Annotated in this window: 55 protein-coding genes and 2 pseudogenes (1 of these 57 running past the window's edge); 20 read left to right on the top strand and 37 right to left on the bottom strand. The window is 25.0% G+C overall.

Translation table 11 applies throughout. The annotated features are described in order from the left end of the window. Positions 1 to 629 carry the final stretch of a hypothetical protein gene (locus HPY57_13530; protein NPV12801.1) on the top strand. The gene continues 1,099 nt to the left of window position 1, outside the view, so only the last 629 of its 1,728 coding nucleotides appear in the window; its start codon lies off the left edge, out of view; it ends in the stop codon at positions 627 to 629. 126 nt (positions 630 to 755) lie between these two features. Continuing rightward, on the top strand, positions 756 to 2,735 hold the full coding sequence (locus HPY57_13525) for a hypothetical protein (protein ID NPV12800.1): 1,980 nt from the start codon (positions 756 to 758) through the stop codon (positions 2,733 to 2,735). Between the two features lie 185 nt (positions 2,736 to 2,920). Here the strand turns inward: HPY57_13525 and HPY57_13520 are convergent, their stop codons facing one another. The 19 genes and pseudogenes from HPY57_13520 to HPY57_13430 form a co-directional block, all read right to left on the bottom strand. Then, complete coding sequence (locus HPY57_13520) at positions 2,921 to 3,145, bottom strand: hypothetical protein (GenBank protein ID NPV12799.1); 225 nt, start codon at positions 3,143 to 3,145, stop codon at positions 2,921 to 2,923. A gap of 20 nt (positions 3,146 to 3,165) precedes the next feature. After that, positions 3,166 to 4,617 (bottom strand): hypothetical protein, encoded by a 1,452-nt coding sequence (locus HPY57_13515; protein NPV12798.1) that lies wholly within the window; start codon positions 4,615 to 4,617, stop codon positions 3,166 to 3,168. A gap of 62 nt (positions 4,618 to 4,679) precedes the next feature. After that, positions 4,680 to 5,000, bottom strand: a complete 321-nt coding sequence (locus HPY57_13510) for a hypothetical protein (GenBank protein NPV12797.1) — start codon at positions 4,998 to 5,000, stop codon at positions 4,680 to 4,682. Between the two features lie 681 nt (positions 5,001 to 5,681). Next, positions 5,682 to 5,921, bottom strand: a pseudogene (locus tag HPY57_13505) (HNH endonuclease). A gap of 170 nt (positions 5,922 to 6,091) precedes the next feature. Next, positions 6,092 to 6,250 carry a hypothetical protein gene (locus tag HPY57_13500; GenBank protein ID NPV12796.1) on the bottom strand — a complete coding sequence of 53 codons (159 nt, stop codon included), beginning with the start codon at positions 6,248 to 6,250 and terminating at the stop codon, positions 6,092 to 6,094. 317 nt (positions 6,251 to 6,567) lie between these two features. Continuing rightward, a complete protein-coding gene (locus tag HPY57_13495) occupies positions 6,568 to 7,365 on the bottom strand; it encodes a hypothetical protein (protein ID NPV12795.1) in 798 nt (265 codons plus the stop codon). Positions 7,366 to 7,408: 43 nt separating this feature from the next. Beyond that, positions 7,409 to 8,197: a hypothetical protein gene (locus HPY57_13490; GenBank protein ID NPV12794.1), complete on the bottom strand. Its 789-nt coding sequence runs from the start codon at positions 8,195 to 8,197 to the stop codon at positions 7,409 to 7,411. A 50-nt stretch (positions 8,198 to 8,247) separates the two neighbouring features. Beyond that, the gene (locus HPY57_13485) at positions 8,248 to 8,793 is read right to left on the bottom strand and encodes a hypothetical protein (GenBank protein ID NPV12793.1); all 546 of its coding nucleotides are present in this window, start codon (positions 8,791 to 8,793) and stop codon (positions 8,248 to 8,250) included. 302 nt (positions 8,794 to 9,095) lie between these two features. Further along, a complete protein-coding gene (locus tag HPY57_13480; GenBank protein NPV12792.1) occupies positions 9,096 to 9,626 on the bottom strand; it encodes a hypothetical protein in 531 nt (176 codons plus the stop codon). A gap of 304 nt (positions 9,627 to 9,930) precedes the next feature. Next, a pseudogene (locus tag HPY57_13475) lies at positions 9,931 to 10,343 on the bottom strand (dUTPase). Next, complete coding sequence (locus HPY57_13470) at positions 10,306 to 10,467, bottom strand: hypothetical protein (GenBank protein NPV12791.1); 162 nt, start codon at positions 10,465 to 10,467, stop codon at positions 10,306 to 10,308. Before HPY57_13470 ends, HPY57_13475 begins: the two are co-directional and overlap by 38 nt. Before the next feature lie 37 nt (positions 10,468 to 10,504). Continuing rightward, complete coding sequence (locus HPY57_13465; protein NPV12790.1) at positions 10,505 to 10,651, bottom strand: hypothetical protein; 147 nt, start codon at positions 10,649 to 10,651, stop codon at positions 10,505 to 10,507. A 10-nt stretch (positions 10,652 to 10,661) separates the two neighbouring features. Next, positions 10,662 to 10,823 (bottom strand): hypothetical protein, encoded by a 162-nt coding sequence (locus HPY57_13460; GenBank protein NPV12789.1) that lies wholly within the window; start codon positions 10,821 to 10,823, stop codon positions 10,662 to 10,664. A 113-nt stretch (positions 10,824 to 10,936) separates the two neighbouring features. After that, positions 10,937 to 12,034, bottom strand: a complete 1,098-nt coding sequence (locus HPY57_13455) for a hypothetical protein (protein NPV12788.1) — start codon at positions 12,032 to 12,034, stop codon at positions 10,937 to 10,939. Between the two features lie 82 nt (positions 12,035 to 12,116). Next, complete coding sequence (locus HPY57_13450) at positions 12,117 to 12,956, bottom strand: hypothetical protein (protein NPV12787.1); 840 nt, start codon at positions 12,954 to 12,956, stop codon at positions 12,117 to 12,119. Between the two features lie 82 nt (positions 12,957 to 13,038). Beyond that, on the bottom strand, positions 13,039 to 13,464 hold the full coding sequence (locus HPY57_13445; GenBank protein NPV12786.1) for a hypothetical protein: 426 nt from the start codon (positions 13,462 to 13,464) through the stop codon (positions 13,039 to 13,041). A gap of 61 nt (positions 13,465 to 13,525) precedes the next feature. Then, complete coding sequence (locus HPY57_13440) at positions 13,526 to 13,969, bottom strand: hypothetical protein (GenBank protein ID NPV12785.1); 444 nt, start codon at positions 13,967 to 13,969, stop codon at positions 13,526 to 13,528. A 74-nt stretch (positions 13,970 to 14,043) separates the two neighbouring features. Further along, entirely contained in the window at positions 14,044 to 17,427 is a 3,384-nt protein-coding gene (locus HPY57_13435) for a hypothetical protein (GenBank protein NPV12784.1), read from the bottom strand. Beyond that, complete coding sequence (locus HPY57_13430) at positions 17,427 to 17,855, bottom strand: hypothetical protein (GenBank protein ID NPV12783.1); 429 nt, start codon at positions 17,853 to 17,855, stop codon at positions 17,427 to 17,429. Before HPY57_13430 ends, HPY57_13435 begins: the two co-directional genes overlap by 1 nt. Before the next feature lie 172 nt (positions 17,856 to 18,027). Here HPY57_13430 and HPY57_13425 point away from each other — a divergent pair, with 172 nt between their 5' ends. Beyond that, entirely contained in the window at positions 18,028 to 18,339 is a 312-nt protein-coding gene (locus tag HPY57_13425) for a hypothetical protein (GenBank protein ID NPV12782.1), read from the top strand. A 91-nt stretch (positions 18,340 to 18,430) separates the two neighbouring features. Then, positions 18,431 to 18,739, top strand: coding sequence for a hypothetical protein (locus HPY57_13420; protein NPV12781.1), 309 nt, complete (start codon positions 18,431 to 18,433; stop codon positions 18,737 to 18,739). Between the two features lie 77 nt (positions 18,740 to 18,816). Here the strand turns inward: HPY57_13420 and HPY57_13415 are convergent, their stop codons facing one another. From HPY57_13415 to HPY57_13405, 3 genes are read right to left on the bottom strand one after another with little or no spacing between them, the layout of a single operon-like run. After that, on the bottom strand, positions 18,817 to 19,245 hold the full coding sequence (locus tag HPY57_13415; protein ID NPV12780.1) for a hypothetical protein: 429 nt from the start codon (positions 19,243 to 19,245) through the stop codon (positions 18,817 to 18,819). Between the two features lie 10 nt (positions 19,246 to 19,255). Next, a complete protein-coding gene (locus HPY57_13410; protein ID NPV12779.1) occupies positions 19,256 to 21,802 on the bottom strand; it encodes a hypothetical protein in 2,547 nt (848 codons plus the stop codon). A gap of 11 nt (positions 21,803 to 21,813) precedes the next feature. Further along, positions 21,814 to 22,194 (bottom strand): hypothetical protein, encoded by a 381-nt coding sequence (locus HPY57_13405; protein NPV12778.1) that lies wholly within the window; start codon positions 22,192 to 22,194, stop codon positions 21,814 to 21,816. Positions 22,195 to 22,318: 124 nt separating this feature from the next. Here HPY57_13405 and HPY57_13400 point away from each other — a divergent pair, with 124 nt between their 5' ends. Continuing rightward, positions 22,319 to 23,080 carry a hypothetical protein gene (locus HPY57_13400; GenBank protein NPV12777.1) on the top strand — a complete coding sequence of 254 codons (762 nt, stop codon included), beginning with the start codon at positions 22,319 to 22,321 and terminating at the stop codon, positions 23,078 to 23,080. A 35-nt stretch (positions 23,081 to 23,115) separates the two neighbouring features. Here HPY57_13400 and HPY57_13395 read toward each other — a convergent pair whose 3' ends face one another. The 5 genes from HPY57_13395 to HPY57_13375 all read right to left on the bottom strand — a co-directional run bounded on the left by HPY57_13395 (position 23,116) and on the right by HPY57_13375 (position 28,556). Then, positions 23,116 to 25,563, bottom strand: coding sequence for a hypothetical protein (locus HPY57_13395; protein NPV12776.1), 2,448 nt, complete (start codon positions 25,561 to 25,563; stop codon positions 23,116 to 23,118). Between the two features lie 73 nt (positions 25,564 to 25,636). Then, positions 25,637 to 26,389 (bottom strand): deoxyribose-phosphate aldolase, encoded by a 753-nt coding sequence (gene deoC, locus HPY57_13390; protein ID NPV12775.1) that lies wholly within the window; start codon positions 26,387 to 26,389, stop codon positions 25,637 to 25,639. 464 nt (positions 26,390 to 26,853) lie between these two features. Beyond that, positions 26,854 to 27,156 carry a hypothetical protein gene (locus HPY57_13385; GenBank protein ID NPV12774.1) on the bottom strand — a complete coding sequence of 101 codons (303 nt, stop codon included), beginning with the start codon at positions 27,154 to 27,156 and terminating at the stop codon, positions 26,854 to 26,856. Positions 27,157 to 27,262: 106 nt separating this feature from the next. Then, positions 27,263 to 28,096 (bottom strand): hypothetical protein, encoded by an 834-nt coding sequence (locus HPY57_13380; protein NPV12773.1) that lies wholly within the window; start codon positions 28,094 to 28,096, stop codon positions 27,263 to 27,265. Further along, positions 28,089 to 28,556 (bottom strand): hypothetical protein, encoded by a 468-nt coding sequence (locus HPY57_13375; protein NPV12772.1) that lies wholly within the window; start codon positions 28,554 to 28,556, stop codon positions 28,089 to 28,091. Before HPY57_13375 ends, HPY57_13380 begins: the two co-directional genes overlap by 8 nt. Positions 28,557 to 29,081: 525 nt before the next feature. Here HPY57_13375 and HPY57_13370 point away from each other — a divergent pair. From HPY57_13370 to HPY57_13355, 4 genes are read left to right on the top strand one after another with little or no spacing between them, the layout of a single operon-like run. Continuing rightward, the gene (locus HPY57_13370; protein ID NPV12771.1) at positions 29,082 to 33,455 is read left to right on the top strand and encodes a hypothetical protein; all 4,374 of its coding nucleotides are present in this window, start codon (positions 29,082 to 29,084) and stop codon (positions 33,453 to 33,455) included. A gap of 16 nt (positions 33,456 to 33,471) precedes the next feature. Next, complete coding sequence (locus tag HPY57_13365; GenBank protein NPV12770.1) at positions 33,472 to 33,747, top strand: hypothetical protein; 276 nt, start codon at positions 33,472 to 33,474, stop codon at positions 33,745 to 33,747. Further along, positions 33,744 to 34,184, top strand: a complete 441-nt coding sequence (locus HPY57_13360; GenBank protein ID NPV12769.1) for an NUDIX domain-containing protein — start codon at positions 33,744 to 33,746, stop codon at positions 34,182 to 34,184. Before HPY57_13365 ends, HPY57_13360 begins: the two co-directional genes overlap by 4 nt. Further along, positions 34,181 to 34,924, top strand: a complete 744-nt coding sequence (locus HPY57_13355; protein NPV12768.1) for a hypothetical protein — start codon at positions 34,181 to 34,183, stop codon at positions 34,922 to 34,924. The genes HPY57_13360 and HPY57_13355 overlap by 4 nt, the downstream gene beginning before the upstream one ends. A 619-nt stretch (positions 34,925 to 35,543) precedes the next feature. On the opposite strand, the gene HPY57_13350 is transcribed toward HPY57_13355, so the two are convergent. The 3 genes from HPY57_13350 to HPY57_13340 all read right to left on the bottom strand — a co-directional run bounded on the left by HPY57_13350 (position 35,544) and on the right by HPY57_13340 (position 36,977). Further along, complete coding sequence (locus HPY57_13350) at positions 35,544 to 35,879, bottom strand: hypothetical protein (GenBank protein NPV12767.1); 336 nt, start codon at positions 35,877 to 35,879, stop codon at positions 35,544 to 35,546. Continuing rightward, entirely contained in the window at positions 35,861 to 36,373 is a 513-nt protein-coding gene (locus HPY57_13345; GenBank protein NPV12766.1) for a hypothetical protein, read from the bottom strand. The genes HPY57_13350 and HPY57_13345 overlap by 19 nt, the downstream gene beginning before the upstream one ends. 466 nt (positions 36,374 to 36,839) lie before the next feature. Beyond that, on the bottom strand, positions 36,840 to 36,977 hold the full coding sequence (locus HPY57_13340; GenBank protein NPV12765.1) for a hypothetical protein: 138 nt from the start codon (positions 36,975 to 36,977) through the stop codon (positions 36,840 to 36,842). Positions 36,978 to 37,234: 257 nt separating this feature from the next. Between HPY57_13340 and HPY57_13335 the strand changes: the two genes are divergently transcribed. The 5 genes from HPY57_13335 (at position 37,235) to HPY57_13315 (ending at position 46,447) form a co-directional block, all read left to right on the top strand. Continuing rightward, on the top strand, positions 37,235 to 42,790 hold the full coding sequence (locus tag HPY57_13335) for a DUF1566 domain-containing protein (protein ID NPV12764.1): 5,556 nt from the start codon (positions 37,235 to 37,237) through the stop codon (positions 42,788 to 42,790). Continuing rightward, positions 42,791 to 45,322, top strand: coding sequence for a hypothetical protein (locus tag HPY57_13330; GenBank protein NPV12763.1), 2,532 nt, complete (start codon positions 42,791 to 42,793; stop codon positions 45,320 to 45,322). A gap of 138 nt (positions 45,323 to 45,460) precedes the next feature. After that, positions 45,461 to 45,673 (top strand): hypothetical protein, encoded by a 213-nt coding sequence (locus HPY57_13325; GenBank protein NPV12762.1) that lies wholly within the window; start codon positions 45,461 to 45,463, stop codon positions 45,671 to 45,673. A gap of 2 nt (positions 45,674 to 45,675) precedes the next feature. Beyond that, a complete protein-coding gene (locus HPY57_13320) occupies positions 45,676 to 46,026 on the top strand; it encodes a hypothetical protein (GenBank protein NPV12761.1) in 351 nt (116 codons plus the stop codon). Next, positions 46,004 to 46,447, top strand: coding sequence for a hypothetical protein (locus HPY57_13315; protein NPV12760.1), 444 nt, complete (start codon positions 46,004 to 46,006; stop codon positions 46,445 to 46,447). Before HPY57_13320 ends, HPY57_13315 begins: the two co-directional genes overlap by 23 nt. A 169-nt stretch (positions 46,448 to 46,616) precedes the next feature. Here HPY57_13315 and HPY57_13310 read toward each other — a convergent pair whose 3' ends face one another. From HPY57_13310 to HPY57_13280, 7 genes are all read right to left on the bottom strand, one after another. Continuing rightward, positions 46,617 to 47,690, bottom strand: coding sequence for a DUF1566 domain-containing protein (locus HPY57_13310; protein NPV12759.1), 1,074 nt, complete (start codon positions 47,688 to 47,690; stop codon positions 46,617 to 46,619). Between the two features lie 82 nt (positions 47,691 to 47,772). Then, positions 47,773 to 48,021 carry a hypothetical protein gene (locus HPY57_13305; protein NPV12758.1) on the bottom strand — a complete coding sequence of 83 codons (249 nt, stop codon included), beginning with the start codon at positions 48,019 to 48,021 and terminating at the stop codon, positions 47,773 to 47,775. A gap of 3 nt (positions 48,022 to 48,024) precedes the next feature. Further along, complete coding sequence (locus tag HPY57_13300) at positions 48,025 to 48,495, bottom strand: T9SS type A sorting domain-containing protein (protein ID NPV12757.1); 471 nt, start codon at positions 48,493 to 48,495, stop codon at positions 48,025 to 48,027. Between the two features lie 121 nt (positions 48,496 to 48,616). Next, the gene (locus HPY57_13295) at positions 48,617 to 48,859 is read right to left on the bottom strand and encodes a hypothetical protein (protein ID NPV12756.1); all 243 of its coding nucleotides are present in this window, start codon (positions 48,857 to 48,859) and stop codon (positions 48,617 to 48,619) included. Positions 48,860 to 49,576: 717 nt separating this feature from the next. Continuing rightward, complete coding sequence (locus HPY57_13290; GenBank protein NPV12755.1) at positions 49,577 to 50,452, bottom strand: hypothetical protein; 876 nt, start codon at positions 50,450 to 50,452, stop codon at positions 49,577 to 49,579. Beyond that, positions 50,452 to 52,104: a hypothetical protein gene (locus HPY57_13285; protein ID NPV12754.1), complete on the bottom strand. Its 1,653-nt coding sequence runs from the start codon at positions 52,102 to 52,104 to the stop codon at positions 50,452 to 50,454. The genes HPY57_13290 and HPY57_13285 overlap by 1 nt, the downstream gene beginning before the upstream one ends. A 3-nt stretch (positions 52,105 to 52,107) precedes the next feature. Continuing rightward, positions 52,108 to 53,010 (bottom strand): hypothetical protein, encoded by a 903-nt coding sequence (locus tag HPY57_13280; protein ID NPV12753.1) that lies wholly within the window; start codon positions 53,008 to 53,010, stop codon positions 52,108 to 52,110. Between the two features lie 392 nt (positions 53,011 to 53,402). On the opposite strand from HPY57_13280, the gene HPY57_13275 reads away from it, so the two are divergent. The 6 genes from HPY57_13275 to HPY57_13250 all read left to right on the top strand — a co-directional run. Continuing rightward, complete coding sequence (locus tag HPY57_13275; GenBank protein NPV12752.1) at positions 53,403 to 54,383, top strand: hypothetical protein; 981 nt, start codon at positions 53,403 to 53,405, stop codon at positions 54,381 to 54,383. 9 nt (positions 54,384 to 54,392) lie between these two features. Continuing rightward, positions 54,393 to 54,710 (top strand): hypothetical protein, encoded by a 318-nt coding sequence (locus tag HPY57_13270; GenBank protein NPV12751.1) that lies wholly within the window; start codon positions 54,393 to 54,395, stop codon positions 54,708 to 54,710. Positions 54,711 to 55,085: 375 nt separating this feature from the next. Beyond that, complete coding sequence (locus tag HPY57_13265; GenBank protein ID NPV12750.1) at positions 55,086 to 55,658, top strand: thymidine kinase; 573 nt, start codon at positions 55,086 to 55,088, stop codon at positions 55,656 to 55,658. 121 nt (positions 55,659 to 55,779) lie between these two features. Continuing rightward, positions 55,780 to 56,997, top strand: a complete 1,218-nt coding sequence (locus HPY57_13260; protein ID NPV12749.1) for an AAA family ATPase — start codon at positions 55,780 to 55,782, stop codon at positions 56,995 to 56,997. Positions 56,998 to 57,088: 91 nt separating this feature from the next. Next, complete coding sequence (locus HPY57_13255; protein NPV12748.1) at positions 57,089 to 57,520, top strand: methyltransferase domain-containing protein; 432 nt, start codon at positions 57,089 to 57,091, stop codon at positions 57,518 to 57,520. Further along, positions 57,517 to 57,671 (top strand): hypothetical protein (locus HPY57_13250; GenBank protein NPV12747.1); only part of this gene is annotated, 155 nt, incomplete at its 3' end. The genes HPY57_13255 and HPY57_13250, both read left to right, overlap by 4 nt.

Genomic DNA, 57,671 nt, shown 5'->3' with positions numbered 1-57,671 from the left:
CTCAAACAATTTCTAAACAAATTGTTGATAAGATTAGAACTCTTGCAGGCGAAAACAGAGCATCTCACACAACTCCAAAAGACGCTTCAGGTAATTCTAAATTCGACTTTAACGTTGATGATTACACAGCAGTTGCTGGTCCTGCACCTGGTGGTGAAACTTACCACTCAATCCAAAGAAAACTTGTTGCTAAAATCAACAACGCTTCTAACTTTATTGCTACTGACGGTAGAGTAGGTCCTGCTCAATATCTTATCACAAACGGTAACTTAGCTTCCGTATTACAAGATGTTGCTGGATACACAATCGCTCCAACTAACGTTGGTAAATTGAATACAAATGGTCAGTTGTACCCAATGGGTAACATTGGTAACATCACAATCTATGTAGATCCTTACATGAGATGGGATGATAACAGAATCTTCTTAGGAAGAAAGAATTCAGTTGATCAACCAGGTCTTGTATTCATTCCTTACTTAATGGCACAATCAATTTCATTGATTTCCGAAGCAACTTGGGCACCAAGAATGCTTATCAGAAGCCGTTACGCTATCACAGACATTGGTTTCTTCCCTTGGAAACAATTTATGGAAATCCGTGTTACAGACAACAATGGTGTTCTTATCTAATAGACACTTTAATAAAAATAAAAAAAGAGAACTTCGGTTCTCTTTTTTTTTTTATTTAATAAGGTTATGTTTTGAGCTTTTGACTTTTTATTTTTTATATATAAAGGAAATGTATTGAGATATTAAATGATTTTAACTAAAAAACTAACAATAAAAACAACCAATAAAAACATAACACATTACAAAAATTTAGGTTATGAAATAAAATCTGGTGATATTATAGAAATTATACCTGATGAATTACCTTTTAGTAGTAAAACTATAATTGAAGTTTCTTGTGATATTTGTAATAAAACTCAAAAAATTTCCATTTTTTCTTACAGAAGGAATATTAATAATTATGGTTATTATACTTGTAAAAAATGTTCCGATAACAAGAAAAAAGAAACTTGTATTAAGAAATATGGTGTTGATTCATATACAAAAACGGACGAATATATTTTAAAAACTAAAGAAACAAAAAATAAAAGATATGGTAATGAAAATTTTGTAAATATAGAAAAGCAAAAGGAAACCAATAATAAAAAATATGGTAAAGATTATTATATTCAAACTGATGAATTTAAAAATAAAACATTAGAAACAATGAACAATAAATTTGGAGTTGATTATGCTTTACAATCTGATATAATTTTATCAAAATTAAAAATGACAAATAATAAAAAATATGGTTGTGATTTTGTATTACAATCTGATGAAATAAAAAATAAAATAAAAAACACCAAAAAAGAAAAATATGGTTATGAAAATTATAACAATAGGTTAAAATTTAAAAATACTTGTGTAGAAAGATTTGGTGTAGAAAATCCAATGAAAAATGAAATTATTAAACAAAAATTAATGAATATAATATATGAAAAATATGGTGTTTATTATCCTATGCAATTAGAAGAATTTTATTTAAAGATGATAAAAAATGGTTATAAAATAGAAAAATACGAAAATTCAGATTTATATTATCAAGGAACATATGAAAAAGATTTTTTAGATAAATATTATTCAATAATAAGTATAAAAAGAGGTCCTACAATTAAATATGAGTATAATGGTATAGAACATTATTATTATTCTGATTTTTATTATGAAAAATTAAATTTAATTATAGAAATAAAATCTAAAAAGTGGTATGAAGAACATTTAGAAAAAAACATCATTAAAGAAAAAGCTTGTAGAGAACAAGGGTATAATTATATATTTATTATAGATAAAAATTATACAGTCTTTGATCAATTGATTAAACATGAAATTTATAATAAGAATCATTGTTGGCAATATGATTTAAGATTAAATACCTTAAATGATGATATCGAATATTTGAAAACAAAAAACATAGATATTAATGATATAAATATTAATGATTTTGAATTAAAATATGTTGATAATAATGATAAAGTGACATTAAAAGAAATAACAAAATTTATTAAAAAATATGAATGGTTAGGTAAAATGCCAAATAGACCAACTCATAGATTTATTGCAACATATAAAGGAATAATAGGTGGTGTTATAATTATGTCTATACCTAATTCTTTTTCAAAGTTTTTAGGTGACGATACAAAGGATATAGAAAAATTGATAAGTAGAGGTGCTTGCGCATCTTGGACACCAAAAAATTTAGCATCTAAATTGTTAATGTGGTCAATAAGATGGATGGTTAAAAATACAAATTTCAGGATATTTGAAGCATATTCTGATACAGAAGCAAAAGAAATTGGTACTATTTATCAAGCATGTAATTTTTATTATTTGGGTCAAAAATTTGGTAGTGATAAATTGTATTTTAATTTAAATAATCCAGATATAGGTTGGGTTAATAATAGAAATTATACAAAAATCAAGTATATGCAAAAAATAGCAAAACTAAATAACATAGAATGGAAGGAGAATTGGGGTAAAAAATATAAAATTTTATGGGAGAACATGCCACAAGAGGTATCAACTTTTTTAAAAGAATATTCAAAAAGAGAATTAAATAATTGTCTAGTAAGGAAAACATCAAAAAAACATAAATATGTTTATATATTGGGTAAAAATAAAACAGAAACTAAAAAATTAAGAAAATTATTTTTAGAAAAGAATAAAATATACGATTATATCAAGAGATAAATTTATGAAATTTAATAAAATATAGACAAAAGAGAAAAATACGAAGTTGTATTCACAACAAAAACAAATTATGAAAATTACATTAAAAAATTTAATGAAATAATTGAATTAAGGAAACTAAATTAATGAATTAAATAAAGAAATATTTTATTATAAATAAAAAAAAGAACCAATTGGTTCTTTTTTTATAAAGTTAAATCTGTAATATCAAATTCTTTGTTAATATTACCACATTTCTTACAAGCAAACATAGGCATTGGTATTAACGTATCCTTTGAACTTCCTGTAATAAGTTTTGATATTTTTCTTAATTTAATAACTTCTTCAAATGTATCATGACCACAAGATTCACACTTGATTTCAGTTGCATTCTTCATCATTTCCATTGAAACTCTATGAGGTTGTTGCATATATTTATTATTATTTTTTTTTACATTAGACTATCTTCTAATTCTTTTAATTCTCTTTTCAATTCATCTAATTCATGTGCTTTTTGAATCATCATATTTTTATATTTTTTTCTATCAGCATAAATTTCACCCATAACTTGTGTTACTACTCCAATTTCATTCTTAAATACAGCACCATTTTTTGTAATAATGTCAGTTGGATCTAATTCTATTTGTTGACCGTTAAATAAAGCATAATTTTCATTTATTTTCTGACCCTTATATGAGTCCGCAGATATATTAAATTGTCGCATTGTTGTTGGATATAGTGAAGCAAAGTCAAAACAAGCAGTCCAAGTTGCCATACCTCTGATTGGCTCTTTTACCCAACCACCAATTACAGCAGAACCACCTACACTTTCTTCATTCTTAACCAAAACTATATTCTTTTGTTCTCTTAATTTCTTTCTCAAAATACCTTCAGTGATAGAAAGAGTTGATAATGCTTTTGTTACAGTTGTTCTACTTAATGTTGCAATACCATAAAGAATATCAGCAAGTTTTGATTTTTCGTGTATTAATTGAACAAGAATTGAGTCAACTGCATTATAATACACGAACTTTTTGAAATCTTGTTCATATAATATTTTAAGGTTACCTTCATAATTAACTTTCTTTACTTTAAGAACTTTGTCTGAAACAAAATCCAATCCTAATGATTCTTTTACTTTAATAGATGTGTCCCACTTAGAAAATATTTCCATATAGTCAATAATAATTCTATGTGCTGGCAATTCACAGTAGTTTTTTGGATCATTTTGATTTTCTTCATAAAGAAGACCAGTATATGAAGACATTGATGGATCAATACCTAATTTTCTTGCTCTATTTACTAAAAATACCCAGTCATAGTGTTTGAAATTCCAACCTGTCATAACAGGCATCTTAGGTACAAATACTTTAAAGAAATTTAACAATAATTCATATTCATTTTTATACTGAACATATTTAAACTCCCATTCTCTATCAAAAATACGTCCGTATTCATTATTAATATCGTTTTGGATTGATTTTTGATCTTTTTGTGATAATGGGTCTATTCCAATGACAAGTGCTTTATTTTTGCAAATAATTGAAATTGAAAGAATTTTACTTTCAGCCAAATGAGGTTGAGGTTTCTTATCAAGAATTTCATTTTCAATATCTATAAAGTATATATTTGGTTCGTGATAATCAAATAACATACTTTGTTCTTCTTCTGGTAATGTGTCAAGAAAATCATATATGGAATATTTATTAGGATGTTTTGTGTAAATTTCTTTTACTGGACGTCCATCCCAAGTAACATATTTTCCAGACCTATCGGGATCATCTTGTGATGTAGGTATAAATTTTGTTGGAGTCCAAGGATAATATTTAAGTTTTATTTGACCAGATTTATCAATGTATGAACATATTAAATTATGATTCTTATATTCAAAGTCTACAAGCATTTATATTTTGATTGTTTTTTTTTTTTGGAAATTTTTCCATATATTATATATGAATATAAGGTTTAAGTTTGTAATATTCTTTCTAATTTTTTATCTCTCAAATATCTTTTAGTTGGTCTGAAAAATCCTGGATGCATTTCCAAACAACAAGTATCTATTGGATCATATACATTTAAAGTATAATGCGATCTTTTTTTATATTCTATTATTATAAATTTATGACTTCTATTAATATCAATATTATTTAAGTTTGGATTTTCCCATAATTCTACTTCCATGCCAATTGGATAATATTTGCGTAATATTTTAATTTGCCAATTTAAATCACTGATGTTCCAGTTGATATTATTCATTGTTATATAATTCCAAGATTCTTTTTGCATCAGACTTTAATCAATTAATATGGAGAAATTTAAATATATCATTAAAGAAGTTATAGAAGATATAAATGGTAACAGACTTTATAATGAGGCTCAAAGAACAGAATAGAAAGAACTTTTAAATAACAATTTTCTGATACCATTTTAAAATCTTTTATAATTATTTGCAACTTAAATAAGTTTATTATTTTCCCTATTTTTTATTTCTATGTTTGCAATATCATAATAATATATTTTATTTCCTATATTGTCTAATTTTTCGGTTTCTCTTATTCCATCAAAAGAATATTTTATAATATGTCTATACCAATTTATTTTTCTTTCATCTGTTGTTGATCCAATTGATAATTTTACATTATTTAAATTATTCCTTTTTTAAATTACACTTGTACAACCATTGGATGTTGGAGAAGGTTCTGTCGTATCTTTACTACATGATGTAAGACTAATTGCAAATGCTGCAATTAAGATAAAAATGATTTTTTTCATATAATTTATTTATTTTTTCACACAATGCAAATAACAACGACCATTAGAATTAGTTGTCTTATTTTTACATCTGGTTCCTTTTTTTGTTGTTCCAGTACATTGTCTTAATGTGGAAGAACTACTATTAGTTTTAGTTGAACTGCCATCACAACAATTAGTACCTACTTTCCTATTATGTATTTTACAATAGCAACTGTTTGATTTACTTCTATTACACTTTTGACAAAGTAACTGAATATTTGAAGCATCGTTACTATCACCACAAGAATATGGTGTAATATGATCATATTCCAAACTTTCAGAACTACCACAACATTGGCAAACAATATCTCTTGCATAAACGATTTTTTTTGTCGATTCAGAAATAGTCCTATTCTGAGAATAACTATAAAAATTAAATAGAAGTAACGATAAGATTAAATATAAATATTTCATAGATTTTTTAAAATATATAATAATTTATATAAAAAGTTTTCTATAATTTCCCCAAAACGAAATAAAATATAATTTTACTTGCTAGTCCTTCTTTTGGTTCGGCAACAATGATGTTTTTATTCTTTGTTAAGAATTCTGAAAACTCGAAAAGGAAGAATTTTTCATCACCACTAATAAGATTCTTTGTTGTATGTACCAGAAGGTTTTTCTGGTGATGAGTCTGTCATGCAGATAAACTCTGCAGCCATTTGTATTTGTGTTTTTAAACTTGGTATGTTACTTAATTTTGAAAATGTTGTATAGGCTCCAAGTTTTCTCATACCCATCAACAATTCTTTACCTGCGCCTTGTGAGATAATATAACCATCATCATATAAGTCAGGATTACCTCTTAGTTGTTTATAGAAAACGCCTATTAAAGTTTTATTTTGAATTGCTGCAAGAAAGTGATATTTATTTGATTTGTTTGCGAAATTACATTTACCAGGATCTTCTTTAACTAATTCTACAATTTTACATATATCGTTGCCGTAACCATCTTTAAAATCTACTACTTTATAAACATTATAAACATTAATAAAATCATAATAAGATAGTTCAACTTATCTTTATTTCATTATCTTCATTATTCTCTTTTATGAAATTATTATAATTCTTCATTGATATAAATTTTAATAGCTTTATTTATTGATGAATATTGAAAATTTTCAAATTTATATTTGATTTTTTGATATAATTTTTTTCTTATTCTTGTTTTATTTGCAAAAAATCCATCAAAATATTGTGGTTTATTATCTATCATAATGTATTTAATTGATTTAGATTTATCAATACGTAATGTTTTTTCTTTTATTGGGTAATTAATCTTTAAATAATTTAGTATAATTGATATTTCATCTATTTTTGGTATCCATTCTTTATTCTCATTAACAAATTGATCGAATTTATATATTCTACTTTCATTTATTATTGAATAACTTTCATTTTTCTTAGGTTTTAAATATTTTACTGGTTTAAATAGTTCTTTGTCAGGATAATCTAATTTCTGTACTTTATCCTTATCTCTTTTACTCCACGATGGAGCAAAACTAAACATTTGGTCAAAATCTTCATAAGTATCAAGTTCTTTATGAACTTCTTGATCTAATGGGTTTTGTGTCCAATAATGATTTGCATATTTTTGGTCTGTTAAATCACCAATACATTCTCCAAAATTACCTTGACCAAACCTTGTTATATAATTCCAATCTGGGTTTTTACCAGAATATTGTATTTTGTTTGACATATCATATGCAACATCATCGGTTATATCAGTATCATTTTTAGTATCATAATGATTCTCATAGTCCTTGGTTGTTTTTTCACCGATGTCTCCAACTTCTTGATTCATCATATTTTGAATCATTAATAACTGATATAATGATTGTTTCCTAATAAGACCCATAGAATTACTATTTTTTAATGTACTTCATTAATTTTTTAACTAATTATTTCTTACTTTTTGGTCCTTCAAAATCAGACTGTAACATTTGTGAAAATGTTTTAACACTTGTATTTTTATTTGTTATCTTATTATCACTGGTTTTATCACCTTTACCATCAACTGTTTTATCAGGTGTATTTTCACTTTTACTTATTTTTCCACCTTTTGGTTCTTGTGACAAATCTTCTAATTTATCAATTTTATTATCTTTATAAATTTTTGAATTTTGTTTGGAATCTTTTGTTTCTGAACCTTTTCCATCAATTTTTGGTGCAATAGTATCACTCTTTGTTTTGATTGAAGTACTATCAAAATCATCTGCTAAGTCAGATAATTTTTTAATTTTGACTTCCTTATTATTCTTATCTGAAATTTTTTGGTCTTTTACATCTGTTCCTTTACCATCAAGTTTTGTAGAGTATCCACCACCTTCTTTTGGAGCACCGCCAAGTGATTTGTTATTAGGTCCTTGTATAGAAATATCAACTTTTTTATTAGTTTCTTTTTCTGGTTTATAACCTTTTAATGCTTCTTTCATTGTTATTTTTACCAATCCATATGGTTCAACGATAGAATCAACAATAACATCATTGCCTTCAATTCTATTGATATAACCTTTCACTTTACCTGTATCAATAAAATTTCCAACCAAACCTACCACCATTTCTTTTTTAGCGTTGTATTCTGGTTCGGAAAACCAATTTTTAATAGTTTTCATATTTCTATTAATTTCTACTGGTGTGTCATTTGGACCATTTTCGAACATTTTGTCAAAACTTAAAATATTTTTCATATTATTTGTATTTATTTTTTAATATTTTGGAAATAATCCAAATAAGTTATTTATTTTGTTTTTAAATTATTTAATTTAACTAAATTTACTAAATTGTTTTCCAATTTTTCTAATCTATCTATGATTTCATTAAATATAATATCATGATTTTTTAATACAATTTGAATATCATTTAGAGTTTCTCTAAAGTATTCATGTTCCTTATTATTTTTTACTAATTTTGATGCAATTTTTTGAAAATTTTTACTTAAATCTTGTAGAACATCTTCATTATACTCATTTACCGATTTTTCAAAATTTTCACACATTTTTATAAATTCGTCTTTTTCATTAAATTTTTCAAAATTCATAATTAACATCTCATTTTTCATTTTTACCTTTGTTGGTGCATCTGGTATGTCAATCTTAATCATTTGATCAATGGTAGCAATTTTTCTCTTACCACTTTTATCAGCATCAATAGGATCGTGAATCCATAAAACTTTTGCACAATCTTTTTCTGAATCACTTCTTCTATCTGTGACACCACCTTGTTTTTTTATTTCATCATTTATCCTCTTTAATTGATTTAAAGTGGAATTTCTTAACATTGGCATATTTTTAATTTATTTTTATGGGTTATCTTAGGTTTATTATAACCTTCAACACCAACAGCTTTTAATCGTGAATCTTTTTCTTTTGATTCAACTATAAAGTTCTCAAATGATTTAATATATTTCATGATAGGATATACCATTTTTGAATATATATTAATTATATAAAATGAAAAAAAAAACACTTTACACAGTGTCTTTACCTAATAATTTTTTAACTTTTTTCTGTTATCTGTAATCCAACCAATCCACGTTTCTATGTGCTTTCTAAAATAGTGTGTTGCAACGAAGAATGAAAACAAACATCATTGTAAATCTTCTTCATTTTCTCCTGATATTCCACTTTCTGAATCATTACCTAATATTCGTTTGAGTTTTTCGTTTCGTTGTTTCCTTAATTTTTCTTCTGGACTTTCATATATAAAATCCATATAAAATAACATACCAATTGGTGCTGATAATGGTTGCACAGAAACTAAACCAGGGTTATGACAATCTTTCTTTTCAACTATTATATCTTCATATTCTTCTTTTGATACAACATCTTGAAATTCACTATCACTTAAAATTCTTTTAAGTTTCAGAATTCTTTTTCTTCGCTGTATTCTTTCATCAGATTCATAATCAAATCCCAAAGCAATGGTTCCGGCTGCGATTCTTTTAGCAATAGGTAATAATGATGGAAATGAATTTGTTGTTCCTGTATCTTGAAATATTTGAGCTTGATGCATTTCAGCATATTCTGATAGCCATTCCTTTTTATCTTCATCAACATTAAGTTTGTCCAATATCACACTCCACTTGTCTTGAACCTTTTTCTTTTGATTCTCGTCCATAAATTCGTTCTAATTTTTTGTTTCGCAAGTCCCTCTTCTCTTTTTGCAAACTCTAACAACTCTTTCTTCTTCTGATTCTAAAGAAGAAGTACCAGATCAAGCAAATGTATATGATGTTACACCCATTTGTGTAGGTTGATAAAATGGTTGATAGTAACTAATACCACTTACTATAAAATTACTCATTTTTAAAAATTCTTTTTATTTTCTTTTCACGAAGTTTACGTTTCTTTTCACGTTTTTTTTTCTAAGTTTTTCCTCAGGTGATTCGTAATCATCTGCATATGTAAATCCTGTCACCATTTTATTTATCGGTTGAGCCTATACCACCAGTTCTTTTTTGAGTTTCTGAAACATTGTCGGCTACTAAATAATTTTTGAAATACCTTGAGCAATTCTTTCACCAACCATAATAGATTGTGCTTCATCACTTTCATTTCTCAAACAAATGCCAATATTACCATCATTGTCAGGATTGTTATGATAATCAGAATCGATTATACCAGTACCATTTGCTAACACTAAACCTTTCTTAATACCAATAGAACTTCTAACATATATTTCAAGAACTTCATCTTTCATCATATATGCTTTAACATCTGTCCAAAAAATATGTTTATTTCCTGGTAATATAACTGTTTCTTCTTTTGAATAGAAATCATAACCAGCAGATAATTGACTACCTCTTGTCGGTAGTATCGTTTCTACATTTTGTATTTTTTTTTTTGTGTTTTTCTTCTACTTCTTCAAAACCACGAGTCTTTACAGGTGGTGGAAAATTAAGTATTTCTTGTGTTATTTCTTCTCTTTCTTTTTCTGTTCTAATGTGTTTTTCTTCCATGTATAATTATTTTATTTTTCTGGCAATCCGTTAATTGCTAATTGTAAGTTAACCTGAATGTTAAATCTTTCTCTATTGATGTTACATAACCTTGAACTATATCAAGGTATGGTAACTTTTTTATCTCAAATGGTATTTTCTCTGGATCTATTAAAAACTTTCTTTCAATTTCTTTGTATCGCATAAAATTTTGATTAAGAATGTCTAACACCATAAATTAATTTTACTTCACTTTCATCTACACCAAGTTGTTCAGCGATAAATTTTGATTTTTCTGATAATAACTTCATATCTAATTCGCCAAAATCGCCTTCACATGGGTCATAATTTTCTCCTTCTACATAAAGAGATGCCATCTTTTTTAATGCTTTCGTCTGAAGGTACACCAAGTATAATAAAACTACTTGAACTTTAATTACTTACAAAACCTTGTCTAATTTTCATAAAAAACATTTTCTTTTTTATATTATTAATCATCTGAATTGTTTAATAATCTTTCTAATTTTGATTCTCTTAATACATAATTGTAATCTTTTATAGGTATAAATCTTCTTGGTATTATTTCACAAAAATAATAACCTGGTTTAATTTTCTGTATGGCACAATTGGTGCTCTCAAATTCTTTAACTTTAACTATACAACAAGGAAGTAAATTTTTATATTTTTCAGCTATTATTACAATATTACCTTGCTTCATTTCTTCAATTATCATTTCCATATCTTCGTAGTGTATAAGATTAAATGTTTTAAAAATATCAAGAGCTAAATCTTTTATATTTGTTGGTAACCTATCAAATTCAATTTCCTCAACACCTTTATTAAATAAATCTGGTTGAGGTATTATCTTGTATTTTATAAAATCTATCATTTGATTTGGATAAGACTTAAATAATTGAAATATTTCTTCTTTATCATTAACAATATAATGTTCATTATTTATTGCAATTTTCATTTTTTGAAATTTATCTAGGTGATTCCAAATCTTTTCATAATGTAATGGATTTGTGACTTTTCTTTCACAATATTCATCTAATAAAGAAAATGTTTCAATTTCATCTTCTATTTTAAAATCTTTAATTTTTAATTCCTCTATATATGGCTCAGGATCAAAGATAATATTATGTCTTACTATCTCCCTTTTCATACTATATGTCAATTTATCCCAAAAACTTTGATATTTAAAATCTTTTTTACTACATACTCTTAATTTTTGTAATTCAGAAAGTCTATCAAAAAATTCTTCTACATCAAAATCATCTCTTTCTAATAATATATTTAATTCATCATCGTTTGGTTGTGGTGTATATTTTCGCCAATCAAAATTATTAACATATTGTATTACACTATATTTTTCAACTGTTGTTAATTTAGACCATAATTCTTCATATTTTATATTAAAACTTTGAAGAAGGTATAATTTTTGTTCGGAATCTAATCTATCCCAGACTTTTACATAATCAAAATATGGATTTTTTAATATTTTATCTTGAATATATTCTGGTAGGTCAAAGAAATCTTCTATATCAGAAATATATGTATCATATTCATTTTTAAATTTATCAATCATTATTAGTTATTACTTTTTATGAAAAAAAAACCTCTTAACTTTAGGTGAGGTAAGAGGTTTATTCAGATATGAAAAAGAAAAATTATTCTTGTTCAGGTACAAATCCTTTTACGGGTTGTTCTGGCTCCATAGCGCCAGTCCAGATTCTAAAATCTGTATTCAATCTTTCTTTCAATACATTGTAAGCATTATATAATTTATTTATATCAGCAATTTTTTGTAAAACTGTTGCAAATGTGTAAAATTCTTTATCAAGACCTTTTACTGTATGTTTGCTTAGGAAATGATACAACATAACAACATTCTTAATGTCTATTGTAACAATCATTGAATTAAGATTTTTTGGTAAAGACTTATCAAGTTCTTTCCATTGTTTCAAATATTTTTCATTCAATTCAATGATATTAAAAACTTCATTACCATCATATGTCAATTTTCTAATTGCAGATTCAATGAATTTGTATTCTTCTCTGGTAAAAGTAATATTGAATTGTAATTCGTTTAATATATGACTTATGTTTTTATTAAGAAATGAACCAATAGCAAAGATTTTTGTCTTTTCATCTTCAGTCATGTTCTTAACTTCTTCTTTTTCAATGTTATATTTATTAATAAAAGATTTAACATTATTAAAAGATTTTGTTAATTTTTCTTTATATTTAACATCAACGTATAGGTGTTCTAATTCTTTGATTACATTTTCAGCTTCAAAAGTTTTAGCAATGTTATTTTCTCTTTCGATAAGATTTAACATTTCATAACTTTCATCTAAATTAATTTCATTATCAGATGAAAAATCATGATTTACCAAATTATCAAGTGGATCTATAACATTTTCTGCAGTAATTTTGTTTTCATCCTCAATTACGAAATCGTTTGTATTTGTTATTTCTTGTACATTGTTTTTTAATTCTTCTGGCATATTATTATTTATTATTTTTTTATTTATTATTTTTTATTTATCTTATTTTTAGTATATATTGGTTTAAATAGGTTTCAATACATTATTCTTGGTTTTTTTTCTGATCTTCGTATAATCTTTCTACTTCCACAGCTCTTTGAACTTTGTCATAAGTATATTTTTCAATTATACCTTCTGTTGCATAAAAATTAGCTTTACCTATTTTGAATGTACCTTTATCCAAATCATATTCAATCAAATCAATACATTGGTCAAATAAGATTTTGTTAATATCTTCATCTTCTGTGCTAAATGCATCAAAATATTCTTCGTTTACTTGAACAAGAATATCTTTATTCATAATAACCGAATATTGATCTGGTATTTTTGTTAGTTTTATTAATTGTTTTTGTTTACAATTTGATTGAAAATAAAATTTCAAATCAATGGGAATGTTAAATGTATTTAATCTTTCAATGAAAAATTCAACAATGTCTTTTTCTAATTCTTTAAAATTTTCTTTTGCCATAAATTAAATATTTTTTAGTTTTATTTTTTATATATTAGTTGTTTCATGAAGTTTATAAAAATTACAAAATAAATAAAACAATTGCACCAGCAATTAATAATAATATTAAAGCAATTAAATTTCTTGCAATTTTAACTGTTTTAAGAAATTTAAATTCAACAACAACAAGTATATTAGTTGGACCAATTTGATCAGCTCTCGATAAACCAACAAGTTCCATTAATCCATATTTTTTGAATTGTAAATTTAATTCTTTAATAAATTTTTTTGTTTCATTATCAAAATATTGATAACCATATCTTTTAACATTTTCTTCTATTTCAGGAAGAAGATTAATAACAGTGTAAAATCTATATACACGGTCATAATTCATATCTTTTATTTTGTATGTTGTTTGATATGAATTTTGTAGAAAATAATTTTTTATATCTTTTGTGTGTTTTTTTATTGTTTTAATATATTGAAACAATAATTTCCATTTTTTGAAAAATCCTATAGTTTCCATTCATTTATATAAGGTATTTTCCTTATATATTTAAAAATACTAAATTTGTTTTAAAATAATTTTAGAACCAACTACTAATCATTTCCTTCTACATTTTTACTTTCTAATTTTTCTTGTTTTTCTTCTTCGGTAAATCCAGCCATCTTACTAATATTATTATCGATATTCTTAATGTATTTTAATAGTTCATCTTCAAAGGATTTTGCAGATTCTTCTGGTTTTTTAACAATTGCACCACCATACTCAGTATTCATTGCACTAAAACTACTTGTTTTGCCACCAATAGTATTAGATAATTCATTAAACAATTGACTAACAAAACCACCATCATCCATAATTTCACTTAATGTTTCTGATTTGTCTTCAATAGCACTTAAAACCGATTTTAATTTTGTTTCATCTACAAGTGACATTATATGTAATCCAGCATTTAATCTATTTATAGCATCGATGTTTCCTGCATCTATATCAGATATTTTATCTGCCAGATAATCAATAGCATTAGCTACATCGCTTATACCAGACAAATCAAACCAAGAAATTTCAGACAATTCTTGAAGTGCATCAATTAATGACCACAACGGGTCTATTTTTTCTTGTGTTGGAATAACCTCTATCAATGTTTGTAAAGATTTTGATATTTTTGAAGCAATACCTTCACCTTCAAAAACAGAACCAAATTCTTCATAAGTATCTGACATCCATTCTGTAAAGTGATACATTGTTTTTGCAACATTTATAATTCTATCCATCGCTAGCCAAAAATCATCAATTGTGCCTAATACTATACCAACTTTAGTTATTTCATAAGCACCATTCTTTATAAGATCAATAAACGAACTTACCCATTCTTTATTTGGTAAATTAATTGAATTCATTTCATTAAAAAATTCTGCGGTTTGTAACATTATTTCAATTAATGATTTAACATTAAATATACTATCAAAATCACCATCAACGCTAGCAAAAGCATTTAAAGCAGCAACAATACCTTCTGCCCAATCTGGACTAGGAACTTTTGAATCATCAAAAATTATATCACCTGTAAAAATTTTACCAACTTCAATTAAACCCTCTGACAAACCTTTCATAATAGCAATGGCACCATCATCATCATTTAAATCACTTGCATCTATATCAACACCAGCTTCTTTTAAAGATGCAATAGCTTCAGCAAAGGCTTTTAACGAACCACCAACACCTTCTGCCCAATCTGGACTAGGAACTTTTGAATCATCAAAAATTATATTATTACCTGTAAAAATTCTACCAACTTCAATTAAACCATATGATAAACCTTTCATAATAGCAATGGCACCATCATCATCATTTAAATCACTTGCATCTATATCAACACCAGATTCTTTTAAAGATGCAATAGCTTGGGCAAATGAAGCAATAGAACCACCAACACCTTTTGCCCAGTCTTCAGAAGGATAATTCCCATCAAAACTAACATTTTTATTATTACTAAATATTCTACCTGATTCAATCAATGCTTCAGATGTACTAATTATAAAAGCTTTTAAATCTATTTCACCACCACCTGCAAGTCCTAAAGAGAAGAAACTTATCATATCACTAAGCATTTGTAACTTTGTCAATTCTATCAATACTTCTGAAAATGATTTTATTGATTGACCAACACCTTTTGCCCAATCTTCTGTTGGATAGTTACCACCAAAAACATTTGGTGCAGAATTAAATATTTTTCCAGCAGTTAATAAAGCATTTGAAACTTCTATTATAAATGAAGGTAAATCAATTTCTACTGAACCACCAAAGAAGAAACTTATCATAGATGATAACATTTGAAGTTTTGTCAGTTCTATTAATACTTCAGAAAATGCTCTAATTGATTCACCTACACCTAATGCCCAATCTGGACTAGGATAATTACCCCACTTACCTTTTGATAATATCTTATCGGCTTCAACTATAGCTTCTGCAATTAACAAAATACCAGCTATACCTGCAGATAACATAGCTAAACCAAATCCAAATGTTCCAAAAATAAATGCGCCAAGAACTATCATTGGTGTTCCAAATATAAGCATAGATAGACCTACACCTAATGCCCAATCTGGTGGTGGATATGTTGAATAATTACCAGCACCTACAATCCAAGATGTTAAAACAATAGCGGTTGCAATAAGTGGAATACCAAGTAAACCAGCGGTTAATGCAAGATAACCTACTCCACTTGAAACTAAAATACCTATAAAAGCAACAGGCATTGTAAAAAGTATCAAAGACAAACCTACACCAAATGACCAACCAGCATCTGGATAAGCACCATAATTACCAAAAGATAAAATCCAAGAAGCGGCAACAATAGCCATTGATATTAATGTAATAGCTAAAACACCAATTGCTAAGTCTTTTATCTTTTCTGGTTTTGTTAAACCAACCTCATTTAACAACATTATAGTTGGAACCATAGCCAATGTAGCAATTCCAATTGCTATACCAGCCAACAACACATCAAAAAATGGAACAGGTTGAACAAATTGTAAAATATATGATGCGGCAACGATTCCAGCGGCTATTATAGGTATGGCTAAACCTGCAAACATAACATCTTTCATAGATGCGTTTTTCAAACCTTTAATCATATAACCTATACCCAATACAATAGGTAACATAGCAACTGAAACCATTAAAGCACTTAATGCTTGTTTAAAAGTAACTTCTGGCATATATTGTAGTGCATAACCAGCACCTACGATACCTAAAGCAATAGCAGGTAATAACAATGGTACTAATGCGGCTTTTGCCATATCTTTAAAGCTGACTTTATCAATACCTTTCATTATTAAAAATGTTGCTAAACCCATTGTAGCACCAACAAAAACAATGGTTATTAATTCTTTAATATTAAGAATAGGTATTTGTTTTAAGATTAAACCTGATACTAATATTGCACCAGACATTAATACCAATACTGCAGCACCCATCACAAGCTGCTTCCATCCAAGCGGTTTACCTTTATCATCTTTTAATACAGCAACTTTGGCAAAAGCCATGGCTACAAACATTATACCCATTCCAAGAGCCACAACAGAAAGAAAATCAACCGCACCAACTATTTTGAAAGCCATACCTATAGCAAGTACACCAGAAGCAATGAGAATAATTGTTTTAACACCATCTATAATTTTATCTTTATTCTTTTTATCAGAAACATCACCAAACATACCTGTTTCTTTCTGTTTCTTTTGGTCTTTAATAGCTTTTAATATTTTTTCTGTATTCTTATTAATTTCGACGGTATTTTCTTTTACTTCCTCAATATTTTTAGCCAAATTTGAAATTGCTTCAGCATCAAGATTTTCCAATAATTGATTAACAACTTCTGTAGGACCAATTTTTTGTTGTTCCTTCAAAAGTGTAACCAAATCTTCTAAAGCAGATGTGAAATTAGTAAGTTTGTCAATAAAATCTTGTTCTTTTGCCATTATTTATTAGTATTTTCTAATTTTTGTTGTCTTTCTGTTGATTTTAAAATTAAATCATCAAATTTTTTCAATTCTTCCACAAGATCAGTTAAACTATCTTGTAGTGATTGTACTTTTTTATTTAAATCTGCTTGCATTTTTGCATCTCTAGTTTCTTTTGCCTGACTACTAAATAACTCAATTTTTTTATTTATTTCTTCAATTCTATTATTGACTGTAATCTTTTGATTTTCATAATTTTCTATCTCCTTCTTGATATCAGCTATTATTGCGTCATTTGGCTTTTCTTCAAATTTCATCTTATCAAGTGTTTCTTTACCTTTTGGTGTTTTAGCTTGTTGTGCTGCGACTTTATTAGTAATGTCTTGTTTTACCTGCTCTAAATCTTCTTCATTGATTTTCTGAACAAATTTTAAATAATTTTTCATAACTATAACAGAATTTTATTTATATATAAAATATGTGGTACTTGAAAAAATGTTAATTTTTAATATAAAACATTTTTTAAGATTTTAACGTATAATATATTAAAAACTAATATTTTAAAAGATTGATAATCAATATCATTTTTTAAATTAAATAAAAATAGTATCTTTGTGTATGAAAGAAAAGAAAACATTATCAGATTATATTTTTTCAAAGAAAACACTAGATGAACAACTGTTAGCTTTTGAAAGAATGTGTTATGAACCTTTCTATCAAAAAGTAGTTGAAGGATTTATATATGAATCAGAAGATTTATATAATGCTATGGAATTCTTTGAAAGAGTGAATGAAACAAAAAAGTCTGATTTTCTTGCTTCTATAATAGACAAATATTATGAAGGTTACATTCAAAAGAAAATGAATGAGTTAATAAAAGAAGAAAAATATGAAGAATGTAACAGAATTAAAAGATTTATAAAATATTGATATACATTAAAATTTTTATAAATTATTTTTTATTTTGATTATTTTGCTGTATCTTTGTATAAATAATAAAAACATATAAAACTAAGAAAAAATGAAAGAAATATTCAACAACATAAAAAGAAAACTTGAACAGGGTGATATAAATACTGCATATGACAGATTTTTAAAAGTTTGTAATACTTTATATTACAATAAATTGATGGATGGTTTCATCTTTGAAAAAGAAGAAATTGCAGAATGTTTAGATTATTTCATAGAAATTAATGATTCTGAAAAAATTTCAAAAATAATTGAATTACTTGATAAATATTATAATGGTTACGTCACTGAAATTTTTGAAGGTTATTTAAAATCAGAAAAGTACGAAATGTGTGCTAAAATGAAAAAATTTTTAAAATAATATCTTTCAATATAATGAAATAAAAACCGCTCATTGAGCGGTTTTTTTATTCTATGTTATTTATATTGTTTTTATTTCTATGTTGTTTTAGTTTGTATTGGTATTTGTGTTTTAGTTTGTTGTGTTGTTTGTTGAGCTGGTTGTGTTGGTGTTTGTTGATTTTTAGGTGTTTGTTGATTTTCAGGTGTTTGTTGATTTTTAGGTGTTTGTTGATTTTTAGGTGTTTGTTGATTTTTAGGTGTTTGTTGATTTTTAGGTGTTTGTGTTGGTATTTGTTGAGTTTGTGTTTGTTGATTTGATATTGTCTCTTCTTTACCAGATGCTAACGCCTTTGGTTCTTTTTTATCATTTAAAGATTTTGCCTCACTATTAGCTATTTCTATTCTTTTATTAACCTCTGACATACAAAATTTTGTATTTTTAGCAATAATTGCTAAAATAGATGTCATATCAACACATTTTACAGGTGTTTCTTGCGATTCGTTTATTTTTGTAAATTTTTGCATAACTAAATATTTATATTTTATTAAATGTGGAATATATATGATTTAAGACATCATCTTTTAACATTTTAGTTGTCTTATCATCTCTTAATATATCCATTTTACTTGTTATCCAGTAATCTTTATCATTAATTTTAAATGTATCTTCAAATAAAAAATTAAATTGATATTGACTATAATTAGTGTCATTCAAATTTTTATAATCTTCATAATCTACAACTTTCCAATTTTTACTGTCAATTTTACATATCCAAGTTGATTTAGTAATATATTTATCATCACCGATAACATTTATTTGGAACATTTTTTTTGGACCAGAATGTGGATTATCCTTAAAAATAAAAAATGTTCCTAATTTATCAGTACCATTAACATATCCTGTTTTTTTAACAAATAAATTATATTTTGTTGGTCTAAATGCATCATATAAATCTTTAAAAAATGATAATTCTGCATTATCTGTTATTTTCTTAGAATACAAATCATAACCACTATAATTATATTTTTGTATAATTTGTTTTATTTTTTTTGGATCAGTTTCTTTTGCAATTTCACTTTGTATTTTATTAAAATCATATATACCAATATATTTAAATATATGCAGATTTGATTTTTCTAATTTTTGAACTACTAAAACATAATTTTTATCAGATTTTTTAGGTTTAAATGATATTAGTCCATACTGTTGGTCACTTAATGACTGACTTACCAATTTCATTTTATTATCTAATTCTGGATTTTTATTTAAATATCTACTATTACTGCTAAGATTTGAATGTTTGTTACTATCTGCAACACTATATTGTGACCATGTTGTTCTGAATTTTTCATCAGAATTCATCAATGCGATAGGATCTAAAGATTCTGGGAAATTATTAGTTTCACTAAAAAATGGAGAAAATGCAGATTTCGACTTTGAAATAAGTTTTAACCAAGTATTTTTTAATTTGGCAGCATCTGTATGTGTGGTTGTGAAATTAACTCTTGAATAATGATTATTATTTTGATCTTTGTATTTTTCACGGTCATAAATCCAAGCAGCTCTTAAAGCAATTTCTTTTAATGCTTCTTTATTAACATTATCTATAGCAGATTTTCTCAATTCAGGATTTTCATCAAATTTTTTAGCCAAATCATTTGGATCTATCTTATTAATATCAATGTCATAATATTTTGATAATTGTTCTTTATAATTTTCTAATTTTTTCCTGTCTTTACCTGTAAATAAATTTTTCACTTTACTTTGGCTAAATTGTTTTGATTGATTCATACCAACCTTTTCATTTGTTTCATATTCCTTTTCGAAATTATAAAAAGCATTTTCTATTAACAACTCATCATAATTACTATTTAAGGCTTCATTTATTGTTGATACAAGATTTTTAAAGGCTGTATAATCATTAAATCTTTGTTCATCTGTATAATTTTTCCTTGTGTCTGGGTGTAAAGATTTAGAAGCTCTTTTGTACGATTTTTTTAATTTTTCTTTTCGTTCATCATCTTTTAACTTATTATACGTTTCTTTGTATATTGATGATATTTCTTTAAAATAATTATCTGATTCTTCAAGTGAAATTTTACCAGCTTTATTTATAATTTGTTCTATCTCTTCGTCATTTAGTTCTTTTTTCTTTTTCTTTTCTTCATCAATGGTTTCTGCTTTATTCTTCAATTCCTCTGATAAAGATTTTAATAATTCTGCATATTTTTTATAATTTTCTGGATTTTCCTTATAAATAGCAATTTTATCAGATGGTTGTGCAATGTTAGATACAATTGACAACATATTACCAATTTGTTCTGATTCTTTTTGCAATGCTTTGCTTATACGAATCATTAAAGCATAATCATTTTCTTTTGCACATTCTTTTTTGAATTCACCAACAAATTTTTGTATCATTTGAATTTGTTTATTGTAATCCAATTCTTTCATCACTTCATATTTAGCTATTTCTTTATTTTCTTCTGGTTTAGGTTCTTCAACTTTTTGTGGTGATGTAGCCAATACTTCTGATATTTCAACTTTAGCTTTTATTTTTGTTGTACCATTTTCGGCTGTTACATCTATTTCAAAATTTTCTTTTAAATCTTCTATAAATTCAGGATTATTTTGATTTTCATAAACCCAAGTAGAATTTTCATCTGTTGTGATTTTTGCTTTAAAATCATCAATACTATTTTTTGGAATTTCAAATTTATATGTCATTGTTTCACCGTTTGATGACGGTAGTTCAGAAACATTTATAATATAATTATCATCATTTTTATTAATTAATATAATGTTTATATCTGCTAATTGAGATTTATCTGATTTTACCTCAACACCATTTTTAGCAACTGCAATTATAATACCTTTCAAATATTGGTCATCTAATTCACTTTTTAATTTCTTTAATATTCCTATGTAAATATTTTTCGTTACAAAACTAAAAAATTTATTAACAGCACGACCTACTAGACAATCACTCCAACCTATTCTATTACTAAAATCCATATTTTCATTCATAGATTTTAATTCTTTTAATTGTCTAAATTCTTTCTGTCCTAAGATATTTTTCATCTTATTTAATGTTATTTTTTAAATTTGAAATTTAAACCATCGTATGTGTGTTTTTCAACACCAATTCTAAAATAGTTTTCTTCAAAACATAGTAGCATAATATCACTCACTTCAGAATCAAATACAATCGAGCCATTTATTTTAAGTATAAATGGTTTATTTTCTTTTAACATAGATGTATATATTTCTTTCTTGGATGGAAGTTTTTGATTAGGTGTTTCGACCATTTTTTCTACCTTTTTCTCAACCTTTTCATCTTTCTTATTTTTAGTAGATTTATTGTTTTTATTCAAAGGTTCCGAAGTAGATATATCAGACATCATTTTACCTTCACCTTTATATTTATATTTTTCGGTTAACTTTTCAGATTTTTGTTCTTTTTTAATAGCCATAATAAATTATTATTTTTAGGTATATATAAATATATAATATCTCAATCATATATATTAATTTCATAAACAAAATTTTTAATATATAAGTATGAAAAGTTATGTACTTATTTAATATATAATATATATGAAATTACTCAAATTTAACAAATACAGTTTTTTGAAAGAAGCATATTCCGACTGGAATCAGTTTGCTCAACAAGGTATAACACCTTCATCTCTTGGTTTTCCTGGTTATGGATTTGCTATTGACAATTCTTTAAGTATATACGGTCAAACTGATAGTCCATATTATGACCAATATTACAGAACACCAATGATGGTTAATAATTTATTAGGTGTTGTAAAACAAGTATACAAAGATGTAACAAACAATTATGGTAATATTAAATACGACCAATTCTTAGAAGATGTGGATAAATATACTGACCTTAAAATTTTGAGAATAAATGTAAATGCTAATCAAAATATAGATATTTATATTTCATTTTTCTTTGGTGAAGAAGAATTCTTTGGTGTATTTAAAAATTTCAATTGGATAAATAAGGATTATCTTAAAACAGACTTATTTACAGACAATAGGTATAGATATATTGACAATGAGTACAGATTAAAACTCGATAATCATTTAAGAAAGATATTGGAAAAATGGTTTAAACCAGCAAAAGGTTGGTATGTTTGTTTAGCTGATAAAGTTTCTTGTAAAAATAATATGGGTAATATAGTAAATATTCCAAAAAATTCTAAAATACAAGTTAAATTTGCTAATAGTGATAAAAATAACCCATTTATACAATTTATTTATAAGGGGGAACCATATAAAATAGATAAAAACAATTATTTTTTCTTTAATTATTGGTTTGAAAAAACAGATGAACCACAAAAATAAAAAACCTCTTAACAAGAGAGGTTTTCTTTTAAATATCATTTTATATATTCTGAAAAATAATCATTCAATACTTTTGAACTTATTATACCATAAATACCATAATCATCATTTATTTCTGCTTTATCATCTATCATTTCTCTAAGTATTGACCACAAATCACCATATTTTTCTTCTTCCCAATCAATTTCACCTTGATAACTATAATCATATTCCAGAAAATCAACCATTCTTGACCAATCACACAAATCATCAGCTTTAAATCTAAATACTTCTTTATAATATGTCTTACCATTTATCTCACTTTTTATACTTTCTCTCTTGAACTCACCCAACAAATAAATTACTTCTTTTATTGCTTTTTTATAATACTCATTTTTATCAGCTGTTCTTTGTGCCGAAATCAATGATCTATTCATATCTTTATATAGTTCGTATAAATCATTGTCTTTATTATTGTCTATCAATATACTAATCTCATAATGGTAATTATTATATACAAAAAAATAATCTTTCTTTTCTTCAATCCATTGAAACATTTCTTTTGTTGGTTTTAAATTAAAAAACCAGAATTGTTTATCTATTCTATAATTTTTGTATTGCAATGATTTACCATATTCTAATATTTTTTGGATAACTTTTTCTTTATTTTCTTTTGTTAAATAATCCCAGACATGTTCGGAACTATCCATATCAATAATAACCCCATTCAAAAGGACATCATCAAATAATATCGGTTGGACATCATCAAATAATATCGATTTAACACTATCATCCATAAAATGGCTCAAATCATCTTCATCACCATCAATATAACCAACACCATCAATAATTTCAATCTCATTAAATTTTTTGGCTAATTGTTCAATTGATATTAACCCTTCATTATATAATTTTATATTAGTTAAATCACTCCAATCTTTTGGTGAAAATTTTGATATCTTTAACATTTCTTTCAATTCATCTTTAGTAAAAAGATCAGTATCTAACATATCCATAATTATATTTATATTAACATCTTTACTATTAATTAACACATCTTTAATATCTTCTTTATCCAAATAATTTTTCTGTATTAAACCTTTACACATTTTATGATCATAATTTATTGAATTATAAATTAAATTGGGATTATATTTATATACTTTATTAAATGTTTCTTTATCAAAATCACTTAAATTAAAATCTTCTTCTTTATTCCATTCATATCCAAAATATTTTGGCTTTAATATAGGATCTACCAATAGTCTATAAATATATGGGTGATATTTATCAATAGGTTTTCGATTATTTTTACCTTTCATTTGATAGATAACACCATTTTTTGTATCGTATGCGACTGTAATATGTGGTGATTTGTTTTTATCTCTTAATGAAAATAAGGTATCTCCTTCATTAGTTTTACCACAATGACCCATTGCTTTAGCTTCATCTTCAGAATATGTTGTTTGTAAATCTATCCAATAATAACCATCATCAAATTCAATAAAAACTTTGCCCGTTTCATCGGTTATTTTACCTGTCGCTGTCAATGAATTATGCCATTCTTCTGATTTCTTATATGCACTTTCTAAATTTAATTCTGATAAATTTATTTTTTCTGTTCTTATTGGTGATTTTAACCAGTCTAAAATATAATTAATTTTTTCATTTAAAAATTTAGGAAAATTATCAATAATTTGTTTTAATATATTATCTAATTCATTTATTTTTTTAGATAATTCCTTATTTTCACCCTTTAAATATAATTCTACTTCTTGTTTATTCACGTTTACCTTATTTCTAACTTTTACGGTTTTTATCAAATCATCTACAACATAATTTTTGATCTGATTAGCAACCCATATTGCATATTTTAATCCTTCGGTAGTTTTTCTGTTGTTAGTACATTTGTCTATTGCCCAATTATAAATTTCAGGTATATTGACAAATTTTTTAATTTTTGCAATAACCTTTTCAATTTTCTTTTCAGATTGTTTACTTTCAAGAATTTTTAAATATGAATTATAACTATATAACATTAATATATTTCTTTTATATATTTTTTTAAATTTATTTTGAGTTTCTTGACTTAATTCATGCCAAGGTTTATATACATCTTTACCTTTGTATTCTTTTTTACAATCTTTAATGTCAAAATATTCTACAAAATGATCTAAATCTTCTTCATCAATATCATTATATATAATTTCATATCTTCCTTGCTCAATCTCTTCATCATCATAGTCTCTAAAATCAAACGGTATACCAATTTCATCTCCGAGTTCATCAAAAAAGTCTTGGTCTTCTCTTGGGTCATATTCAAAAATACTAGAAATTTTATTTTTCTTATATTTTACAATATCTTCCAATTCTTTGGTATCTCCTTTAAAAACATTATTTAAATAATTTCTTTCTGAAGGTGTTAATGATTTCATACCAGTTTTTGAAATTTTATCCAGTATATCATCTATTAATTTGCTTTCATATGATTTTAAGTATTTCATATTTTTATATTTTTTTTGTACTTTACCGATTAAAACATGTAATTTAAAACAATTTAAATACTTTTAATTACCTTTATTCTAAACCATTAAGTTTATCAACATCAACATAATCCATACTAAATCTATCTACATAAGGTTTAAATTTTTTAATATCTTGTATAGTTCTGATATTACCAGATACATTTATTTTCATTTTAAAACCTTCATAGTAATAATCATATTCACCTATATATTTATCTATAGTATCTTTCATCACTTTAACTTTTTCTAATTCATCACCAACTGCAACTTTACTTGTTGAAGTTTTAATAAAATCAGCACCACTTTCTAAACAAATAATGGTAGCAACTTCTGTTTGTTTTGGTGTTAACAAACCACTTTCAACAATAACTTTTAATGTTATTTCATCACCATCTTTATTTTCATTTGCATGACATATTCTTACCAATTCTGAAATTTCTTTAATTAATTTTTGAGATTTACTAATTTCTAAATCACCACCGTTTGATGCGGTATCATTCCATTCTTTCTTTAAATATTGGTAATCTAATACCACATCAATTTCATCAGCACCATCTTGGATAACTTGATTTGTTTCAGCTATTTTTTGTTTTAATGTGTTTGTTCCTTCTGGGAATGAAATGACTGTACAAACCAAAATATCACAATCAGATAATTCTTCTGCAGCAATAATAACATGTTTAGGCATAACACATACAGATTTAACATTCATAATTCTTGCTTTTTCACAAAGTCGTATAATATCTTCTTTTGTTGCATCATTATCTAACAAAGTATAATCTATCATTTTATTATATTTTGCCATGTCATTTACATTTTCTTTAACATACTGTTTATAATCTTTTAATATTTTCATATCACATATTATTTTTTTAATCAAAACATTTTAATATATTTATATATAAAATTATAAAATGAAAAAAAACTTATTTATAAAATCAAAACAAATGCAATGAGTTATACAAATAAAACTTCACTAAAAGATTTTATTGGTCAAGTAGAATTTAATATGATTACAGAAAACGCATTTAAAAGATATAATAAATAAACCATATATACTGAGAAATTATTATTTATTTTTCATGATCTGTGAATGGCTCAATTCTCATATAATGATATTATTAAAATAGTAAAATTATCTAATATTATATATCTTTGAAATTACAGAACTTAATGATGAAAATAAAGTTAATGAAAATAAAATTAATGATTCTATAAAATCATTAAAAAAACACAAATAAAAAAGAGAACTTTTTAGTTCTCTTTTGTTTATATCTTGTATATTAAACATAATTTACAATTCATTTTTTGTATAAAGTCATTATATACCTCTCTAATGTTATCAGATTTAATCTCAATAAAATTATTTAATGAATTTGCATCTTTATCTAATTTAATTTGGTCAAGAGGTAAAATCTTTTTGAGCAATTTGTAATTAATTCCAGTAGGATTTCCTTTATAAAGGATTTTATCTGTTTTAGATTCAAAAATAAACTCTAAAATCTTTTCTTTCAATAATTTGGAATCATCATAGGGAGTAAAAATTACGTTTTCTTTTAATTTAATATCCATAGAAAATGTATATTTTTTATGGTTTGTAGTGGGTTATTGAAAAAAAAGTTTTAAAATAGTGTTTATAATCATATATTTAAAATACAAAATTCAATAAACTAAATAATTAATCATAAAAAACATAATTTAAAACCATGCTTTTATGACTTAAATTTTGCTTAAAAACATTAAATTTATGTAAACATTCATCTAATGAAACTCGATATTTCAATTTCGAGTTTTTTACTTCAAGAAAGAATTTCTTCCAACCTGTATGTTTGGTAGCCATTTCCTTCCATTGGTGTTTTACCAACAGTTTTGGATAAAATCCCATCTTGTTTTTCTTTATTCTACATTCGAATCCTCTTCTTGCTATTTCAATACTAGCATTGACCGCATCAGTATAATCGTGTTGTAAGTTTCCAATAAAACTTGAGTAAGCAGGATTAACAAAATATAGTTTTATGTTTAAAATATTTAATCTTTTAGTTAAATTGCTTATAAATAATTCTCTTTTCCAAAGATTTTTGTTCTTCCTGTTTGATATTTTTATCGTTGAAGAACCTTTAAAATGTAAATCTTCAATGAAAACTGACTTACAGTTAAATTGTTTAGCAATTAATGAAATAGATTTTGATATTTCAAATGTTTCAAATTTTAATTTGTTTTGAAAATATTTCATCCTATCCGAATTAGAACTTAATTTTTCATTTAAAATTTTACTAAAAATTGGTTTTAAACTAAATTCTTGAGTATGAATCACTCTATCGTTTTCTAAAACCGAAATACCAATTGTGTCTGGGTTCAAGTCTATACCTAAATACCTATTCTCGTTTAATTTAATCGGTTCTTGTTTAAACTCTTCAAAACTTATATAAATATTGTTTAAATCAAATCTAATTGAATATGTATATCCTTTTTGATTTTGTTTAATTTCATTTAATTGTTGAAGTTTAAACAATTCTTTTTTTATATTGTAACTTAGGTAATTTTAATTCAATGTGTTTATTTTTATTTAATTTAAAGATAATTTGATTGTTTTCTATAATGTCTAACTTAAAATTTCTGTTTCCCTGCTTAAGTTCTTCACCCTGTATATTTATAGGACATAATCTTTTCAATGAAAATTCATCTTTAGTTATTTTAGATTTTAATCTATTGATTAAATTGCGTTTACCACCAAATACTACTTTTTCAGTTTTAAATCTTGTTTGTATTGCTTTACCATCTTTTATACCACATTGAATTAACCAAGAATTAAGTAAATCAATTGAATTTAATGATTTAGACAATTTTCTAATATCCTTTTCTGTCTTATTTTCAAGAAAACGATTGTAACTATACCTAACAATATTGGAATATTGCTTGAATATAGAAGTTAAATCTTCGGTTGTTTTATATGGTAATTTAATTGTTTTCACTTTCTTGTTGCAAACATTTTCATAGAAAAATGATGAATAATTGAAATTAAATCTTGAGTTAATTCTGTTTGAAAGTTCTTCCCTTCTTTAGATTTTAACCACATAAAATATATTTCCTTATATATTAAAGAAAATTATTTTTTTATGATTTTTATGTTAAATTATTGTTAATTTTTAATATTTATAGTATTTTTATTGTTTGGTCTAACGGATCAACTAACATTTAATTTAAATGCGCAAACAATATTCAAAGTTACTAGAACATCGTATGAAGATATTTTAGGTGATATATCAAAATATTCAAAGAAAAATTCAAAAGACATTAAATTACTTTATATATGTACATCAGAAAAATTATTAATTTTTGACTTTATTTCTGATAAATATGATCCAAACAGTTTTTAATAAAGAAATTAAGGATAGTAAATGTATAAATGAAATCAAAGAATATATAAAACCAAAAGAATAATTATTGTGTTTTATTACCATTATTTTAATATATAAGGAAAACATAATAATTTAGGTATGCAATTTTACAATGAGAAAAAGTTATTGTTTTTCAATAAAGAAGGTTATCCATATAATTTTGATATGAATGAAGAAGGAATTTATGAAGGAACAGTACTTTTTGACGAGAATTCAAACGACTTATTTAAAACTTTAGCAATTTACACTTTTGAAGAAGTTCAACCATTTTCAGTAGAAGATTATTTTCTTTTAAATAAAATGGAACTATATAATAGTAGTGGTATTAGTTTTCATTCAGCAACAAATTCAGGAGATACTATTTTAAACATCACTAGAGTTAATTCATCAAATAGTTTTTACTCAAAATGGATATATGGTTATGACTTTGATAAAAAATATCCAAAGGGTACAATAATATCTTTTTCAGGTGTTACTTTTAGCGGAACAGTAACAGATTTTAACAATAAGTATTATACAGTTCTTGATACAAAACCAGATGCCATATTAGTAAACACACAAACTGTAAATAGTTTGTGGAGTGGTTCTACATATACATTTTCTGGAGGTACTATAAATTCACACAATATAATTTCATTCAATGATTATGATGATACTATTTATCCAGAAGTATCTAGTTGGACTTTACACAATAATAAAAAATTTAGTATTATTGGTACAAAATCAAACGATGGTATAAAGACATATGCTAATAATGCACAAATGAAAACTATTTATCAAAATTGGCAATTAAGTGGTAATAGTGGTGATATTATTAAATTAAATTTTGAATTAAAAACAGAAAGACCTAAATTATATCAAGGTTCAGCTACATTTACAGTATCTGGTTATACTGCTTATATAGAATTTAATAAAAAATTAAATTCATTAATAGGTTTAGAAGAAAATCAACAAATAATATTTGAAGATTATAATAATAATCCTATAATGAATAATGCAATTTTTACAATTATAGATGGTACAACAGAATTTGATATTTATAATGGAAATATTCAATTTATCAGGGAACAAAATACAATAAAGACATTTATTTCTCATTTTAACAACAAAAGTTTATCATCACAAAAATTTGTAAAAAATATAAATCCAACAAAATTTGATGAAAATATTTCATCTTTTCAATCAAACTATCCGAATACATTTTTCACTTATGATAATTACATACAAATCACTGGTTCAACTAGTAATTTTGCATATCAATTGAAAGAAGGAGATATTATACAATTGTCAGCAAACACAATAACAACAGGAACAACTAAAGCAAAAAACGATTCAAGAAAATTTACAGTTTTAGAAATTTTATCATTTTATGATATTAGAATACAATATTGGATTGGTAGAATTAACGCTGATACCAATTGGTATAATATGGTTTTTAAAAAAGCTGTCAATAATAATATTACAGTTCAAGAACAAATAGAACTAGATGCAATATGGATGTATGAAAATGTTGATATTAATTCATCACATCCAGAATTCATTCCAGTTAATCAAAGATATGAAAGAATAAAAGTAAAAGAATATGTTATTCCTGAAACAGTTATAAACACATATAATATAAAGAAATTGATAACAATAGATGAGGTTAAGAAGATAGTTTGTACAATGTCTATACCAGCACCATATCCACAAATTTTTACTAAAAATGTTGTGGCTTATGATACTTCCAATATTATATCTTTTGAACAAGAAATATTAAAAGGTTCTGATACTTTACCAGACTATTATAAAACAATAGACGCTTTCAATACAAGATATGGTGAATATTTAGAAAACTATGGAATATTGGTATATTGTTCATCAGGACTTACTACATCATCTTGCACTATTAATGTACATTCATTATATTCATTTAATTATACATTTGATAAACAATTTATACCGTATCTTTATTTAAATAATATATTGGTTACTACAACAGGTATAACTGATTCTTTAATTAATAAATGTTTAATAGAGTTTAATGACAAATTAGTTAATGAAATAGTATATCCAAATGATAGTACAAATTTTAATAAGAATTATTCTGTTCAAATTAAATTTAATTTAAATAATAATGAAACCAATTTTGGTTTCAATATAGAATTAAATGATTTTGATTATTATGTTAATTTTACAGGTGATACAGAAACTACAATACAATTTTTCATAGACAAATATGCTGGTTTGTTTATTAAAAATGGTCTTAGTTTAAGTAATTCAGCAAACACATTAATAATTTCAGCTATTTATCCTAATGTAGAAGTTAGAACATTGCGTGTTAAAGTTAATGTTTATTCCGATTATGAAATTGTTAGTGAAATAAAAAATAAATTTATAGCAATTTCTGGAAATGAAATTGAAATATCACCATCTTCTTCTACACAAAGTTTTTATGATCTTGGTTTTTCAACAGGTATGATTATAAGACTTTCTGGTTCTAATTATCCACAAAATAATGTTCAATATAACATAATCGGTTTAACTGAAACTATTATTGAATTATCTTATCAAGGATTATTCTATAATGATTTTGGAATTCTAACTTTAGATGTTGATAGATTTTTAAGAAAACCTAGAGAAAGTGCTGTAAAAGATATTTATTATTCTTGGAAATTTGTAGAACCTTTTTCCGAAGATATATTTTATTATGACATAAGCGGTGAACATTTAAAACCTTTTCAAAATCGTGAAGATTTAAGATATAATGGACCATTACCTTTATGGGACACAGAAAATGTTTGTTCTGAAAGAAATTCAAATATAATTTTAAGAGATGAACCAAATAAAGATATTAATTATGTTTCAGATCCAACAAAACAACAAACCGTATTTAGAGGAAAAGATGGTTCATATTGTTTGAATTTTTTATTAGACCGATATAATTCATCAACTGAATATGATTACACACCAACACCGTTACAAGTATTTTTAGGTTTTAACTCAAATAATGAAGGTGTTTCAAAAACAACTGTTCAAATGGATAAAGTTGAAAATATAATATTTTCTGGTTATACTAATTCTTTAAATGATCCAAACGGTGTAAATTTTACATTTACAAGCGCTGGTACATTAATAATTGATATAGACCAATTAAATTTTAATTTTATTGATTATGGTTTTGAAAAATATCAACCAATAACAATAGATTTTATTGATCAATCAACAACTGGTACAACCGTATTTGAAAACTATGGTACATTTTTAATTGAATGGGTTGGTGGTAAAACTCTTAAAGTATATGAAAATTATAGAGATTTTAGTTTCAATAATGGAAATAATTTCAAATCTTTTAATACAAGTGGTAATTCAAATGGATATTATTATGAAATTAAAGTTCAACCTAAACCTATTTTGAAATTAAATGTTTTAGGTGAAACTGAAATTGAAGATGAAAGGTTTAGAATTGTTCTAAACAATCTTGGTGTTCAAATAAATGAAGATGATGAACATATGTTTATAGAATCAGATATTAAAGAACATGGTATTGATTACACATTATTAAATCGTAAAAGAAAAGAAATGTTACTTCAATATCCAGAAATTTATAATTACATTGGTTCATATAAATCTGTTATTAATGCTATTAATTTCTTTGGTTGGAATGATTTACAATTAAATGAATATTATAAAAATGTTAATCCTAGTTCACCATTGTATCAGAAATTACATAAAGTATTAATTCCTGATATTTTTGATAATACAGTTAAAGGTTGGACTAAAACAGATTATGTTAGTGGTAAATATAACACTGGCTCTTGGAAGAAAACAAATTTATTTAATCTAACTTATAGAATTACTGATGAGGACGGTAATAATATTTTGATGTATTCGCTTGATGAAGTCCAGACTAAACTAAATAAATTGAAGAGATGGTTAAAAAGAAATATTTTACCACTATCATCAAATCTTATAGATATTACAGGTGTTGCCGAAACCATCAATAATAATTATCAAAACTATGATGTTTCAAATCAAGTAATATCAGCTATTAATGAAAATGAAACAACAGTAGTCAATTTTACTTATACAGAAACTTTAAATTTTGACCATAACTATTTATTTGAAATAGAATTCTATACAAAAACTGGTATATCACCAAGTGGTTGGACTTGTAAGATACAAACTTTCAGCAAAGCAACCGATGGTTCAAATAAATTGATACCACAGAAATACTATAAGTTGATGAAAAATGATTTAGGTAATTTCTCATTTAATATTGATAAATTTATAGACGAATACTTATACATTGAAACAGTCTCGTATAACGATTATGGAATTGCTCAGAAGTTTAATAAAATGATTAATACTTCAACAAGCAAAAATTACGTTCTTGTTAATAATAACTTCCATATACCAGATTATAATTATTTAAATGTCGGAAATAAATATTACTGGTTTGATAATCAAGGATTTATTTATTTGAATGATTAAAAATTATATAAATATTATGATAAAAGAATGTTTAAATATTTTAATAGAAAATAATTACAATGAGGTAACTTTAAGACCTACTGTCAAACATTTAGTTGAGAATTTTGATGATGATCAATTAATTTATTTAGCACAAAATGGTGGATTAAAAATATCTGCTGATATAATATTGACATTTCATTATGGTATTGGCTTTAGATGTTATAATAATAATGCTCACATAATTGGCAATAAACCTATTTGTGGTGTTATTGAAAGAGCATTAAATAATAAATATAAATTATTATCATGATTACAAAATTTAGTAATTTAAAAGACTATGGTTCTGTTGGAATTGTGTTTAGATATAAAAACACTATTTTATTAGTACATCCAACAGATTTTAAATATAATGAATGGTCATATCCTAAAGGTCATGTTGAAAATGGTGAGAATCACAAAGAAACTGCAATAAGAGAAATTAAAGAAGAGTTAAAAGTTTATTTACCAAGTGATTTTTTGGATAAATCAAAAGAAGAAGAATTAGAACCAGTTATAAAAAGTAAAGGTATCAAACATTATTGGTTTTTTAGATACCAATTAAATGAAGATGAATTTCAAAAGTATTTTAATGGTTCTTTTGTAATTCCTAAAGATAAACTTCAATTAGAAGAAGTAGATGAGGCAAGGTTCGTGGATATTGAAAAAGCTAAAAAATTATTATCCAGTAAGTTCCTTGGAATATTATGAATTTTATAGGAATAGATATATCAAAGGTTTCAACTTCTATGGTAATTGAAACTGATGAAAAAGAATACATATTTTCTTACAATACAAATAAACCTACTTACAAATGGAATAAATGTATTGAAAATATTGTCAAAATCAAAACATATGAATATGATAATTCAAAAGATAATTATTCTGATTCTGAAATAGATAAGCTTAAAAATTTTTCAAAAATCTCAAATGATTTAATAGAAGATATAATTAATACAATTGTATCTACTAAACCAACAATTATTTATATTGAAGGCTATTCATATGGAAAGGATTCATCACAAATTATAGATTTGGTTGGTATTGGCTCTATTGTAAGATCAAAGATTTTTGAAAATATTCCAAATATTAAAAAGATTAAGATTATTGCACCAAAATCATTAAAACTTATTGCATGTGAAATGATTTATGGTTATGAAATGATTAATATTGGTAAAAAGAAAGAAAAAATTGTCAAAATAATTAATACAAGTGAAGACGGTAAGAAAGGTGGTGATTTTGACAAGAAAGATATGTTTAAAATGATTTTAAAATCACATAATAAATGTATATTAGATAAATTCTATAATGAAAATGTAGAAGAAATTTTATCTTTAAAAACATTTCCAAAACCCTTGGAAGATATTAATGATGCTTGGTTATTAAAAGAGATTATTAAATACGAATACAGGCACGAATTAAAAGAACAACATATTAATATAGGATTTTAAACCTTTCAAATTTGTGTAATCTATATTTTCTTTACGAATAAATTAATTTTTTATCAAGTCAAAAATATTTCTTCTCTTGGTGGTAACACCTGTGTATCTATATGATATAATAAGTCTATTAAATATTCATATTCATAAATATTCTTCATCTTAAAATTTATCCTCTATCGTTATTCTAAATTTTTATTACTAAGTAAATAATGCAATCTATTACTTTTGTGATAAAGAAAAGTGTAATGAATTTGTAAACAATGATATTAACCAATCCTTAGATACTTTGTTTATGTTCAACAGATTCTGTTATTCCTACATTTAATCTTTATTTATAGACATCTTCATAGCGAACAACTTTTTAGTCACAGGCAAATCTACAATAACAGCAGTATAACTTTTTTCAATTTCAGCCTTAGTTTCAGCGAATGCTTTTTTTTTCAAATAAGTAACCTTTTCTTTTACCAACGAATCAAATTCATCAGGAACATTCTCAAGCTGATGAAATTCTTAAATATATCATAATCAAATATTTATTATAAATTACATCTATGTTTTCTTTTCGAATGATTTTTTCTATTATGAAATTGTTATAATTTTTCACACTATTTCCATATAATTTTTCATATTATTTCCATATAATTTTTCCCTTTATTTTACAATTTTGTTTTAACCATCCTATATCTTTTTCGGTTAAATTATTATTATCACAATAAAAATCACCTTCAACCTTTTCTGGAGCACCTTCCAATGAAGTTAATTGATTATAAGAACAATAAAAATCACCTTCAACCATTTCTGGTGCACCTTCTAATGAAGTTAATTTATTATAAGAACAATAAAAATCACCTTCAACCTTTTCTGGAGCACCTTCCAATGAAGTTAATTGATTATAAGAACAAATAAAATCACCTTCAACCTTTTCTGGGGCACCTTCTAATGAAGTTAATTTATTATAAGACAATAAAAAACACCTTCAACTATTTTTGGAGCACCTTCCAATGAAGTTAATTGATTATAAGAACAATTAAAACTACCTTCAACCATTTCTGGAGCACCTTCCAATGAAGTTAATTGATTATAAGAACAATTAAAATAACCTTCAACCTTTTCTGGGGCACCTTCCAATGAAGTTAATTTATTATTATCACAATAAAAATTACTTTCAACTATTTTTGGTGCACCTTCCAATGAAGTTAATTGATTAAAAGAACAATTAAAATTACCTTCAACCTTTTCTGGTGCACCTTCTAATAAAATTAATTGATTATAAGAACAAATAAAATCACCTTCAACTATTTTTGGTGAACCTATCAGTGTATTTTTTCTCCATTTAATAGAATTTTCATTAAAATATTTTCCATATTCTTTATTATAATTATTTAACAACCAATATTTTATATCTTCATTTTCATTTAAAAATGTTTTTAAATCAACCTTTTCATCGAATTTATCCATGAATTGTTTTGATCTTAAATGAAGTTGGTATTTTTCTTTTGAATCTGTTTTAGAAATGAATATAAGTAATTCTCTTCCAGGTTTATGATATTTTTTATACCATTTAGAGGTTTTTTCTGTGGCTGTACACCATTCAGTTCCTTTACCAAGAATGCATGAATCTTCATATGTTCTAGGGATGTATAAATTAAATTTTTTAAACTCCTTTACAAAATTTTTATCTTTTATTTCTGATTTAGAAAGAATTTCTTCACTTTCTTTAAAAGGTTCTATAGTTTTTGCTAATTCACCTAGTGAATCATATAAATTTATATCTCTTTTATTAACGGGTAATTTATTTCTAAAGATTGTTTATTAAATAGTTCTATGTAATCTTTTACTTTATAAAGGTCTTCTAATTTTAATTTATTTGATTTATAAAGGTTTAAAAGCCACTTACAATATTTACCGAAATAAAGATTTCCATCTATCCAAGATGTTGGATCTGATGAAATAATTTCTTAAATATATCATAATCAATGTTTTTATAATATTTATTATAAATTACATCTATGTTTTCTTTACGAATGATTTTTTCTATTATGAAATTGTTATAATTTTTCATATTATTTCCATATAATTTTTCCTTTTATTTTAGAATTTTGTTTTAACCATTCTATATCTTTTTTAGTTAAATTATTATCATAACAAATAAAATCACCTTCAACCTTTTCTGGGGCACCTTCTAATGAAGTTAACTTATTATTTTTTATATTTTTATAATGGTATATATAAAAGTTGAAAATCTATTTTTTAATTAAAGTTATTTTCTTTTAACATTACTATTTTAATATATAATCCAAAGAAAATAATAAACTATAAATGAGTTGGTTTTGGCAACAACAAATAGAATATGATACAAATACAGGTATGTCTAATATAAGAAGACATACAAATTGGATGAGTCCAAATAAAATAAAACAATGTATTCCTGATTATGTAGTAGTAAATGATTGGTTTCTTCCTAGTAAGGATGAAATGAAAGCTATGTATGATAATTTAAAAGTATTTGGTGTAGGTGGATTTTCAAATTCATATTACTGGACATCATCAGAATATAATTCAACAAGTATATGGCGAATTAATTTTACGAGTGGTTCTATGTCCAGAGTTCAAAAAGATCTTGATTTAGCACATAAAGTTAGACCTGCTAGAGTTTTTACAAAAGAGGTTGATCTTTATGATTTAAGAGATATTGGACCATATGGTGGTTATATATTTTATAAAGACAATTCTGGTAGTTTATATAGATATTTTGAAGCAGCACCAAGTGATTTACCATCACAATATGAATGGTCTAATGTATATTATTCTAGTGCCAATGTTGGTTATACATCAATAGGTAGAGGTTACTTAAATACACAAAATATTATAAATCAAATAGGACATATTGCATCTGCAGCACAACAATGTGTTGATTATATTAATGACAATTATAATCCTCTATTAATTACAGAGCACAATGAACCTAAGACATCTACGAATAAAACATATTTAATAGACAATTCATATTTAAATATTTACGATGCAGAATTAAAATCTGCTTGGAATAATTTGGCATCTGCAATAACATTTGATAATACGTATGCCAACATATTATCACCTAATAGTAATCCTTATATTAGAAAAGTTGATACACCTGATTTGGTAGCATACGATTTTAATTTTAATATACCAAGTGGTGCTACTATATGTGGTATTGAATTAAAAATTACAAAATCTGCTTATGGCATGTGTGATTCAGGTATTACCTTTAATGCTGATGAACAATGGTATTTTGATAACAATATAACACATTATACATATGATAGATTAGTAACTATTGATTTAAATTCTGGTTGTACAAGAACACAACAATTTAAAAATTATGCTAAACCATATTCACAAGAAATTATTTCCAAGACAATATCAAAAAATGGAACATTTTTAGTTAGTCCAGATGGTTATTATGTATTTCCTGCTATTGGTATTTGGAATTCGACAAATGAGACAAGTATATATGGAGGCGAAACAGATTTATGGTGTGATATTTATAAATTAACTGCTGAAGATTTAAATAGTACTGGTTTTAGTATTGTTTTTGGTGCAACACAACATGTATTTAAAGGATATGAAGAAAATCCAACTTTTTTCAATATTATACAAAAAAGAAATTGGTTTGCGACTAGATATATAAATGGTTATGATACATACAATATGTGTTATCAAATATCAAAGTTATATGATATTAAAGTAAGAGCATTTTATAAAGAACCAGAACCAATTTATAATATGGTTTATAGAGATGATATATTTACAAGTGCTAATACATTAAGAACATATGACACATATTTTAAATTTCAAAAATGTTTTAATGGTATTTGTTACTCTTTTGCTAAAAGCACAAATGATATTTATAATATTTCATTAATGACAGGTGATGGTAAATCTCTGAATAATATGTATAACGAATATAATATTATTGACAAGTATATGTCAAATCTTTATCAAGTTGATGTTGCTACAACAAATAATATTGATTTAACAATAACACATTTTATTATTGATGGTGTCGCCTTGAAACCTGGTCATTTAGTTTTGTTATTAAACCAAACATTAACACAAGAAAATGATATTTATGAAGTTTCAAATAATTATACTTTAAAATTAACTAATATATTATTAACAAGAAAATCATCTTGGAGAGCAATATTTTATGTTAAATTAGGTTCAAATGCTGGAAAAGAATTTTTTCTAAAAAATGAAGGAACACAATTTCCTATTATAGGAGAAGAAAAAACATTTGTAGAAGGACACACTTGGATTATAAAACATAATATAGATTATGATATTACAGCATGTAAAGAACTAGTGGTTGATTCTTCTGGTAATACACTGAGCAATCCTTGCAAAATATTATTTACCGATTATGCTGTTGCTAGAACACAAAAAGAAACAAATGATTGGATACCCTATGATATTTATCCAAATTCATCAACTAATAGTAACATAATTATTAATTATTTAGATTATCAATATGTTATAACAAACCAATACGGTGAGTTATATTACACAATGAGTGGAAGTTCAAGTTCAAACACAATGTATAATTGGTCTGGTAATACAGTTTTTATAATAGATCCAACATTTTATAGTTATAGTCAGATAGGTGACCACATTATAATTTCATTTAGAAAATATTCAACAGATTTTACTGATACTGAAATATTTCCAACAGGTTCAATATTTAATTATTTAACAACTATAAAGAATTTAGACTCAAATTATTTAACAATTAATGGTGAAATACCGGGTTGGTTTTTTAATGAAGTTACAGAGAATGAATACACTTTTCGTGTTAGAAATTTACATTTCTGTAATTCTTCTGTCAGTTATAGTGAAATAAATAATCAGTTTGCAAACTATTTAAATGTTTCACCATTTGGTGAATTAATACATTTCTCATCACTTGATGATAAGATAAGATCAAGTGTTATAGAAAATTCGGATTATTTTAGATATTTCGATTTTACAACAATAAATATTTCTGTTTCAGGAGTATCCGCATATACATTTGATACTAAAAATGCTTATCAAAGTTATAAATTAAAACCTTTCTTAGAAAATCTTGGTCAAATTCCAGTTAATATGTATAATGAATCATACCTATTATCATCTCAATATGTTATAGAAGAAATGGATACTAATTGGGCATTCCAAGGACATACATTCACTGATAGTTATTTTCCTATTCAATCAAGTTTATACAAAATTATTCCAAACAACAAAGCTAAATTATTAGATTTTAAACCATTTACGTATATAGATTTTGGATTATTATATAAAGTCGGTGGAATTCCTTACACACCATACTATTTTACTACAAATAGTTCAAGAACATTAATTTACGAAGTAACAGATGAATATATGTTAATTGAAAAACCAAGAATTGATATTGGAATTTCAGCAAATACTTTTGATTTAATTAATGTTAGTAAAATTCAAGATATATCAGACATTTTGTATGATATTTATTTGAATTACCCTCATTCTCACTACTATAAATATCCTGATAATATATATACTAAAATTTGTTCACAATATGCTTTAATATTGAAAGAGAATGAATTTGTTAGAAATTTAACAACTGGTATTATATATCAAGAAGATGGTATCTTTAATTTTGACATATTTAATACAGAAATTGATGAAAATCTAAACAATATTTATGATGTCAATTTAACATATAAACCTATTGAATTAATTGATGTTGGTATAGATAAAAAAACAAAATTACCTTATCCTTTAGAACTTAAAGATTTAAATATCAAATATATTGATTTGCTTTGGTATACTGGTATTTCACATGATTCTATTGTATTTGATGAATTAACATATCATTTAAATACAACATTTGTAAATAATGAGTTATATGTAAATATTAAATATCAAGGTATTTATGATTTTGCAGGAAATACAACAAATGTGTTATATAATAGTAACGAATATTTGAGAAATGACGCAACTTTAGTATTTGATGCTAACACATTAGTAGAAAAAGATTTGTTATATACATATTTTATTGCTTCACCGACAGCAACAGTTTATTCTTATATAAAAGACATAAAAATAGATGATTACAATAATAAATATTACATATATCACACTGGTAGAGATAATTTCAGTTCATATTTATTATTCGCAAATCCTTCAGCAACCACGGATGCAATTACTAAAATAGATAGTGATTCAATACCTTCATCTATATATCAAAGTCATGTCTTAATGTATAATGAACAAAACGAGATAATAACTGCTATAACATATAAATCAGCAAATGCTACCGAAACATGTGTTATTCAAGATCATGTAACCGTACAAAATAAACATTATGATTTTGTTAGTGCTGATATTAATTATTATACAAAATATAATAATGACGGATTAAACAATATATTATTAGATACTTATTATAATAAAAAAACATGTGCAATTATTGCATATGAACAAGATTATAAAACTATTTTATGGTATAAGAAATTTTTTGCAAGTCAAACAAATATACAAGACACAGACACTATAAATTCATATACATCAAATGATACATCATTAAAAATAATAAAAGATGATACCAATTCATATTTGTATGTATCAAATAGAATCCCTGCATCAAATATGTTAAAATCTGTATCAAATGATGGATCTATATCAACTTGTATTGTAACAAATAATAATTATAATTATATTTCATTATTGAAAATTAGTACTAATGGCTTATATAATTGGGGTAAAGCAATTTACACAATGGATTTTAATTCACCAACAGATACTAATCATTTTGTTAAAAAAATGTTATATTATGAAGATAATGTTTATATGTTAATAAAAGCACAAGGTAGATTATTATATGAAGGTGTTGAATATGGTGTAAATAATTCCGTTGTTTATAATGATTGGTATTTACCTTCTTGGGATGAATTAACATTAATGTATAATAATTTACATTTATCAGGTATTGGATATTTTAATGATGATATTTTATCTGGAACAACACCATCTTATTGGTCAAGTTCTGAATATCCTGCATCTCCATCAAATTTTGCACTTCGCAGACAATTTTTATCAGGATATAGTGGCATAACATCTAAATCATCAAATTTAAAAATGTTAATAAGACCAATTAGAAATTTCACAAGTGATTTGAATTATAATATAGGTGATATAGGTCCATCAACAGGTTGGATATTCTATAAAGTTGATAATTTAAACGGTACTTACACTTATTATGAAGTAGCACCAAATGATTTAAATGGAAGTTATGCTTGGAGCAATGTTACTAATTTAAGTGTTGGTACATCAACATCTGTTGGTAGTGGTTTAGCAAATACTAATGCTATAATAGCCCAACCAGGTCATACTACATCTGCTGCATATTTAGCTTCACAATATTCTATTGAAGTATTTAATAATAATTGGAATATATTTGTATTTAGTTTTACAAAAGATGGAAATTTGAATTGGGTAAAAACATTAGGAGGTAATAATCAAGATTATGCAACTGATATGATAGTATATGATGGTTTGTATGGTAAATATTTATTAGTAAGTGGATATTATAATCAATCAACTGTATTAGATAATAATATTTTATATTGTCAAAATACTGGTTCTTATATGGTTAAATTAAATATGTTAAATGGTTCTGTTGTAGGAATTAAGAATAAGACCTGTACAGAAGAAATATATATTAACTCAATGAATATTGTAAATGACAGCGTTTATATAAGTGGTTATTATAAAGGTAGTGCTTATTTTGGTGGTAATAGATATCCAGACAATTTTAAAACAACACCAAAATATAGTGTTTTCGTAGAAGAAATAAAAATAAATTCATTTTAAATGTCAGTAATATTAAATATAGAAGGAATAGAATTTGAAAAATCAAATGTAACTTTTGTAAATGGAATGTCATTAGAAAAGGTTAAAATTAAATATAATTGGTTGCTAAATGCTAAAGTAAAAGATGCTGTAATAGGTGAAAATGATAGAGGTATTGTTTGGTATTTTGGTGATTGGTATTGTGGTGAATGGGAAGATGGTACTTGGTATTCAGGCAATTTCTATAATGGTATATGGAAAAACGGTCTATTTTATTCTTATCAATTAGATAAATTTGACGTTTTAAATGAAATATTCTCTATAAAACAAGTTGGAAATCAATATTCTACATTTCATAATGGTATTTGGGTAACAGGTATTTTTGGAAGTGGTACATTTGGTTTATCTGGTACTACTGAAGATTGGAGAGAATTTATATTGTATGATGCAAATTATGAAGGTTATGAATATCCAAATTTTAAAAAAGCTGTAAGTACGATTGGCGGTGCAATACAATATGAAGAAAAAAATGTTGCTGTATGGCTTGATGGTATCTTCCAAAATGGTGAATTTTATAACAGTATTTGGAAAAATGGTCGTCATTCCAGTGGTAATATGACTAATTCTAAATGGTTAGATGGTTATTGGTTTAACGGTACATTTAACGGTGATACATGGTATAATGGCTTTTGGTATAATGGTAATTTCATAAAAGGTGATTGGTTGAATGGAACATTTTCTCAATTGAATAGAAGTCTTGTTAGTAGATTTGGAAATACAACATTAGACACTGATAATAATAGTGCTATTTGTAATTGGTATAATGGTGTTTGGAAAGGTGGAGAATGGTTTTCAGGTTATGTTACAGATGATAGTGGTAATCCTATTGAATCTTCTAAAAACTATTTAAGCGTATGGCATGATGGTACTTGGGAAAATGGTATTTGGTATGGTGGACATTTTAAGATGGGTACTTGGGAAAATGGTTTGTGGAAAAATGGTATTTTTGGTTATATAAAAGCAACAGATTGGACTTCACCTATTTATGTTTCACAAACAGATTTAAGACTTGATTATAAATGGAGTGGAAATACAGAAATACCTATACAAACAAAAACTTCTATTAATGTTAATACATTAAATTCATCAAATACTTATTATGAATTATCACATTTTATAGAAGAAATTGATATTGATATTATAAGTGTTACGGCAGCGACTAGCGCCTTTACTTTTACACAATCGAATATAGTATCATTCCAATTTGATAAATTAAATACAATGTATAACACATCTGTAACCAATTATTATGATTTTGGTGAAATAGATTTCTATTTTCAGTATAATTACTATATAGGTGGTAATGAATTTTCGCCAGTATCCATAACCAATATTGGTTTAGGAATGTGGAATGCAGTTGTATATACAAACGGTTTACCAATATCTTTGGGTCCACAAAAAGTTTATGTTAGAAGAAATGTTAAATTAGATAAATTTGATGGAACAACTCCATATTCATATTGGCATTACACAAATATATATGCTGGAACATATACTGAACCAAGTGTACCAATAACAAGAGGAAGTGGTTTTATGGCAATACCTTTATCAACTACATATAATGTTGTAACATTTGCTGGTATAGGTACTCATGATTTTAAACCAGGTGACTATGTTTATATTGAACAAGACCAAGGTTACACAAATCCAAGTTACAACGGAATATCTTATGTTTTATCAACTGGTGCGACATCTGTTACAGTTGCAAAGAAATACAAAACTAATGCACCAACAAATTCTGGAAAATTAGTTAAATATGTTGGTATTATGTCACATAGAATTAATGTTACGAGTTCAATATTATCGTTTCAAGATTTTGATTTTGATTATGATTTCGTAACTGACATACAAAATACTTTAGTAAATGGTTATGCAATAAGATTTAAAACACAAGTTTTAAAAGATAATAGTTACAGAACAGCATACAAAAATATAACTGCTATGTTACCTCTTAAAGATTTGGTATTTGCTGGTTTTGATAATAGTGATAATAAAGAGTATGATATTATAAACGATACCTGTTATTATACACCAAGTTTATATTCAACTGGTAATATAAATTATCCAAATATACCTATTGGTAAAACTAAAATAATTTCTTTAGATTCATATAATGACTGGTATTTTGGTGGAGTTGATGATATGTGGGGTCTAGTTGATAATCAAGGTAATGGATTAGAAATATATTACGATGATACAGAAACATTTTTTAATTTAGATTTATACAACCCAAAAATATTATCAACTGCTAAAAATAGATTAAGAGTTTCTTTATCATTTGATTTAGATTTGGTTGTAACTCAACAATTAAGAATAAGTGATATTGAAGTTAAAGTATTTTATTCAAATGAATCAAATATTCCAATATGGAGAAATGGAACATGGCATAAAGGTACTTGGTATAATGGAGATTTTTATAATGGAAATTATTTGTCAGGTATGTGGATAAAAGGTAATTTCTATGGTGGTAATTTGTCAAGTGATTATAGATAATATCAAACTTATTTCAAAGTAAATTATATAAATATTATGAAATATTTGTATACAAATCAACAACAACATCTAATACAAAATATAGATTAGATATTATACCAATAAGGTGTTGTTAATTATATAAATTTAATATAGTTTATGGAAGATTTAAGAGTTAAGGAAAAACAGAAAGAACTAAATAAGAGAAAACTAAAAGGTAAGTTGATTGCCTTTTGGAATAAAAAGAAATGGTGGATCATATCTATTGTTATTCTATCAATTCTTATTATTTTTCCAAGTGAATCAGGTCAAGCTATTGGTCAATGGATTCACGATTTTGTTGGAAATTTAGTAAAATATTCAAAATTTTAATTATGACTTACGATGAAATAATGCAACTTTCTGATTTGAACGAAAAAGAACAGAAATTAAAAGAGTTTTACGAAAATGAAATAAAAGTAAATGAATGGCTTGTTGATAATACTAAATATCAAAAGATTCGTTTTAAAGATAGATGGGAATATAAAGAAAATGGTGTCTATCACCGACTAAATGGTCCAGCTATAGAATTTCATAATGGTAATAGAGGATTTTTTTATTTGTTTGGTAAAACGATGAATGAAACAGAATGGCGACCAAAAGCGAATCAAATTCTTAGAGAAAAGAAACTTAAAAGAATGATAGAAAAAAGATGCAAGTTAAATGAACATTTTTACAAATGCTAAAATAAGAGAGAAGATAAATAAATTACCTTATGAATATAATATTGTTAAAAAAGGCAAATCTATAATAATAAAATCAGAGGATATTTCCTGGGTTAAAATAGCAAATCATTGTTATATGATTTCTGCATTTGACGTAGAATCTACTGGAACAACTACAGTATTTAAAGATTTTATAGAATTTCATTTATTCGTCTATGATAACTTTTATAAATTAGAACAAGTATTTTGTAATAAATTAACTGTATCAAGTGAATATTTCCTCAAAAATGGTTTTATACATAATGAAAATGGACCAGCATATATAAAGTATAATAAGAATGATCAGATTACAAATAAAAAATATTATTTAAATGGTCGTGAAACAAATGAAGAAGTAATAAAAAGACTTGTTCGTATCAAGAAATTAAACAGACTTGTATAAAGAACTCAATCTAAATAATCAAACCCTAAATTTAAGTATTGATTTATAATATCATTTTTATATATCATAAAATGACATATATTTGATGGAATGTTTAATTCAAATTTATTAAAATAAAAAAAGAGAAAGAACTTAATCTTTCTCTTTTTATATTTTGTCATATTAGATATTAAAATGCTCTAACAGCTCTTACATATGCAAAGTCTGTTTTGATTACAGAACCAACAAAACCAGTAGACATATTCACCTTAATAGCATTTGTTTGACTAGCTTCTGTAGAACTCCAATAAGTATTATTCTGTAATGCTGAACCACCATTTGCCACTGCAGTTGCATTAATTGCAGATTTATTAGCATACATAAGTAACAATTCATCTTTTGAAGGAAGATACCAGTCTCCATAAGTAACACCACCTTCAGTTATAGGAGTTTCACTACAAAGAACTGCTGCATAATTTTCTGTTACACCTGCTGCAGTAGACCTTGATACAATAAGATAAGTATTCATTTTACCCGACAAAGGACCAGAAGATTTAGCTCTTGTAATTGGTGCAGTTGCAACAGTTGTATTGTTATGCCATTTAATAGTTTCTACTGTAGGAACTGTAAGAGGATCATCAACATCATTTTTAGCACAAACCAGACCGTGTTGTCCTGTTTCATCAACCCAAAATACGATACCACCGTGTGCAAAATCTCCAATTGAGTATGTAGAGCTACTTCCACTTACTGCATTATCTACATATGTACGAAGTGCATTAGCTGTATCAGCGATAGAATTATAAACATTATCACAAATAACATTTATCGAATCTGAAATTACTGATGTAATATTACTTATATCTGTAACATTTTTTGCTGTTTCAGCATGAAAAGCATAAGGTACACTTAAAATTTGGCTTACTCCCTCAATAGTATAATTTGTTCCACCTGTAATATCAACTTTGGTTTGAATAAAATAAGAATCTGAACCCCAATCAATAAGATTAAATTCTGTACCACCACCAAATTGAATGCTAAATAAACCATTTAAGTTTGTTGTTGGTGCAAGAGTTTCGGTATAAACCACTGTACCTGTAGGAGAACCTTTTAAAATATTTATTTCTAAACCAATTTGAGTATTACTAATCAAATGATTATTGGCATCACGAACAATTGCTTGATAACTAATTTTTTGTGGTGTTTGTGAAAAAACGAATAACGAAATTAAAAAAACAACAAAAAGAACTGATAACTTTTTCATAATTTTTCATTTATTGATTAAACATATACAAAGATACAATAAAAATTTAAATTAAAAAATATTTTAGTTTAAAACCAAAAATCTACATTTGCTGGTATTGTGCCTTAACATCTTCGTAGATTTCATCTATTAAACAATTCATTAATTTTCCATTTTCTTTTATTTTTTTCTTTGTAATTAAATTAAATAACATATCTTTTAAAGCATCTCTGACTTTTTCTTTTGTACACTCACCATTACAAAAATCATATACATAATTTACTGCCTTTTCATATTCTTTCTTGTTTAATTTCTTTACAATTTTACAAATAATTTTTTCTATCTTTTTCATATTTTAATATTTTTTGATTATTTTAAAAGATTTTATTTCCTTACCATTTTGTAAAACTTTTATAAAATAGGTAGATGAAGCAAAATTACTCATTGCGATGTTTGTTTTACTTGACACATAACCACTTTGTATCACCGAACCATTAATATCAAATAACTGATAAGTTAAATTTGATAATTCAAAATTATCAACATTAAGTATTAGATAATCTGTGGTTGGATTTGGATAAACTGACATTGAAAGAGTAATACCTTTTAAATTTTCAATTTCTGTAATTACTAAAATTTCAAAAGGTTGCTGAATACCATCAACAATAGATCCATTAGAACCAGTACTTGTTTGATAAAAACAACCAACCGAATAAGTTAGTTCACCATTACTTCCTGTGGCAATACCACCAGTGATATTCATGTTTTCTTGGGCTTGTAATCCTATTGAAATGGATAGGATTAAGATAAAAATAAAATTTTTCATTTTTTATAAATTTTTAGTTTCAGATACAAAATTACAATAAAATATTCAGAAAAAAAAATTATGATAAGATTATATAAATTTAAAAGATAGATGTTTTTAGTTTAAAACCAAAAATCTACATTCACTGGTATTGTGACTTAATATCTTCGTAGATTTCATCTATTAAACAATTCATTAATTTTCCATTTTCTTTTATTTTTTTCTTTGTAATTAAATTAAATAATACACCTTTTAAAGCATCTCTGACTTTTTCTTTTGTACACTCACCATTACAAAAATCATATACATAATTTACTACCTTTTCATATTCTTTTTTATTTAATTTCTTTACAATTTTACAAATAAATTTTTTTATCTTTTTCATATTGTATAAATTTTACAAAGTTAATAAATATTAAAAATTCACAATTTTAACTGTAATAACTATATAAATAGATATCCACTTCACCTTTTAGTTTCAGATACAAAATTACAATAAAATATTCAGAAAAAAAAAATTATTGTGAAAATAAAAAAAAAAGAAATCGTTTTGACTTCTTATATTTATTTAATTTTCATATTTTTTTAATTGTTTGAACAAAAGTTTTCATATCTTCTTCATTCAACATAACTTTTGATAAAGTAAGAATTGTCCATAATTTAAATTGTTTTATAATATCTTTGAATTTCAATGCTTTTTTGAACTTTTTGATTATTTTGCAATATATTCAATTTTTGCAAAATTTACCCTCGTTAAAAATTTTCAATTTTTTTATTATTCACCTAATATTTCTTTAAGTTTTTTAATGGTATCGTTAGCATTTTTGTGCAATATTCCTATACCACCTTTCTTAATCCAATCATCTATATTCTTTTTAAGATCATCTATTAAAATACATTTATCATTTTTAACATATGTTTCTTTTCTAAAAGTTAATATAGGTTTTATACCTATTTCTCTTTCACACCAGATAATTTTTCCTTTTTTTGATAATTCGTCTAATGAAGGTTTGGTAAGTATTTTAGGATCATATTTTTTTTAAAAAATTCCATAATTTTTTACCATCTTTTATCCAATTCATATCTGACCAAAATTGTAATCCTAATTTTCTAATTTCTTTCCAAAATTCTTTTGGACCATAAACTTTTTCATAATCCCAACCCGTTTCAAAATCGGTTCCGTTTTTTTTTTATTAAATTCGTCTAAATATTTTCTTTTAAAATCACCATCAAAATCAGTTAATACACCATCCATATCACAATAAATTGTATATTCTGTTTTATTTTCATTTAAAAATTCATTAAATTTTACTTTCATACTTTCTTGATATTTTGCTTGTCTCCAAGGCAATGGATTTTTAGAATCCCATGCAGTCATATCAGAACCAAAACCTTTACCAAATATAACACCTTTCTTTTTTATCATTTCCTTTTCTCTCCAATCCATTAAGTGTGGTATTCTTATTTCTTCATTATCTCTTTCTTCAGAACCAGTATATTCTGACAATGGTATTAATCTTGGTTTTTTATTTCCTAATTTTTCACTATCCCAATCATTATCGCCTGGATCTTCAAAATCACCAATAACTTCTATAAGCCAGTCAGGATCACTAAAATCTAATTTAGGTGTATACTTTGGATATTTTTTATTAAATGCTACTTCCAAATCGTTCAATACATTTTTTAATTCTTTTTTACTTGGATATATCCAAAATGAAATGACTTTTGTATTTAACCATAATCTTCCTGCAAACCCAATATTATTTCTATTTATTGAACCAGATAATGTTATATATTTGTTATTTTTATTTGGTATAATATCAAAATGTTTTCCACCTAATTCAACCTTCATCTTATTATTTATATAACCAAAAGCAACACCATCTTCATCTGAATATGTTGAAAATATTTCTCTAGGTTCTTCATAATTGATAATATCTGGATTTTCAAATAATCTATATGTTAAAATTCTTTGCATTATTGTGTATATATTTTGTCATAAAAACGATTTACTATTTGCATTAATCTACCAAAATCACCATTGTTTCTTAATTTTTTAAAAACTAAATTTTCTATTGAAAATTCACCATTTTTTTCAAGACCAATTTTTCTATTATCATGAATCTTTTTTTTATATTCAGAAGCAAATAGATAATTCTTATTTGCAATTTCTGGTGTCATATTCATTTTACTTATTTCTTCCAATCTATCAATACCACTCTTGTATGTCAAATATTTAAAATTAACTTCTTCTTCATCTATTTGTGGTTTATTCCAAGTTGGTTTTAATATCCATTTATTATTTAATAATGAATATTGTCCAGTTGCAGTATGTTTTTCATTAACATCTTGTATATAAAGTTCTACATCATGACCTTTTATTCTTATGTTATGTTTCAAATTCCATAAAGACCTTTCACTATCAACAGATTTTTTAACTAATTTTATGTTTGAATTTATTTTGCTAAAATCTATTATTACATGAACATCTAAGTCAGAATATTTATTCCAATTATAGTTTGCTAATGAACCAGTTAAAATTATATCTATAATAGGTGCTTGATAGCCAAAACTATTATAAAATTCATTTGCAATAGTTAAAAGTTTTTGTCTAATTCTCTCATTAAACATACCTTTTGACCAAAATTTTGGATTAAGTTCTTTTTTATAATAAAATTGTGCGTTTTCTTGAGTTAATGGATTTTTTAAATTACATACTATCATGTCTTTACCAAAATCTTTTGCTTTAAGTTCTTGTTTTTTCCGTTTACCATAATCATTAGGATTTTCAAATAATTTGAATGATGTTTGAAAATGTTTATTTTCCTGATACTTTGCTTGTCTCCAAAATAATGGGTTCTTTGAATCCCAAGCAGTTAAATCTGAACCCCAACTACGACCCCAGCCTTTATTTTTAAGTTTTTGTTTTTCCGCCCAAGAAAGTAAATGAATTGCTCTTTCTTTTTCATGAAAATTAACAGAACCCATATAATCTTTTATCTTTATAATTTTAGAATTATTTGTATAACCTTCCATAGGACCTTCAATTTCTGATTCACCCCACCATTTATAATCATTTTCTATTTGTTCACCTTCTTCGTTTGTAACAACTTCAATAAACCAATCATCTGTTATTTTAAGTTTTTTTCCTTTTTTTTCAAAAGCATCCATTATATCATTTAAAACTTTCCATAATTCTTTGTAATCTTTTGGAAAATCCCAAAATGTTATATACTTATGTTTTTCCCATAATCTACCAGAATATTTTAATTCTTCTCTACTTTCGATTGCAGAATATAAATTATATTTTATTTCTTTTATGATATTTTTTGGTAAATCTTCAATTTTAGTGTTTTCTTTACATCTCTTTTTAATGGTTTCTATTGACCAAGTAGAATATTGACTTAAAAAATAATGTTTATCCTCTAAAGACATATCATTAAAATCATTAAAATATTTATCAAGGTCTATACTATTTTTTAATTCTACATGAGATTTTCCAGTAGAAGTTGTAACAAGCATTTTATTATTATAATATCCAAAAACATATGCATCATCTGAATACCAATCGATATATTCGCCCATTTTAGTTATTAAGTGATCTGGACTTTCAAATAATTTACCTATCATATCTTATAATTTTTTTACAAAAGACCAAAGGTCAAATTCTGTTATATTATTTACATTTTTATATTTAGATAACTGATTACCAGTGAATGATATAATTGTTTTATATGAACCTAATAATTTTTTATCTTCATATATTTGAACTGTTTTATTTGGTTCACCCAATGCACCAATAACAGCAATGTAATCATTTGAGAAAATTGTCTTTAAAATACTAATTTTTACATCCTTAGGATTATTTTTATTACTTTTTAATAATTCATTAGCCCAAGGATTTTTTAAATTAAGAATTGTTCCAGTATTTTTAATAGAAATTTTTGGAGTTCCGATAGATTTTTGTGCTTGAATTTTTATTTCCTCTTCTTTTTCAATCTTTCTAGCTTTTATAAGTGCTTCTTGATTTCTTCTAATAGTATTGAAATCAGCTCTTGTAATAGTTCTTTCAGTCATTACTCTATCGTTCATTTTATAACCTTTAGGCGGAAGACGATAAAAATGTCCAGTAAACATCATACTTTTAATGTTACTTACTTTAAACAATCTCCAAACTTTTTTAGTTTCTTTTTTCTGTGACACAGAATAACCTTCTAAATGCCAACCTCTTATAAGTTCATTTTTAGTATTTTTATTTATACCAAGAACCATAGGGTATATAACTCTTTCACGCCCACCTTTCCAAGCATCTTTATCACCAGCATATAAAATAAGAATAACCATACCATTTTGTATTGCTTGAACCATTTTGGCACGGTCATATTTAATTCTCTTATTAACTGGAAAACCAGGAACAATATCCATATTTTTTTGATTTTCGTTTAATTGATCAAAACGAACTTTTGGAATATACATTGTATCATTTTTTGTACTCTCTATTCTTTCAACAAATCCTAAATAATCTAAATCTAACATAATAACTTATACTGTTCATTTTTCTTGATAAAGTGCAAGATCATGATACTATTTTTTACTTATATATATTATTTTTGATTTCACTTTTTATATAAGATAAAGTATATATGTGATTTTTTTTATGAAATTTATAAAATTTTGGCAAGAATTTAATGAAGTATTGGATGATCCTAACAAAATTCTATTTTACTTATATATATATATATTATTTTTGATTTCACTTTTTATATAAGATAAAGTATATATGTGATTTTTTTTATGAAATTTATAAAATTTTGGCAAGAATTTAATGAAGTATTGGATGATCCTAACAAAATTCTATTTTTACTTATATATTATTTTTTTTTTGATTTCTACATTTTATATATAAGATAAAAAATAATGTGATTTTTATGAAAATTATAAAAAATTGGCAAGAATTTAATGAAGCATTGGATGATCCTAACAAAATTCTAAAAATTAGAAAAGGATATAATGGTAAAGATACAGACGTTGAAATGCTAGCAGATTTAACAAAATTAACAGTAGATCAAGTTATTAAGGTTATTAGATATGACCTTAAACACGAAGATGTGGCTGATTATTTAGAAAATAAATTCAAAGAAAAACTAAAATCAGTAAAGAAAAAGGATGAAGAATCTCCAAAGAAAAAAAGAGTCAAACCTAAAAAAGATACTGCTGATAAAGTTGCAAAGGAACCTGCTGCTAGACTAAAAAAATTTGATGAAATGGATAAAATTATATATGAAATGACAGGTTCACCAAGAAGTGCTATGCAAATGATGCCACCAAAAGAAAGAACAAAAGCAGTTTTTGATGAAGCATTATCAAAACATGGTTACATTTGGGGTAAATTAAACAAAAATTGTGATTTACTTGTTGCTGAAAGTTTAGATAAAATGTCTGCTAAAATGAAAAAAGCGCAAGATTTAGGTATTAAAATAACAACTTATGATGCACTTATTAAAAAACATAAATTATTTCAAAATAATGAAGAATTTGAATATAATAATGAACCAGGAAAATTATTATTAAAATATGATGGTCAAAGTCCTACAACATGGTTCTTTTTATCAGATGCAATCTTAAACGGTTTGTTAGAAGAAAAATTAGATTTAAGTGAAAATGAAGCTGAAGAATTTGCTCATTATTTAGTTGAATTGGGTGAAATGGAAGAAGAAGATGTGTATACTTTCTCATTAAGTGAATTAGCGGATATGATTGAACAAGATTTTGAAGAAACATTAGATAAGTTATTTGATTTCTTGATTGAAAGTGATGCAGAATGGTTTGATCATAAACCATCAATTGAGATAGTTGGTGAAGATGAAAATGGTGAAGAACACGAATTGATATATTATCCAAAAAATTAATCAACTATTATGATAAAAAGATATAATAATTTTAACGAATCTAACACAATATCAAAGGTGACTGGTTATGGTAATACTGTTATGGAACACAATGATATTTATTTAGATAATATTTACAGTAACTTAGAAGAAACTATCGACTTTTTAGATGAATTACAAACAGAATTAGACCCACTTGACATTGAATTTATTGAAGATGAAATTCAAGTAACAATAGATATTGAACAAATAGAAGACAAATCAAAAAAATTAAGAAAATTATTAAATCAGGCACTCAAAATATCAAATGATTTAAAAAAAATAAGCGAAAAATATATTCAATATTAATATAAAAATAATAGAGATTGGATATAAAATAATCACTATATTCAAATTCTTTATTAAAAAATAATAGGGGATATTTAAGATATTCTTTTGGAGTTTAAAATATGAAAGATAAAATAATGAAATTAGAAAATTTTATAAATGATGATAATAAAAAATTATAATTGAATTAACTACATCAGAATTAGATTTAATACTTTCTGAATTGGATAAAGATTTTGAAAAAGATGATTTTGATGGCTCTGAAAAAGCACATGTTGCTAAAATGAGGCGAATATTAAAGCTTAGAAATAAATTAATAGGTTATAAAATTAACAAGAAAGACTAAATTTAATTTAGTCTTTCTTGTTAATTTTCACTATATAAAAATAAAAAATCATGGCTAAACTATATTTTCGTTATTCAGCTATGAACGCTGGTAAATCACTTGATTTGTTAAAAACAGCATTCAATTACGAAGAAAGAGGTCAAAATGTTCTGATATTTACATCATCATTAGACAATCGTTACGGTACAAATAAAATAAAATCAAGAGTTGGTATAGAAAAGGAAGCAATTTCTGTTGATGAAAATACAGATATTGTTAAAATATTTGAAAGTCAAGAAAAAGAAATAAGTTGTGTATTATGCGATGAAGTTCAATTCTTTAAAAAGAAACATATTAAACAATTAACAGAAATAGTTGATAGATACAATACACCAGTAATATGTTATGGATTAAGAAGTGATTTTAGATTAGAGCCTTTTGAAGGTTCAATGTATTTAATGGCTGTTGCTGACACAATCGAAGAATTAAAAACTGTGTGTTGGTGTGGTAAAAAAGCGACAATAAATGCTAGAATAGTTGATGGTAAAATAACTACAACTGGTGAACAAGTACAAATAGGTGGTAATGAATCATATATTTCAATTTGTAGAAAACATTTCAAGCAAGGAAAGATTTCAAAATGAAAACATAAATTTTATATAAAATAGAACCTATATTCATAGGTTTAGATATTTTTAAACCATTCACAAGAATGGTTTTTTCTTATTTCATAATTTTATATATACTAAAAAATATCTTATTATAATGAAAAAATATTTGCAATTTATAATAGAAAAATTATCCGATAATCAAGAAAAATATATTAATCTAGTAATTAATTATTTGAAAAAGAATGCAGATTTTGATTTATTTGAATATAGTGAAGAATTTGAAGTTTTTAAAAAAAATTATCAAAGAAAACTTATAGGCAAATTATTTCTTATACCTAAAGATAGAGCAGTTAGATTTAATTTTGATAAAGATAGAATGGTTTCAATAGATATGTGGAATAATTTTAAATTTGATTTTGAAACTATTATAAATAAACCAGATTATACAATGGATATAGAAGATTCTATTGTATCTATTTTAGATGATATTGTTGATTTTATAAATGGTGATTTTGAGATTGTAGAAAAATTAAAAGATGAACCTGAAATAAAGATTGCTGAAGATGAAAATGTAAATCTTAATTCATTTAAAATAAATAAAAAAGTACTTGATGATGATATTAATATATTTGAATCAATTAAGTTATATACTATGCAAGTCGCATATAAAATATCCAATTCTTTAGTTATTAGTGGTTTACCTGGTTTAGGTAAGAGTTGGGATGTAGAGGAAACATTAAATAATATGAGAATAGATTATATATCTGTTTCTGGTGATATAACAACTTCTGGATTATATGAAATATTATTTTTAAATAGAAATAAATTGATTCTATTTGATGATATTGATTCTATATTTGATTCAAAAGAATCGATTAATTTATTAAAAGCCGTACTAGATACAAAACCTAAAAGAAAAGTGTCACGAATTTTAAAAACACATTTTGATTCTTTTAATATGACTGATGATGAAATACAATCAAAATATGAAGAAACTGGTAAATTGCCTAAACAATTTGAATTTACAGGTAGAATTATTTTTATAACTAATAGACCTGGTGATGAATTAGATCCTGCTTTAATATCAAGATCATTATTTGTTGATGTAAATTTAAATATTAAACAGATTATACAAAGAATAAAATCTATTATTCCTAATATACAACCAAGAATACCAATTGAAAAAAAGATTGATATCTTAAATTTTATGATTGATATGTCAAAACATTTTGAATTAAGATTTCCTCTTAATTTAAGAACATTTATTCATTGTCTAAATATTAGAATAGCAAATGAATTTAATGTTACAATTAATGGGGAAACTGTTCCACAATGGCAAAGGTTGATAAAACAATATTTAATAAAGAAATAATTTATTAAAAATTTTTAATAATAAAATAACAATATTTGAGATGAATTTCACACATTAAAGTCTAACAATCCAAAAGATCCACAATTGTTATATGAGAGAGAACAAGAAAGATACATTAAATAGATTAACATTCTATTTAGAAGATAGTTCAAATATTTTAAATTTAGGTTATGGTGATGGTGTAGATGCAAAATATTTTTCAGATAAGGGATTTAATATTAGTGCTATTGATATTTCACAAGTAGCTATTGACAATTTAAAAGACATAAATATAGATGTGAAAGTATATGATATTAAAAACAAATTAAAAGATGGTGGTTGTTTGTATATTACATCAAAAACACAATCATTTCAGGATAAAATAAAAACTGGAAAACAATTTTTACACAAGAAAGAATGGATTAAAATTTTAAATTATTATTTCCAAGATATTCGCATAACAGAACATTCTGGGAAATTATACAATAAATATTGTCAATGGTTAGAAATAGAATGTTATAAAATTAATGATGTATCAATATGAAAATGAAATATTTAAAGACATATGAAAAATTTATTCGAAAAGAAAACATAGATGTAATTTATAATAAATATTATAAAAACATTGATTATGATATATTTAAAGAAATTATTTCATCAGATCCAACATCTTGGATAGATGGAAATCTTTATTT

This window comes from Ignavibacteria bacterium, assembly GCA_013177855.1.
In the GTDB taxonomy this organism is placed as follows: Bacteria; Bacteroidota; Ignavibacteria; order Ch128b; family Ch128b; genus Ch128b.
Note: the sequence above shows the minus strand (reverse complement) of the source record. Positions and strands in the feature narration are given on the sequence as shown.

What these genes read in the sequence shown, in the direction of transcription:
- HPY57_13430 (NPV12783.1), bottom strand. Translation starts at nt 17,855, where the DNA reads ATGAAAAATTATTTAAAATTTGTTCAGAAAATCAATGAAGAAGATTTA.
- HPY57_13460 (NPV12789.1), bottom strand. Translation starts at nt 10,823, where the DNA reads ATGGCATCTCTTTATGTAGAAGGAGAAAATTATGACCCATGTGAAGGC.
- HPY57_13415 (NPV12780.1), bottom strand. Translation starts at nt 19,245, where the DNA reads ATGCAAAAATTTACAAAAATAAACGAATCGCAAGAAACACCTGTAAAA.
- HPY57_13345 (NPV12766.1), bottom strand. Translation starts at nt 36,373, where the DNA reads ATGGATAAATTCGATGAAAAGGTTGATTTAAAAACATTTTTAAATGAA.
- HPY57_13310 (NPV12759.1), bottom strand. Translation starts at nt 47,690, where the DNA reads ATGAAAAAGTTATCAGTTCTTTTTGTTGTTTTTTTAATTTCGTTATTC.
- HPY57_13420 (NPV12781.1), top strand. Translation starts at nt 18,431, where the DNA reads ATGAAAGAAATATTCAACAACATAAAAAGAAAACTTGAACAGGGTGAT.
- HPY57_13515 (NPV12798.1), bottom strand. Translation starts at nt 4,617, where the DNA reads ATGCTTGTAGACTTTGAATATAAGAATCATAATTTAATATGTTCATAC.
- HPY57_13295 (NPV12756.1), bottom strand. Translation starts at nt 48,859, where the DNA reads ATGAAAAAGATAAAAAAATTTATTTGTAAAATTGTAAAGAAATTAAAT.
- HPY57_13270 (NPV12751.1), top strand. Translation starts at nt 54,393, where the DNA reads ATGATAAAAAGATATAATAATTTTAACGAATCTAACACAATATCAAAG.
- HPY57_13480 (NPV12792.1), bottom strand. Translation starts at nt 9,626, where the DNA reads ATGGACGAGAATCAAAAGAAAAAGGTTCAAGACAAGTGGAGTGTGATA.
- HPY57_13355 (NPV12768.1), top strand. Translation starts at nt 34,181, where the DNA reads ATGAATTTTATAGGAATAGATATATCAAAGGTTTCAACTTCTATGGTA.
- HPY57_13260 (NPV12749.1), top strand. Translation starts at nt 55,780, where the DNA reads ATGAAAAAATATTTGCAATTTATAATAGAAAAATTATCCGATAATCAA.
- HPY57_13365 (NPV12770.1), top strand. Translation starts at nt 33,472, where the DNA reads ATGATAAAAGAATGTTTAAATATTTTAATAGAAAATAATTACAATGAG.
- HPY57_13435 (NPV12784.1), bottom strand. Translation starts at nt 17,427, where the DNA reads ATGGCAAAAGAACAAGATTTTATTGACAAACTTACTAATTTCACATCT.
- HPY57_13490 (NPV12794.1), bottom strand. Translation starts at nt 8,197, where the DNA reads ATGAAAAATATTTTAAGTTTTGACAAAATGTTCGAAAATGGTCCAAAT.
- HPY57_13400 (NPV12777.1), top strand. Translation starts at nt 22,319, where the DNA reads ATGAAATTACTCAAATTTAACAAATACAGTTTTTTGAAAGAAGCATAT.
- HPY57_13315 (NPV12760.1), top strand. Translation starts at nt 46,004, where the DNA reads ATGAACATTTTTACAAATGCTAAAATAAGAGAGAAGATAAATAAATTA.
- HPY57_13255 (NPV12748.1), top strand. Translation starts at nt 57,089, where the DNA reads ATGAGAGAGAACAAGAAAGATACATTAAATAGATTAACATTCTATTTA.
- HPY57_13280 (NPV12753.1), bottom strand. Translation starts at nt 53,010, where the DNA reads ATGTTAGATTTAGATTATTTAGGATTTGTTGAAAGAATAGAGAGTACA.
- HPY57_13305 (NPV12758.1), bottom strand. Translation starts at nt 48,021, where the DNA reads ATGAAAAAGATAGAAAAAATTATTTGTAAAATTGTAAAGAAATTAAAC.
- HPY57_13510 (NPV12797.1), bottom strand. Translation starts at nt 5,000, where the DNA reads ATGCAAAAAGAATCTTGGAATTATATAACAATGAATAATATCAACTGG.
- HPY57_13440 (NPV12785.1), bottom strand. Translation starts at nt 13,969, where the DNA reads ATGGAAACTATAGGATTTTTCAAAAAATGGAAATTATTGTTTCAATAT.
- HPY57_13405 (NPV12778.1), bottom strand. Translation starts at nt 22,194, where the DNA reads ATGGCTATTAAAAAAGAACAAAAATCTGAAAAGTTAACCGAAAAATAT.
- HPY57_13290 (NPV12755.1), bottom strand. Translation starts at nt 50,452, where the DNA reads ATGCAAAGAATTTTAACATATAGATTATTTGAAAATCCAGATATTATC.
- HPY57_13525 (NPV12800.1), top strand. Translation starts at nt 756, where the DNA reads ATGATTTTAACTAAAAAACTAACAATAAAAACAACCAATAAAAACATA.
- deoC (NPV12775.1), bottom strand. Translation starts at nt 26,389, where the DNA reads ATGGCAAAATATAATAAAATGATAGATTATACTTTGTTAGATAATGAT.
- HPY57_13275 (NPV12752.1), top strand. Translation starts at nt 53,403, where the DNA reads ATGAAAATTATAAAAAATTGGCAAGAATTTAATGAAGCATTGGATGAT.
- HPY57_13320 (NPV12761.1), top strand. Translation starts at nt 45,676, where the DNA reads ATGACTTACGATGAAATAATGCAACTTTCTGATTTGAACGAAAAAGAA.
- HPY57_13300 (NPV12757.1), bottom strand. Translation starts at nt 48,495, where the DNA reads ATGAAAAATTTTATTTTTATCTTAATCCTATCCATTTCAATAGGATTA.
- HPY57_13395 (NPV12776.1), bottom strand. Translation starts at nt 25,563, where the DNA reads ATGAAATACTTAAAATCATATGAAAGCAAATTAATAGATGATATACTG.
- HPY57_13485 (NPV12793.1), bottom strand. Translation starts at nt 8,793, where the DNA reads ATGCCAATGTTAAGAAATTCCACTTTAAATCAATTAAAGAGGATAAAT.
- HPY57_13520 (NPV12799.1), bottom strand. Translation starts at nt 3,145, where the DNA reads ATGCAACAACCTCATAGAGTTTCAATGGAAATGATGAAGAATGCAACT.
- HPY57_13470 (NPV12791.1), bottom strand. Translation starts at nt 10,467, where the DNA reads ATGGAAGAAAAACACATTAGAACAGAAAAAGAAAGAGAAGAAATAACA.
- HPY57_13450 (NPV12787.1), bottom strand. Translation starts at nt 12,956, where the DNA reads ATGCCAGAAGAATTAAAAAACAATGTACAAGAAATAACAAATACAAAC.
- HPY57_13335 (NPV12764.1), top strand. Translation starts at nt 37,235, where the DNA reads ATGAGTTGGTTTTGGCAACAACAAATAGAATATGATACAAATACAGGT.
- HPY57_13370 (NPV12771.1), top strand. Translation starts at nt 29,082, where the DNA reads ATGCAATTTTACAATGAGAAAAAGTTATTGTTTTTCAATAAAGAAGGT.
- HPY57_13360 (NPV12769.1), top strand. Translation starts at nt 33,744, where the DNA reads ATGATTACAAAATTTAGTAATTTAAAAGACTATGGTTCTGTTGGAATT.
- HPY57_13265 (NPV12750.1), top strand. Translation starts at nt 55,086, where the DNA reads ATGGCTAAACTATATTTTCGTTATTCAGCTATGAACGCTGGTAAATCA.
- HPY57_13285 (NPV12754.1), bottom strand. Translation starts at nt 52,104, where the DNA reads ATGATAGGTAAATTATTTGAAAGTCCAGATCACTTAATAACTAAAATG.
- HPY57_13340 (NPV12765.1), bottom strand. Translation starts at nt 36,977, where the DNA reads ATGAAAAATTATAACAATTTCATAATAGAAAAAATCATTCGTAAAGAA.
- HPY57_13410 (NPV12779.1), bottom strand. Translation starts at nt 21,802, where the DNA reads ATGAAAAATATCTTAGGACAGAAAGAATTTAGACAATTAAAAGAATTA.
- HPY57_13465 (NPV12790.1), bottom strand. Translation starts at nt 10,651, where the DNA reads ATGCGATACAAAGAAATTGAAAGAAAGTTTTTAATAGATCCAGAGAAA.
- HPY57_13425 (NPV12782.1), top strand. Translation starts at nt 18,028, where the DNA reads ATGAAAGAAAAGAAAACATTATCAGATTATATTTTTTCAAAGAAAACA.
- HPY57_13495 (NPV12795.1), bottom strand. Translation starts at nt 7,365, where the DNA reads ATGGGTCTTATTAGGAAACAATCATTATATCAGTTATTAATGATTCAA.
- HPY57_13330 (NPV12763.1), top strand. Translation starts at nt 42,791, where the DNA reads ATGTCAGTAATATTAAATATAGAAGGAATAGAATTTGAAAAATCAAAT.
- HPY57_13325 (NPV12762.1), top strand. Translation starts at nt 45,461, where the DNA reads ATGGAAGATTTAAGAGTTAAGGAAAAACAGAAAGAACTAAATAAGAGA.
- HPY57_13385 (NPV12774.1), bottom strand. Translation starts at nt 27,156, where the DNA reads ATGGATATTAAATTAAAAGAAAACGTAATTTTTACTCCCTATGATGAT.
- HPY57_13455 (NPV12788.1), bottom strand. Translation starts at nt 12,034, where the DNA reads ATGATTGATAAATTTAAAAATGAATATGATACATATATTTCTGATATA.
- HPY57_13445 (NPV12786.1), bottom strand. Translation starts at nt 13,464, where the DNA reads ATGGCAAAAGAAAATTTTAAAGAATTAGAAAAAGACATTGTTGAATTT.